52 protein-coding genes and 1 pseudogene (1 of these 53 only partly in view) are annotated in these 57,093 nt (G+C 69.5%); 34 read left to right on the forward strand and 19 right to left on the reverse strand.

Annotated elements, in window-relative coordinates:
- The 7 genes in view from FHR82_RS24685 to FHR82_RS24715 are tightly spaced (at most 57 nt apart) and all read left to right on the forward strand, a layout consistent with a single transcriptional unit that may run on beyond the window.
- Positions 1-28, forward strand: partial view of a cation:proton antiporter subunit C gene (locus FHR82_RS24685; RefSeq protein WP_184812883.1) — the end only. Its footprint begins 347 nt before the window's first position; only the last 28 of its 375 coding nucleotides appear in the window; its start codon lies beyond the left edge, outside the window; the stop codon is at positions 26-28.
- Entirely contained in the window at positions 25-1,524 is a 1,500-nt protein-coding gene (locus FHR82_RS24690; protein WP_184812884.1) for a monovalent cation/H+ antiporter subunit D family protein, read from the forward strand. The genes FHR82_RS24685 and FHR82_RS24690 overlap by 4 nt, the downstream gene beginning before the upstream one ends.
- Complete coding sequence (locus FHR82_RS24695; RefSeq protein WP_221464220.1) at positions 1,517-2,998, forward strand: proton-conducting transporter transmembrane domain-containing protein; 1,482 nt, start codon at positions 1,517-1,519, stop codon at positions 2,996-2,998. The genes FHR82_RS24690 and FHR82_RS24695 overlap by 8 nt, the downstream gene beginning before the upstream one ends.
- The gene (locus FHR82_RS24700) at positions 2,995-3,276 is read left to right on the forward strand and encodes a hypothetical protein (RefSeq protein ID WP_184812885.1); all 282 of its coding nucleotides are present in this window, start codon (positions 2,995-2,997) and stop codon (positions 3,274-3,276) included. Before FHR82_RS24695 ends, FHR82_RS24700 begins: the two co-directional genes overlap by 4 nt.
- Entirely contained in the window at positions 3,269-4,951 is a 1,683-nt protein-coding gene (locus FHR82_RS24705; RefSeq protein ID WP_184812886.1) for a Na(+)/H(+) antiporter subunit D, read from the forward strand. Before FHR82_RS24700 ends, FHR82_RS24705 begins: the two co-directional genes overlap by 8 nt.
- An 18-nt stretch (positions 4,952-4,969) precedes the next feature.
- Complete coding sequence (locus FHR82_RS24710) at positions 4,970-5,995, forward strand: NAD-binding protein (RefSeq protein ID WP_184812887.1); 1,026 nt, start codon at positions 4,970-4,972, stop codon at positions 5,993-5,995.
- 57 nt (positions 5,996-6,052) lie between these two features.
- Positions 6,053-6,190 carry a hypothetical protein gene (locus FHR82_RS24715; RefSeq protein ID WP_184812888.1) on the forward strand — a complete coding sequence of 46 codons (138 nt, stop codon included), beginning with the start codon at positions 6,053-6,055 and terminating at the stop codon, positions 6,188-6,190.
- A gap of 10 nt (positions 6,191-6,200) precedes the next feature.
- Here FHR82_RS24715 and FHR82_RS24720 read toward each other — a convergent pair whose 3' ends face one another.
- Both FHR82_RS24720 and FHR82_RS24725 read right to left on the reverse strand, forming a co-directional pair.
- Entirely contained in the window at positions 6,201-6,704 is a 504-nt protein-coding gene (locus tag FHR82_RS24720; protein WP_184812889.1) for a hypothetical protein, read from the reverse strand.
- A gap of 5 nt (positions 6,705-6,709) precedes the next feature.
- Positions 6,710-7,972 carry a methyl-accepting chemotaxis protein gene (locus tag FHR82_RS24725; protein WP_184812890.1) on the reverse strand — a complete coding sequence of 421 codons (1,263 nt, stop codon included), beginning with the start codon at positions 7,970-7,972 and terminating at the stop codon, positions 6,710-6,712.
- A 212-nt stretch (positions 7,973-8,184) separates the two neighbouring features.
- On the opposite strand from FHR82_RS24725, the gene FHR82_RS24730 reads away from it, so the two are divergent.
- From FHR82_RS24730 to FHR82_RS24745, 4 genes are all read left to right on the forward strand, one after another.
- Complete coding sequence (locus FHR82_RS24730) at positions 8,185-8,808, forward strand: hypothetical protein (protein WP_184812891.1); 624 nt, start codon at positions 8,185-8,187, stop codon at positions 8,806-8,808.
- 405 nt (positions 8,809-9,213) lie between these two features.
- Positions 9,214-10,206 (forward strand): transporter substrate-binding domain-containing protein, encoded by a 993-nt coding sequence (locus FHR82_RS24735; protein WP_184812892.1) that lies wholly within the window; start codon positions 9,214-9,216, stop codon positions 10,204-10,206.
- The gene (locus FHR82_RS24740) at positions 10,197-11,183 is read left to right on the forward strand and encodes a hypothetical protein (RefSeq protein WP_184812893.1); all 987 of its coding nucleotides are present in this window, start codon (positions 10,197-10,199) and stop codon (positions 11,181-11,183) included. The genes FHR82_RS24735 and FHR82_RS24740 overlap by 10 nt, the downstream gene beginning before the upstream one ends.
- A gap of 734 nt (positions 11,184-11,917) precedes the next feature.
- Complete coding sequence (locus tag FHR82_RS24745) at positions 11,918-12,538, forward strand: hypothetical protein (RefSeq protein WP_184812894.1); 621 nt, start codon at positions 11,918-11,920, stop codon at positions 12,536-12,538.
- Positions 12,539-12,570: 32 nt separating this feature from the next.
- Here FHR82_RS24745 and FHR82_RS24750 read toward each other — a convergent pair whose 3' ends face one another.
- A complete protein-coding gene (locus tag FHR82_RS24750; protein WP_184812895.1) occupies positions 12,571-13,767 on the reverse strand; it encodes an MFS transporter in 1,197 nt (398 codons plus the stop codon).
- The gene (locus FHR82_RS24755) at positions 13,764-14,717 is read right to left on the reverse strand and encodes an NAD(P)/FAD-dependent oxidoreductase (protein WP_184812896.1); all 954 of its coding nucleotides are present in this window, start codon (positions 14,715-14,717) and stop codon (positions 13,764-13,766) included. The genes FHR82_RS24750 and FHR82_RS24755 overlap by 4 nt, the downstream gene beginning before the upstream one ends.
- 91 nt (positions 14,718-14,808) lie before the next feature.
- Here FHR82_RS24755 and FHR82_RS24760 point away from each other — a divergent pair, with 91 nt between their 5' ends.
- Positions 14,809-15,414: a helix-turn-helix domain-containing protein gene (locus FHR82_RS24760; protein ID WP_184812897.1), complete on the forward strand. Its 606-nt coding sequence runs from the start codon at positions 14,809-14,811 to the stop codon at positions 15,412-15,414.
- Between the two features lie 70 nt (positions 15,415-15,484).
- Here the strand turns inward: FHR82_RS24760 and FHR82_RS24765 are convergent, their stop codons facing one another.
- On the reverse strand, positions 15,485-16,627 hold the full coding sequence (locus FHR82_RS24765) for an epoxide hydrolase family protein (protein WP_184812898.1): 1,143 nt from the start codon (positions 16,625-16,627) through the stop codon (positions 15,485-15,487).
- 63 nt (positions 16,628-16,690) lie between these two features.
- On the opposite strand from FHR82_RS24765, the gene FHR82_RS24770 reads away from it, so the two are divergent.
- Positions 16,691-17,650 (forward strand): helix-turn-helix transcriptional regulator, encoded by a 960-nt coding sequence (locus tag FHR82_RS24770; protein WP_184812899.1) that lies wholly within the window; start codon positions 16,691-16,693, stop codon positions 17,648-17,650.
- Between the two features lie 14 nt (positions 17,651-17,664).
- On the opposite strand, the gene FHR82_RS24775 is transcribed toward FHR82_RS24770, so the two are convergent.
- Entirely contained in the window at positions 17,665-18,603 is a 939-nt protein-coding gene (locus tag FHR82_RS24775; RefSeq protein ID WP_184812900.1) for an NAD-dependent epimerase/dehydratase family protein, read from the reverse strand.
- Positions 18,604-18,930: 327 nt separating this feature from the next.
- Between FHR82_RS24775 and FHR82_RS24780 the strand changes: the two genes are divergently transcribed.
- Positions 18,931-19,752, forward strand: a complete 822-nt coding sequence (locus FHR82_RS24780) for a helix-turn-helix domain-containing protein (RefSeq protein ID WP_184813351.1) — start codon at positions 18,931-18,933, stop codon at positions 19,750-19,752.
- A 67-nt stretch (positions 19,753-19,819) separates the two neighbouring features.
- Positions 19,820-20,401: a dihydrofolate reductase family protein gene (locus tag FHR82_RS24785; protein ID WP_184812901.1), complete on the forward strand. Its 582-nt coding sequence runs from the start codon at positions 19,820-19,822 to the stop codon at positions 20,399-20,401.
- A gap of 155 nt (positions 20,402-20,556) precedes the next feature.
- Here the strand turns inward: FHR82_RS24785 and FHR82_RS24790 are convergent, their stop codons facing one another.
- The 3 genes from FHR82_RS24790 to FHR82_RS24800 form a co-directional block, all read right to left on the reverse strand.
- On the reverse strand, positions 20,557-23,871 hold the full coding sequence (locus FHR82_RS24790) for a S8 family peptidase (RefSeq protein ID WP_184812902.1): 3,315 nt from the start codon (positions 23,869-23,871) through the stop codon (positions 20,557-20,559).
- Positions 23,872-24,083: 212 nt separating this feature from the next.
- Entirely contained in the window at positions 24,084-25,709 is a 1,626-nt protein-coding gene (locus FHR82_RS24795; protein ID WP_184812903.1) for an SMI1/KNR4 family protein, read from the reverse strand.
- A 149-nt stretch (positions 25,710-25,858) separates the two neighbouring features.
- Positions 25,859-26,833 (reverse strand): DUF5829 family protein, encoded by a 975-nt coding sequence (locus tag FHR82_RS24800; RefSeq protein ID WP_311771255.1) that lies wholly within the window; start codon positions 26,831-26,833, stop codon positions 25,859-25,861.
- A gap of 24 nt (positions 26,834-26,857) precedes the next feature.
- Between FHR82_RS24800 and FHR82_RS24805 the strand changes: the two genes are divergently transcribed.
- From FHR82_RS24805 to FHR82_RS24855, 12 genes and pseudogenes are all read left to right on the forward strand, one after another.
- Positions 26,858-27,091: a hypothetical protein gene (locus FHR82_RS24805; protein ID WP_184812904.1), complete on the forward strand. Its 234-nt coding sequence runs from the start codon at positions 26,858-26,860 to the stop codon at positions 27,089-27,091.
- Positions 27,084-28,493, forward strand: a complete 1,410-nt coding sequence (locus FHR82_RS24810; RefSeq protein WP_184812905.1) for a putative T7SS-secreted protein — start codon at positions 27,084-27,086, stop codon at positions 28,491-28,493. The genes FHR82_RS24805 and FHR82_RS24810 overlap by 8 nt, the downstream gene beginning before the upstream one ends.
- A gap of 12 nt (positions 28,494-28,505) precedes the next feature.
- Positions 28,506-28,994, forward strand: coding sequence for a hypothetical protein (locus tag FHR82_RS24815; RefSeq protein ID WP_184812906.1), 489 nt, complete (start codon positions 28,506-28,508; stop codon positions 28,992-28,994).
- A 288-nt stretch (positions 28,995-29,282) separates the two neighbouring features.
- On the forward strand, positions 29,283-29,456 hold the full coding sequence (locus FHR82_RS24820; protein ID WP_376706441.1) for a hypothetical protein: 174 nt from the start codon (positions 29,283-29,285) through the stop codon (positions 29,454-29,456).
- Positions 29,457-29,609: 153 nt separating this feature from the next.
- Positions 29,610-29,753, forward strand: a pseudogene (locus FHR82_RS47605) (signal protein PDZ); the annotation flags it as partial.
- Positions 29,754-29,760: 7 nt separating this feature from the next.
- Positions 29,761-29,991: a PDZ domain-containing protein gene (locus tag FHR82_RS47610; protein ID WP_311771256.1), complete on the forward strand. Its 231-nt coding sequence runs from the start codon at positions 29,761-29,763 to the stop codon at positions 29,989-29,991.
- Positions 29,992-30,052: 61 nt separating this feature from the next.
- On the forward strand, positions 30,053-30,562 hold the full coding sequence (locus FHR82_RS24830) for a copper chaperone PCu(A)C (protein WP_184812907.1): 510 nt from the start codon (positions 30,053-30,055) through the stop codon (positions 30,560-30,562).
- A 198-nt stretch (positions 30,563-30,760) separates the two neighbouring features.
- Positions 30,761-31,159, forward strand: coding sequence for a response regulator transcription factor (locus FHR82_RS24835; RefSeq protein ID WP_311771257.1), 399 nt, complete (start codon positions 30,761-30,763; stop codon positions 31,157-31,159).
- 565 nt (positions 31,160-31,724) lie between these two features.
- Complete coding sequence (locus FHR82_RS24840; RefSeq protein ID WP_184812909.1) at positions 31,725-34,109, forward strand: DUF3293 domain-containing protein; 2,385 nt, start codon at positions 31,725-31,727, stop codon at positions 34,107-34,109.
- 677 nt (positions 34,110-34,786) lie between these two features.
- Complete coding sequence (locus tag FHR82_RS24845) at positions 34,787-36,004, forward strand: oxygenase MpaB family protein (RefSeq protein WP_184812910.1); 1,218 nt, start codon at positions 34,787-34,789, stop codon at positions 36,002-36,004.
- Positions 36,005-36,013: 9 nt separating this feature from the next.
- Positions 36,014-38,320: a molybdopterin cofactor-binding domain-containing protein gene (locus FHR82_RS24850; RefSeq protein ID WP_184812911.1), complete on the forward strand. Its 2,307-nt coding sequence runs from the start codon at positions 36,014-36,016 to the stop codon at positions 38,318-38,320.
- Between the two features lie 11 nt (positions 38,321-38,331).
- The gene (locus FHR82_RS24855) at positions 38,332-38,808 is read left to right on the forward strand and encodes a (2Fe-2S)-binding protein (RefSeq protein ID WP_184812912.1); all 477 of its coding nucleotides are present in this window, start codon (positions 38,332-38,334) and stop codon (positions 38,806-38,808) included.
- 7 nt (positions 38,809-38,815) lie between these two features.
- Here the strand turns inward: FHR82_RS24855 and FHR82_RS24860 are convergent, their stop codons facing one another.
- Positions 38,816-39,484: a TetR/AcrR family transcriptional regulator gene (locus tag FHR82_RS24860; RefSeq protein ID WP_184812913.1), complete on the reverse strand. Its 669-nt coding sequence runs from the start codon at positions 39,482-39,484 to the stop codon at positions 38,816-38,818.
- A gap of 169 nt (positions 39,485-39,653) precedes the next feature.
- On the opposite strand from FHR82_RS24860, the gene FHR82_RS24865 reads away from it, so the two are divergent.
- Positions 39,654-40,874: an oxygenase MpaB family protein gene (locus FHR82_RS24865; RefSeq protein ID WP_184812914.1), complete on the forward strand. Its 1,221-nt coding sequence runs from the start codon at positions 39,654-39,656 to the stop codon at positions 40,872-40,874.
- Positions 40,875-41,148: 274 nt separating this feature from the next.
- On the opposite strand, the gene FHR82_RS24870 is transcribed toward FHR82_RS24865, so the two are convergent.
- From FHR82_RS24870 to FHR82_RS24890, 5 genes are all read right to left on the reverse strand, one after another.
- On the reverse strand, positions 41,149-41,295 hold the full coding sequence (locus FHR82_RS24870) for a hypothetical protein (protein WP_184812915.1): 147 nt from the start codon (positions 41,293-41,295) through the stop codon (positions 41,149-41,151).
- A 257-nt stretch (positions 41,296-41,552) separates the two neighbouring features.
- Positions 41,553-42,701, reverse strand: a complete 1,149-nt coding sequence (locus FHR82_RS24875; protein ID WP_184812916.1) for an acyl-CoA dehydrogenase family protein — start codon at positions 42,699-42,701, stop codon at positions 41,553-41,555.
- Between the two features lie 26 nt (positions 42,702-42,727).
- A complete protein-coding gene (locus FHR82_RS24880) occupies positions 42,728-44,581 on the reverse strand; it encodes an AMP-dependent synthetase/ligase (RefSeq protein ID WP_184812917.1) in 1,854 nt (617 codons plus the stop codon).
- Between the two features lie 441 nt (positions 44,582-45,022).
- Positions 45,023-45,952: a hypothetical protein gene (locus FHR82_RS24885; protein ID WP_184812918.1), complete on the reverse strand. Its 930-nt coding sequence runs from the start codon at positions 45,950-45,952 to the stop codon at positions 45,023-45,025.
- Between the two features lie 394 nt (positions 45,953-46,346).
- Positions 46,347-48,065 (reverse strand): alpha/beta hydrolase, encoded by a 1,719-nt coding sequence (locus tag FHR82_RS24890; protein WP_311771258.1) that lies wholly within the window; start codon positions 48,063-48,065, stop codon positions 46,347-46,349.
- A 143-nt stretch (positions 48,066-48,208) separates the two neighbouring features.
- Here FHR82_RS24890 and FHR82_RS24895 point away from each other — a divergent pair, with 143 nt between their 5' ends.
- From FHR82_RS24895 to FHR82_RS24905, 3 genes are read left to right on the forward strand one after another with little or no spacing between them, the layout of a single operon-like run.
- Positions 48,209-48,661, forward strand: coding sequence for a hypothetical protein (locus FHR82_RS24895; RefSeq protein WP_184812919.1), 453 nt, complete (start codon positions 48,209-48,211; stop codon positions 48,659-48,661).
- A 2-nt stretch (positions 48,662-48,663) separates the two neighbouring features.
- A complete protein-coding gene (locus FHR82_RS24900; protein ID WP_225943878.1) occupies positions 48,664-49,863 on the forward strand; it encodes a sensor histidine kinase in 1,200 nt (399 codons plus the stop codon).
- Positions 49,863-50,507 carry a response regulator gene (locus FHR82_RS24905; protein ID WP_184812921.1) on the forward strand — a complete coding sequence of 215 codons (645 nt, stop codon included), beginning with the start codon at positions 49,863-49,865 and terminating at the stop codon, positions 50,505-50,507. Before FHR82_RS24900 ends, FHR82_RS24905 begins: the two co-directional genes overlap by 1 nt.
- On the opposite strand, the gene FHR82_RS24910 is transcribed toward FHR82_RS24905, so the two are convergent.
- From FHR82_RS24910 to FHR82_RS24925, 4 genes are all read right to left on the reverse strand, one after another.
- Entirely contained in the window at positions 50,500-50,994 is a 495-nt protein-coding gene (locus FHR82_RS24910) for an RDD family protein (RefSeq protein ID WP_225943877.1), read from the reverse strand. The two genes, FHR82_RS24905 and FHR82_RS24910, sit on opposite strands and share 8 nt — an antisense overlap.
- Before the next feature lie 91 nt (positions 50,995-51,085).
- Positions 51,086-51,334 carry a winged helix DNA-binding protein gene (locus FHR82_RS24915; RefSeq protein ID WP_184812922.1) on the reverse strand — a complete coding sequence of 83 codons (249 nt, stop codon included), beginning with the start codon at positions 51,332-51,334 and terminating at the stop codon, positions 51,086-51,088.
- A gap of 85 nt (positions 51,335-51,419) precedes the next feature.
- Positions 51,420-51,821: an STAS domain-containing protein gene (locus FHR82_RS24920; protein ID WP_184812923.1), complete on the reverse strand. Its 402-nt coding sequence runs from the start codon at positions 51,819-51,821 to the stop codon at positions 51,420-51,422.
- 162 nt (positions 51,822-51,983) lie between these two features.
- Positions 51,984-53,144 carry a M23 family metallopeptidase gene (locus FHR82_RS24925; RefSeq protein ID WP_184812924.1) on the reverse strand — a complete coding sequence of 387 codons (1,161 nt, stop codon included), beginning with the start codon at positions 53,142-53,144 and terminating at the stop codon, positions 51,984-51,986.
- Between the two features lie 146 nt (positions 53,145-53,290).
- Here FHR82_RS24925 and FHR82_RS24930 point away from each other — a divergent pair, with 146 nt between their 5' ends.
- The 3 genes from FHR82_RS24930 (at position 53,291) to FHR82_RS24940 (ending at position 57,002) form a co-directional block, all read left to right on the forward strand.
- Positions 53,291-54,889, forward strand: a complete 1,599-nt coding sequence (locus tag FHR82_RS24930) for a helix-turn-helix transcriptional regulator (protein WP_184812925.1) — start codon at positions 53,291-53,293, stop codon at positions 54,887-54,889.
- Between the two features lie 164 nt (positions 54,890-55,053).
- Entirely contained in the window at positions 55,054-56,211 is a 1,158-nt protein-coding gene (locus FHR82_RS24935) for a M23 family metallopeptidase (RefSeq protein WP_184812926.1), read from the forward strand.
- A 305-nt stretch (positions 56,212-56,516) separates the two neighbouring features.
- The gene (locus FHR82_RS24940; RefSeq protein WP_184812927.1) at positions 56,517-57,002 is read left to right on the forward strand and encodes a hypothetical protein; all 486 of its coding nucleotides are present in this window, start codon (positions 56,517-56,519) and stop codon (positions 57,000-57,002) included.
- Positions 57,003-57,093: the final 91 nt, after the last annotated feature.

Below are 57,093 nucleotides of genomic sequence, written 5' to 3' on the forward strand. Positions count from 1 at the left end.
TCGCGAGCAGGACGGGGGCGCCTCATGACGGCACACCTGCCCGTGCTGCAGGTGCTGGTACCCCTGGTTTGCGCGCCGTTCTGCGTGCTCCTGCGGTCCCGCACCGCGGCGTGGCTGCTGTTCCTGTTCGCGGCACTGGCCTCGCTGACGTGTGCGGTCCTGCTCGCCGTGCGGGTGGGGGGCGATGGCGCGCAGCGGTACGAGATGGGCGGCTGGCCCGCACCGGCGGGCATCGAGTTCGTGGTCGGTGCCTTCAACACACCGGTGCTGCTCGTGGTGTCGGCCGTGGCGGTGGTCGTCGCGGTGTACAGCAGGCGCAGCGTCACCTCGGAAGTGGACGCCAGGCGGGTGCCGCTGCTCTACACGTGCCTGTGCCTGACCCTGGCCGGTCTGCTCGGCCTCACCGTCACCGGTGACGTGTTCAACGCGTTCGTGTTCCTGGAGATCAGCTCACTGTCGACCTACGCGCTGGTCGCGATGGGCCGCCACCGGCGTGCACTGCTGGCGTCGTTCCGCTATCTGGTGATCGGTACGGTCGGCGCCACGTTCCTGCTGATCGGCATCGGGCTGGCCTACGCGGTCACCGGCACGCTCAACATGTCCGACCTGGCGCGGCGGGTGGCCGACCTGGGTGACGACGGCGGTGGCAACCGCGCCCTGTACGCGGCGGTGGTGTTCGTCTTCGTCGGTCTCGCCGTCAAGATCGCCGTGTTCCCGCTGCACGCCTGGCTCCCCGGGGCCTACGCGCAGGCTCCGTCGGCGATCGGCGCGTTCCTGTCCGCGACCAGCACCAAGGTCGCGATCTACGTGTTCTGCCGGTTCGCGTTCACCGTCTTCGGCACCACGCTCGTGTTCGGGACGATGCCGATCGACCGGATCGGGCTGGCGCTCGCGTGCCTGGCGATGGTGGCCGGGTCGGCCGTCGCGTGTTTCCAGACCGACCTCAAGTACCTGCTGGCCTGGTCGAGCATCGCGCAGATCGGGTACATCCTCGCCGGGATCAGCCTCGCCACCACGGCAGGCGTGTCGGCCGGGTACCTGCACGTGATCAACCACGCGGTCCTCAAGGCGGCGTTGTTCTGCGCGGCCGGACTGCTGGTGCTGCGGCTGGGCTCGGCCCGGTTCACCGCGCTGGCCGGGCTCGGCCGTCGGATGCCGTGGACGTTCGCGGCGGTCGTGATCGCGGGCCTCGGTCTGGTCGGCGTGCCACCGACCGCCGGGTTCGCCAGCAAATGGGCGCTGCTGACGGCGCTGGTGGACCAGGGACAGTGGGCCGTGGTCGCGGCTGTGCTGGCCAGCTCGTTGCTCGCCATGGTCTACATAGGACGCATAGTGGAGGTCGCCTGGTTCCGGGAGCCGGCCGAACCCGGCACGGGACCGACCGCCTCGAAGGCCCCGGCCTCGATGGTCGCCGCGATCTGGGTCCTGGTGCTCGCCTCGGTGTACTTCGGACTCGACGCGACGTGGCCCGCCGGGCTCGCCGACGCCGCCGCGGACGCCCTGCTCGCGAACGGGGGTGAGTGAGCTGCTCACCGGCTGGACCTCGCCCGACCGTGCCCTGGCGTTGCCGGTCACGGTCGCCATCCCGCTGCTGGGCATCGCCGCTCTGTTGTTGGTGCGCCGCAACCCCAACGCGCGTGAGGCCGCCTCGCTGCTCAGCGGCGTCGCGCTGGTGGTCGCGGTGCTCGGCCTGTGGCCGGTGGCCGGTGACGACCTGCGCTTCGAGCTGTGGACGTGGCTGCCCGGGCTCTCGCTGGAGTTCGCGCTGGAGCCGCTCGGCCTGCTGTTCGCCACCGTCGCCGCCGTCCTGTGGCCGGTGACCACGGTCTTCGCCGCCGGTTACCTGCGTGCGGACGGTGAGCACGCCCAGACCCGGTTCTTCAGCTTCTTCGCACTGACGATCGCGGCCGCGATGTGGATCGCGCTGTCGGGCAACCTGGTCACCCTGTTCATCGGCTACGAGATCATGACGCTGGCGACCTGGCCGCTGGTCGCCCACAAAGGCGGCGCTGACGCGCGGCGCGGTGCCCGCACCTACCTCGTGGTCCTGCTGACCACGTCGGTCGGGCTGCTGTTGCCCGCGATCGTGTGGACCTGGCTGCTGGCGGGCAGCACCGAGTTCCGGCCGGGTGGCCTGCTGACCGGCCATGCGGGCACGGGCGTCCTCACCGTGCTGTTCGCCCTCTACCTGTTCGGCATCGGCAAGGCCGCGCTGATGCCCGTGCACCGCTGGCTACCCGCCGCGATGGTCGCGCCCACCCCGGTGTCGGCGCTGCTGCACGCCGTCGCCGTGGTCAAGGCGGGCGTGTTCACGGTGCTCAAGGTCGCCGTCTACGTGTTCGGGCTCGACACACTGGGCGAGAGCGGCGCGTCCCGGCCCGTGATGTGGGTCGCCGCGTTCACCGTGCTCGCCGCGGCCGTGGTCGCGCTGCGTTCGGACAACCTCAAGCGGCGGCTCGCGTACTCCACGGTCAGCCAGCTCGCCTACATCGTGCTCGCCGCGACGCTCGCCCGTGACGTGGCCCTCGCGGGCGGCGCGTTGCACATGGTGACGCACGCGGTCGGCAAGATCACCCTGTTCCTCTGCGCGGGCGCCATCTACGTCACGGCGAAGAAGACGAAGGTCAGCGAGCTCGACGGGCTGGGGCGTGCCATGCCCTGGACCTTCGGGGCCTTCCTGGTGGCCACCGTCTCGATCGTCGGCCTCCCGCCGGCAGGCGGCATGTGGAGCAAGTGGCTGTTGTTGCTGGGCACGGTGGATGCCGAGCAGTTCGTGATGCTGGCGGTCCTGCTGGTGGGTTCCGTGCTGTCGCTGGGCTACCTGATGCCGATCACCGTCCGCGCCTTCTTCCGGCCACCACACGGACCACTGACCCACGGTGAGGCCCACCCGGCCATCGCCGGACCACTGACCCTGACCGCACTCGGCTGCGTCGCGTTGTTCTTCGCCGCCGATGCCGTGCTCGCACCGCTGACAGGGATCCTGGAGCTGCCGTGAACGACGACGACCACGGTGACGACCGTCGCTGGCTGGACGACCCTCGCAACGTGACCCGGGTCGTGTACGGGCTCGTTGTGCTGTGCGTGCTGGCGTTCGCCGCCGACCTGTTCTACGAGAAGCACCCGCACTTCGGCTTCGAAGGGTGGTTCGGCTTCTACGCGGTCTACGGATTCGTCGGCAGTGTGGGCCTGGTGCTCTCGGCGAAGTGGTTGCGGCGATTCCTGCGCCGCGACGAGGACCACTACGAGCGAGCGGAACGGGACGCGGATGAGTAACCCCGGCCTGCTGCTGATCCTCGGTGCGCTCGGGGTGCCGCTGCTCCGCGGCTGGGCACGCCGGGCGCTGATGGTGGTGCTCCCGGTGGCGGCACTCGTCGTGCTGTGGCTGCTCCCGGAGGGGAGCGGTGCCACGATCGAGATGCTCGGCCTGGAACTGAACCCGTTGCGCGTGGACGCCCTGTCCCGGGTGTTCGCGACCGGTTTCCTCGTCGCCGCGGTGCTGACCGCCGTGTTCGCCTTCCACGTGCGGGACTCGTTGCAGCAGGCGGTGATCCTGGTCTACGCGGGTACCGCGGTCGGTGGATCGCTCGCGGGTGACCTGCTGACCCTCTTCGTGTTCTGGGAGCTCGCCGGGCTGTCCTCGGTCTTCCTGATCTGGGCGCGCCGCACCGAGCGAAGCAATCGCGCCGGGTCGCGGTACCTGGTCGCGCAGGTGGTCTCCGGCGTGCTGATGATGGGCGGGATCGCGGTCCGGGTGGGAGCGGGCGAAGGCCTGGAGTTCAGCTACATCGGACTGGACGGTCCCGGCGGCGCGCTGATCCTGGCCGCGGTCGGCATCAAGTGCGCGTTCCCCGTGTTGCACGCGTGGCTGACCGACACCTATCCGGAGGCGACGATCGTCGGCGCGGTGGCGCTGTCGGCGTTCACGACGAAGTTCGCGGTCTACACGCTGGCCAGGGGGTTCGCGGGCACCGAGGCGCTGGTGTGGGTCGGCGCGGTCATGACCTGCTTCCCGATCTTCTACGCGGTGATCGAGAACGACCTGCGGCGGGTGCTGGCCTACAGCATGGTCAACCAGCTCGGGTTCATGGTCGTGGGCGTCGGGATCGGCGGCTCGCTCGGGATCAACGGCGCGGCCGCCCACGCGGTGGCGGACATGGTGTTCAAGGGTCTGCTCTTCATGAGCATGGGGGCCGTGCTGCTGCGGACCGGCACCACCAAGGGGTCCGAGCTCGGTGGGCTCTACAAGTCCATGCCCCAGACCACCGTCCTGTGCATGGTCGGCGCCGCGTCGATCTCGGCTTTTCCGCTGTTCTCCGGCTTCGCCACGAAGTCGCTGATCCTGACAGCGGTCGCGGAGGAACACCGAACGGTGATCTGGCTGATGTTGCTGTTCGCCTCCGCCGGTGTCTTCCACCATGCCGGGATCAAGATCCCGTACTTCGCGTTCTTCGCCCACGACCGCGGTTTCCGGGTGGCCGAGCCCCCGGTCAACATGCGGGTGGCGATGGCGATGGCGGCCGCTGTGTGCGTCACGATCGGTGTGGCGCCCGCCTTGCTGTACGACATGCTGCCGTACGCCATGGACTACGAGGTCTTCACCACCGCCCACGTGATCAACCAGCTGCAGTTGCTGCTGTTCGCCGCACTGGCCTTCACCCTCCTGGTCCGCACCGGTCTCTACCCGCCGGAGATCCGGTCGGTGAACCTGGACTTCGACGCCGTCTACCGCCGTGCCGTACCGTCCGGGTGGCAGGCGCTGACCCGCGGAACGACGGTTCTTGGCGACCGGCTGGCGAAACCGTTGCGGCGCAGGACGGAACGACTGTGGACGGTTGCGTCTGGTCCACTGCGACCGGAAGGCAGGGTCGGGGCGCCGTGGTCCACGCACCAGATGGTCTGGTGGCTCGCGCTGCTGCTGGGCCTCGTGCTCCTGCTGGCGCTGTTGTGAATTGGACGGGAGTGAGGCGTGCCGTTCCTGCTGTCGCGACTGCTGGCCCGGTTGTCGGTCCTGACCAAATGGGCGACCCCGATGATCGTGATCCTCTTCGTCTTCGTGACGAGCTGGCCGCTGATGGCGCTCGCCGAGCCTGCCGGCAGCCCACTGGTCCAGCCGGGTAACTACTGGTGGTATTTCGTGGTCACCGCGGCCACCGTCGGCTACGGCGACTTCTTCCCGGAAACGGGTCTCGGCCACGCCGTCGGCGTCTACGTCATCGTCGGTGGCATCGCGACGCTGACGACCGTGTTCACCAAGCTGGCCTCGATGATCGAACAGGCGAAAGGACTGCGCATGCAAGGGGCGATCGCCGTCACCGCGTCCGATCACGTCGTCGTGCTCGGCTACCTGCCGGGACGCACCGAGCGCATCGTCAGTCAGCTGCTCAGCGACGACTGCACTGTCGTGCTGTCCGCGTGGGACGACGTGGGCACACATCCGATGCCCGAGCACGGCATCGACTTCGTGCGCGGCGACCTGACCGAGGAGGCGACACTGCGCCGCGCCGCCGTGCCCGCCGCGGCCGCCGTGCTCGTCGACGCCCGCGACGACAACGAAGCCCTCGCGATCGCGGTGACCGTCCACCATGTCAACCCGGACGTGCACCTGGTCGTTCCCCTGCGCGACATGGACCGGGCGACCCTGCTGCGCCGGATCAACGAGAACATCCGGTGCGTGCAGTGGCACACCCCGCGCATGATCACCGAGGAGCTGACCACTCCCGGCATCACCGAGGTGTACGCGGACCTGATGACCTACGGCGGCGCCAACACCTACTCCCTGCGGTTACCGGAGTCGTTGGGGCCTGTGCTCGTCGAACGGTGCCAGATCGCGCTGGGCCGCCGCCACGGCGCGACGGTGCTCGCCGCACGCACCGACGGTCGGCTCCTCGTCAACCCGTCGTGGCAGACCGAACTGCCCGCCGGTTCGGTGTTGTACTACGTCAGCCCGCGGCCGCTCACCGCTGCTCAGATCTCCGAAGCACTGGTCACCTGAGTCTCCGTGCCAGGTTTATGCTGAAAAATGTTGTCCCTCAACGGTGAGGAGCACGTGATGTCCGGCCTGATGCCGGCGATCCTGCTGATCGTCACTTTCCTCGTCCTCGCGCTGGTCCTGCGCATGGTGGGCAGACGCGCCAGCCCGGCGCCGACACGCGACACCGAGACCGACAACGGGACTGACGAGCGGTGACATGGGGGTGTCAGCGGGTCACGCGGCCCAGGGGGTCCTCGTCGAACCACTGGTCGTCGTTGTGGTCGCGTCTGGTGCGGCGGGTGGTGGTGACCGGGGGCTCGGCGGGTGGCTGGTCCGCCGGCGGGGCCGGGAGCACACCTAGCTGGACCAGGTCATCCATGCTCGCGGGCGGCACTCTGTGCAACGACCGGAGCGCGGCGGCGACCTCGCGGTCGAGGGTGCCGTAGAACAGCCCGTCGACGATCTCCCGCCACGTCACCTCACCGCGGTCGATCCGCTTGGCCACCTGCCGCCACTCCTCGGTCATGGCATGGCCGAGGATGTACTTCTTCATCCGCTCGACATCCTCGTCCGAGGGTGGGGCCTTCTCGCTGAGCCGCTGCTCGAACTGCTCGACCTTCGCCTCGAGCCCGCGCGCCAGGTTGTGTGCGTAGTCGGCGCGGGCGTTGAGCTCCCGCTCCGCGTGGTCCATCTCGGGCGTGTACGGGCCCTTGTCCAGTTGCATGCGCACAGCCCCTAGCTCCCCGCGTTTTCGGCGATCTCGTCGAGTTCGTTGAGTGCGTCGTCGGCTGTGTCGGAGCTCTCCTCGAGCTGGGTCTTCTGCTCCTCCAGCGCGGTCGCGCTCTCGTTGATCGACTCGGCGGTCGCCACGGCGTCCGAGAAGTTGCCGATCTCCGGGATCTGTTTGACCGTGTTGACGAGTTCCTCGAGGGTGTTGAAGTAGTTCTGCATCGTCTCGACGATGTTCTTCAACGCGTCGAACAGGTCGAGCACCGCCGGGACCATCTCCACGATGGCCTGGATGTCGTCGATCAGGTCGTTGATGTCGACGCCGAAGACCTTGCCGACCCACTTGGCGGCCGACTCGAGGACGCCCCAGGCCCAGCCGACGAACGGGATGGCCTTCGTGGCGATCCGCGCGGCCGCCCGGACGATGGCGTTGATGGCGTCGACCGCCACCTGTGCGATCGCCTTGGAGACTTCGGCGATCTTGTTGAAGCCGGCGGCGACGAACGTGCCGAGCTTCTCGCCCGCCCAGACAGCGCCCTTCTGCCAGAAGACATCGAGGAACTGGGTGAAGGCGGTGGCGGCATCGCCCTCCCAGTGGTTGGTGGCGAGCGTGGTCCCGTTGCTCAGCAGGTTCGCCGCGAGCAGGCCGAAGTTCGTACCGACGTTCGTCCACGCCTCGCCGTTGGCCTCGATGCTCTTGTAGTTGCCGGCGAGCGGCGAGACGAGCGAGTCGGTGAAGCCCTTCCCGCCGTCGACGTTGCACTCCGTCCAGATCCAGTCGAGTACAGTCAGCACCGGCCCGTAGTCGTCGAGGTCGTCGGAGTACGCGGTGTCCGGCCGCTCGATCTCGCCGATCTCGAGGCTCGTGTAGTGGAACGTCGACGAGCCGCCCTCGGTGTAGTTCGCGTAGCCGTCGTGGCCGTAGCCCGCGCCGTAGCTGATCTCCTCGTCGGTGTCTTCGTTCAGCTTGCTGTAATCGAACATCGAGACGTTGCCGTACTCGACGTGGCCGTAGTCCCTGGCCGCCGCTCGGATGCTGTCGCCGAGGTCGCAGAGCTTGCGTTGCATGAGGCTGAACGCCGAGCCGACGAGCACGGACGCGTCGCCTGTGACGGCTTCGCCGAGTGGTTCGAGCACCCCGACGAAGCCGTTGGCGCTCATGCCTTCGTTGCGGGCCAGGGTCTCGATGGTTGGCAGCGAGTAGCCGGCCTCCGCCGCGAGATAGTGGCCAAAGTCGGCGACCGTCGCCTCATCAACGTCAAAACCCACGTTTCTTGCCCCCCGCTGGCGCTGGCCCCTATTGACTGGAGATCCGGCTGTGGCATTCCACGCTAGGACCGCGTCGGTCGCCCTCGTGTCCGGTGAACACCGGACACGAGGAGAGGGTCCTGACCGCATGATCAGCTTTGGGTCGGCGTTTCCCTGCGGACGTTGGTCTGCGAGTGACACAATCCGCCCAACAATTACGAAGGGGGGCCGGCATGTTCCGTAGGGTGACGGGGATCGTCGTGGTGACGGCGGCGGCGTTGCTCGGCGGCTGCGGCAGGGACTCCGGCGACTCAGGCGGTGCGACGACCACCGCCGGGCCGGAGGCCACTGTGGCCGACGGCCCGCTTGCCGGTCTGGACGGCGACAAGCTCTGTGGCATGGTCGACGTCGCACTGCTCGAGGAACACTTCGGCGAACCGTTCGCCGACGCGTTGGGTGGGGTGAACCCGCCGGAGCAGGACGGCTCGGTCGTGTGCACGTACCCTTCCCAGGCGTTCGTCGACGCGGAGATCGCCGATCTCGCGAACAAGCTGCAGGTCACCACCACGGTGACGCACGTGACCGACGCGTCAACCGCGCAGGACGCGCTCGATGCGTCCCTGGCCGACGATGGGAAGACACTCGCCTACCAGCCGGTCGACGGGTTGGGTGCGGTCGCCGGCTACGCGGGCAGCGACCTGAACGTCGACTCCGGCGGCAGCCATCTGGTCGCGGTCATCGCGATCGACGGCGCGTTCGTGGAGGTCGTTACCCAGGCGGACCCGGAGGGCACGGTTGAGCAGCTCCGGCCGATCGCCGACGAGTTGCTCACGAAAGTGGAGTCCGAGCCGCGGTAACCGACCTCACTGCCGGGCATCTGCTCGCCCATTCTTGAGTCCACATGGTCGACGCACCGTTCGCACGGCATTTCTGACCGTTCTACGCAACGACGGCACCATCCGCGCCTGGTCGCGAGCTGTGAGCGAAGCTCCAACAGGAGGGGAATTCACGCGGTCACACCTTGGTTCCGGGGCCCCTCCCGAGCTTCGCCGCATGTGGACATCGGTGTCCGCGTTGTGAAGATACGGCGGCGCCTTTTGTTGTCGACCTGGCACCGGTGAAGTGTTGACTTCTTGACCTTGCCGTCTTTTCTGTGGGGCGGATTATTCCGCCGGCGTGTTGGAACGGCGTCATCGGCAGTGGTTCTCGGATTTGTGTTCCGGCAACTATAGACTCCCCGCACTGGGACGTTGGAGGTTTGGTTGACGGAGAATAATGCGGACGACGCCCGGGTCGCGTCGTCCGGGGGCGGACGGCCGAGGTGGTTGCCGATCCGGGGGTTGCGGCTCGTCGCGCTCGTGACGGTGCTGGTGGTCGTGGTGGGTGGCGGGTTCGTCTACCTGCGGTTCGCCGATCCGACCGAGGCCGATCTGCGCGCGGACGCCCAGCTGATCGGGAAGACCGAGTTGCTGATCGGGGTCAAGAACGACGTTCCCGGTGTCGCTCACAAGGAAGAGGGGGGCCGGTTCACCGGGTTCGACATCGACATCGCCTACATGATCGCCGCGGATCTGGGGTTCTCCGCGCACGAGGTGCGGTTCCTGCGCGTCGAGGACGAGGATCGCAGCCGGATGCTCGCCTGGGACGCGGACGCGAAGCGCAACATCAAGGTCGACCTCGTCATCGCCTCCTACAGCGTCACCGAGGAACGCGAGAAGGCGTCGAACGTCAGCTTCTCCGCGCCCTACCTCGAGACCGAGCAGTCGGTGATGACACTCAAGGACCACGCGGACGTGCACGACCTCGAGGACCTGGCCGGCGATCACAAGGTCTGCACACTCAGCACGTCGACCTCGGCGTCACCGGCGAGCGAGGCAGGCCTCGACGTCAAGCGCGTGGGCCAACTCCAGACCTGCGTGGAGGGGCTGCGCGACAGGACCTACGACGCGGTCACCACCGACGCACCGCTCATCGCCGGGTTCGTCGCCCAATACCCGGGTGCCTTCAAGCATCACGACATCGGCCTCTCCACGCCCGAACTGTGGGCGGTGAACACCGGCGGAAACGAGGCGCTCCGCACGCTCGTGAACCTCATCCTGTACCGCTCCCTGAACGACCCGGACGACCGGCGGTGGGAAGAGGCCTACGACCGGAACCTGCGGCCGCTGGAGGCGGCGAGCCTGCCGCAGCCGATCGCGGCGGACGAGCAGCCCTTCGTGCCCGAGGTGGAGGTTCGCCAGTGGCCGTGGGAGTGACTCCTCCCGCCCCTACCGAGGCACGGGGCTTCCAGTGGACCCTGACACTGCTGCCCGCGTTCCCGATCGTCCTGCTGGTGCTGCGCTTGTGGCACCTCAGCAGGCAGGACCGGAACACGATGCTCGTGCTGGTGCAGAACGTCGGGCCGCTGGACCTGGTCAGCTCGCTCGTGATCTCGCTGATGTGGGTGCCGCCGCTCGTGGTGCTGACCGGGCAGGCGCTGGGGTTGCTGTACCAGGTGAGCGTGCCGGAGGACGCGGCGGCGCGACCGTCGTGGCTCACCCGCACGGCCGACCGCACCCCGGACTGGGCGATCGCGTTCACCGTGATGTGGGCGGGTATCACCTGGGAGTTGCGGTTCCTGCCGCTGTTGTCCCTGCTGACGCTGGTGATCCTGGGCCTGACCGTGCGCAGGCGTTCTTCCCGGCGGCGGAACCTGGTGGTCGGAACTTGCGTGGTCCTGCCGATGGCCGCGCTCGTGGTGGAGGTCGTCTGGTTCTGGGGCGCGATCGTCGACGCGTTCGACGAGCCGACGCTGATGCTCCTCCTGCTGGCGCCGCCCCTGCTGGCCCCGTTGCTGACCGGGCCGCTGCCGCCGCGCTTCGCCCGTGTGGCGACCCACGTGCCCGCGATGCTGGCGGCGCTGGTCGGGCCGTTCGTGCTGATCGTGATCTTCCTGCGCACACCGGTGCTGCCGTCGGTAGCGATACAGCTGACCGACGACGAGGTGGTGCTCGGGTACGTGGTGACGATCGACGACACGGTCACCACTCTGCTCGACGACGAGGGCACGGTGCGGTTCGTGCCGAACCACGCGGTGGTCGCCAAGGTGCTGTGCGGCAACGCCGAGCAGGTTCCGTACACGGACGTGTACGCGCACGGCTGGCACGTCGAGAAGTCGATGCTGGAGTGGTTCCTGCCCCAGCGCGATCCCGAGCCGGTCGACGAGGTCCGGTGCGCCGGCCGGGCCCGGTAGATGAGCTTGAATCCGGACCGGCTGGCGCGTACCTGCCGCGGACGACGTCCTGCGCGTCACCGGCGGGGCGATCACCGAGATCGTCACCTTCCACGCCGACCAGTTCCCGCGGCTCGGACTGCCGGCGCGCCTGCCCGCGGACGGCAGTGTTCTGACCACGATCTCTGAAGCGACTGACGTCGACCGGTTCGACCAGCCGTGGCTACTCGGCCACAGCGGAGTTCTGGCTCCAGACCGAGGGGCCGGATATAGCTGCGCTGGTCGGACGGTCCGCTGGACACTGAAGAGGCGCGCTGACCGACACTCCGGGACCCCTTGTTCATGATCCCGATCTTCCCGGCCACCCCACGCCGAACAGCTGCTACCGATCCGGAGTCGCCGCACGTTGGCCAACGTCGGGCACGACATTTTGCAGGTGTGGCGGACCTTCCAGTTTTTGGTCTCGTAGCGACCTGCGGGTTGCCCTGTTTCTCACTGACTTTTTCGCGTCCCTGCCTCACTATTTTCATTTCCCTCCGGGCTGGCGCGTCTGCAGCCTGATTCTGGTTTGCCTGGCCTCATCGCGAACGCCTTTCACGCTGATGGTTAGCAGCGCGAAGAATGATCCAAACAGGTGTAGTTGGCGCAGCGTCGGGTTCACCCCCACGGACCGGCCGGCCTACGCAGACCTCCGGCTCCGTGGGCGGACCAGGCTGCTCGGACGGAAGCTCACCGGCTGGGCCGAAGGCGGACTGATGCTGAGGTTCGTGCCTGGTTTCGCGGTCGGGCTCGTGCTCGGCGGCGTCCTCGGGTTCGCCGGCGAGGTGGAGAATGGACTGGTGTCCGGGTTGCTGTCCGGGCTCGTGTTCGGGTTCGCCTCCTGGCTCGCGATCGGGGTGATCGCGTGGGCCGAAACCCCGATCACCGAGGAGCGCCCCGAGACCCCCGCCATCACGTTCGTGCGTGACCTGCGATTGGTCTACGTCAAATCGCTCGCCGGAGGGTGTGCACTCGGGGTGGCCTTCGGCGTGCATGAACTACTCACCGGTGCGAACGGGCTGGCGACCGGCCTCTCCGTCGGAGCCGTCGGAGCCGTCGCGATCGTCCTCGGTGTCGGCCTCCACCAACCCAGCGGGCGCTACCTCGTCACCATGGCCGCATTCCGTGGCCGCAAGCGGATCCCCCTGCGCCTCCTGCGTTTCTCGACGACGCCCACCGGTTGGGTGTACTCCGGCAAACCGGCCCGGTGTACCAGTTCCGGCACGCGAAGCTACAAGACCGCCTCGTCAGCGGACAGCACCATTCACAGCCAGCCGCGTCAACGCCCAAACGGTTGGCCAGACGGGCCTCGCCGAACCCACGCAAGCGCAACATAGGCGCAAATCGGTGAGAAGCGTCGTCGGGAGCATCAGTGCCCGGCCGGCTGGGCGGACCCTGGTCGATCGAGAAGGACGAGGGGGACCGTGGCCAGGGCCAAGGCGACGCCGATCCACGACACGGAGGTGACCGGGGCGTCCAGGTGGAGTGCCGCGGCGGCGAAGACCGGGGTGAGGCTGATGCCGAGCTGGAACGCCGAGACGGTGGTGGCACCCGCGAGGGTCGGTGCGTCGGCGGCGATGGTGAACACCCGTCCGTAGATGGCGGGGTTGAGTACGAACGCCGCGATCCCGAGCAGGAAGACGATGGGCACCACGGCGGTCGCGTGGCCGGCGAGCGTGGCCAGGAGGGACGAGAGGATCGCGATGCCGGTCGCTCCGATGAGGAGTGCGTGGCGGGGACGCCGGTCGGAGATCCGGCCGCCGATGGACAGACCGATGAACGCGCCGATTCCGAACAGTGAGAGGACGGCCGGAATCCACAGCGCGGGGACGCCGGTGACGTCGGCGAGGATGGCCGCCAGGTAGTTGAAGGAGATCATGTACGCGGCGGTGCTCAGGATGGTCACCGCGTACAGGCTCCACAGGCGGGGCTTGCGCATCGTGGTGAGTTCCCGCCGGAGGCTCGGCTTGACCGCGGCCTTCGTGGCCGGCAACCCGAGCGCGCAGGCGATCGTGCTGACGATGGTGAGGACGACCACGGCCCAGAAACCACCGCGCCATTCCGTGAGGTTGCTGAGCAACGTGCCCAACGGGCCGCCTGCGACCATGGCCACACTGAGCCCACTGACCACCACACCCGACGCGCGGGCGTTGCGGTCCGGCGTGACCAGGCTGATCGCGGTCACGGCGGCGACCGCGAAGAACCCGGCGTAGGCGAGTCCGGCGACGAACCTGGTGATCAGCAGGACCCGGTAGTCGGCGACCAGGCCGACGGCGATCGCAGCGGCGAAGACGAGCTGGCTCGTCATCAGCGCGGTACGCCGCGGCCAGCGCAGGCTGAGGACCGCGAATGGCGGGCCGCCGAGAACCACGCCGAGCGCGAACACCGTGATGAGGGCGCCGGCAGCGGACAGAGAGACGTCGAGGTCGGCGGCGACCGAGGGCAGCACACCGGCGACCAGGAACTCGGCGCTGCCCATCGCGAACAGGCTGAAGGCAAGCAGGTACACCCCGACCGGCAGCCGGCTTGCGCCACGGGACTGGTGCTGTTCGGTGACCGTGCTCATCGGCGGGCACCCCCGATGTCTGCCGACCGGTTGCCGGCGGCGGCGAGGTCCTGTTCGAGAAGCCATCCGGTGATGGCGATCGCGGCCACACAACCAGCGCTTGCGGCGGTGACCACTTGCGCGCGTGGGTTGACGACGTTCCCGGCCGCCCACACCCCCGGAACGTCGGTGGCACCTCGCTCGTCGACCGCGATCAGGCCCGTGAGCGGGTCCTTGCGGCAGCCGAGTGCCGTCAGGAGCGCGTCGTGTGGCCGAGGCCGGGGCGCGACGAAGACGGTGTCGCACGGGACGGTCTCTCCGTGTCCGAGTTCGATCCCGGTCAGCGTCCCGTGTTCGGCGACGACCCGGTGCACCTCGCCGTCGACCAGCCGCACCCCGTACGCGGTGAGGCGGTCTCGTTCGGTGCCGTTCAGCTCGATGCCGTTGAGGCAGAACGTCACTGTCGGGCTGTAGCGGCGGAGCAACGCCGCCAGGTGTACCGACATCTCGACCATCGGGCCGCCGATGACCGCGATCGACGTGCCGCGGACCTCGTAGCCGTGGCAGTGCGGGCAGTGGTGCACGTCGACGGCCCAGCGCTCACGCAGGCCGGGCACCTCGGGCAACTCGTCGGCCAGCCCGGTCGCGACCAGCACCGCCCGTGCCTGGAGCTCCCGCCCCTGCGCCAGCGTCAAGCTGGTCGACCCGTCCGCCCGGCGGGCGGCGCCGGTCACCGTCGCGTGCGTCAGTGTCCCGCCGTAGCCGGTGAACTCGGCCTTTCCGGTCCTGAGGAGCTCCGCCGGTGCCATGCCGTCCCGGGACAGGTACCCGTGCATGTGTGCGGCCGGGGCGTTCCTGGCCTCGCCACCGTCGATCACGAGAGTCGTGAACTGGGCCCTGGCAAGCACGATTCCGGCGGTCAGCCCGGCGGAACCCCCGCCGACGATGACCGCGTCCCACTGAGTGTCCATGGTGAATACCTCCACCCGCAGCATCCGCGGGACCGGGCGGCACCGGCAACCTTCGTTGCCGAAACCGGGACAAGGTGGTGGACTGGACGTCATGGAGGACCAGCCGGCCGTCGCCGCGGCGATCGATCAGATCGCTCCCCGACTGCGCCGCGCCCGGGAGAAGAAGGGCGTGACGCTGGCGGAGCTCGGCCGCAGCACCGGTATCTCCACCAGCACCCTGTCCCGGCTGGAGTCCGGGCAGCGCAAGCCCAGCCTCGAACTGCTGTTGCCGATCACCGCCGCGCTCGGGCTGCGCCTCGACGAGATCGTGTCCGCGCCCCGGGTGCTGGATCCTCGGGTGCCCCAGACACCGGCTCGAGTGGACGGCAGGTTGCTGATCCCGCTCACCCGTCAACAGAGCGGGCCACGCGCCTACAAGATGACGATCCCGGCCGACGACAAGGAGCCCCGGCTGCGGAGGCATGCCGGATACGAATGGCTCTACGTGCTGCGGGGCCGGCTTCGCGTCATGCTCGGCGACCAGGACGTCGTCCTCGGTCCGGGCGAGGCCGCCGAGTTCGACTGCCAAACGCCACACTGGTTCGGTGCCACCGGGCGCGGCAGTGTCGAGGTGCTCAGCCTGTTCGGCAAGCAGGGCGAGCGGATCCATGTCCGCGCGCGCACCGGCCGCCGCACGCCGGATCACGGTCAGGAGTGACGCAGAAGGACGCGCCGGACCGGCCGGGCCCTGAGTGGGTCTTCGTGGCCCGCCGGCCCTGACGCGGGGGTCAGGAAATGCCGCGGAAGAAGGTGCGGATGTCGTCCGCGAGCAGCTCCGTCTCCTCCATTGCGGGGAAGTGACCGCCCTCGGTGAACTCGTTCCAGTGACCGATCGCCTTCCACGGGTCCATCGCGCGGCGCACGAGCGGGTGGGTGTCGAACACGGCCCATCCGGACGGCACGCCGGAGGCCATGAACAAGTCGACTCCGGAGTGCTCGGACTCGTAGTAGAACTGCGCACTCGACGCGCCGCTGCGGGTGAACCAGTACAGGCTGATGTTCGTCAAGAGCTGGTCGCGGTCGACCGACTCGTCCGGCGTCCGGTAGTCGCCGCTGGTCCTGGTCTTGAACTTCTCGGCGATCCACGCGAGCTGACCGACCGGCGAGTCGGTGAGCGCCGCGCCGATCGTGTCGGGACGGTGGTTCTGCATCTGGAGATAGCCGCGGTCGGCCGCATCCTCGGTGCGCACTGCCTCGATCTGGGCGATCTCGTCATCGGACAGGCCGTCGGGGTAGGGGAACTTGTCGCCGACCAACCCGAGCAACCGGGGGTCGCATCCGATGTGCGTGCCGATGACGCGCTCCGGGGAGAGCGCCGCGAGGCGGCCGGTGGTGCCCGCACCGATGTCGGTGCCGTGAGCCGCGAACCTCTCGTAGCCGAGCCGCGTCATGATCTCGGCGTAGGCCTCCGTCGTCCGCGCCAGCTCCCAGCCGGTCCCTGACAGCGGGGTGGAGAACCCGAAGCCGGGCAGCGACGGGATGACCACGTGGAACTCGTCGGTCAGCAGCGGGATGAGTCGCTGGTACTCGACGAACGAGCCCGGCCAGCCGTGGTTCAGGATCAGCGGGGTGGCATCCGGGTTCGTCGATCGCGCGTGGACGACGTGGAACGTCTGGCCGTCGACGACCGTCGTGAACTGTTCGTACTCGTTGAGCTTCTCCTCCTGCGCACGCCAGTCGAACCCGTCGCGCCAGTACTCGGCGAGCTCCTTCAGGTACACCTGCGGGATGCCGCGGCTGAAGTCGGTGCGATCGTCTCGGCCCGGCACGGGGATCGGCCAGCGCGCGTGTGCCAGCCGGTTACGAAGGTCGTCGATGTCGGCCTGCGGGATGTCGATGCGGAACGGTGTGAGTGCGTTGTTCTCGTTCATGACACCGACGTTCCCAGGCAATGCGGCAGGTCAGCTTCCGCAATTGCTGAAACGATGGAGAACATGTTGGAGACCTCGGCCCGCCTGCTCGAACTGCTGTCATTGCTCCAGCTCAAGCGGGACTGGACGAGCTCCGAGCTCGCCGGCCGGCTCGATGTGAGCACGAGGACTGTGCGCGCCGACATCGGCAAGCTGCGGTCGCTCGGCTATCCCGTGGGTGCGCGCCCCGGCGTCGCGGGCGGGTACCGGCTGGCCGCCGGGACGGCGATGCCCCCACTGCTGCTCGACGACGACGAGGCCGTCGCCGTCGCGGTCGGACTGGGTGCGGTCGCGACCCAAAGGCTCGGCGTCGAAGAGACATCACTCACCGCGCTCGCGAAGCTGGAGCAGGTGCTGCCCTCGCGCCTGCGTCGGCGCGTCGAGGCGGTACGCGAGGCGACGAGCGTCGTGCCAGGGACTGAACCGCCGCTCGACCTCTCGGTTCTCGGCGCGGTCGCTGCCGCGATCCGCGGCCACGAACGGCTCCGGTTCGGATACACGAAGCCCGGGGGCGGCGAAGGGGCCCGCCACACCGAACCGCAACGGCTGGTGACCTGGGGGCCGCTCTGGTACCTGCTCGCGTGGGATCTCGACCGTGACGACTGGCGGGTCTTCCGCGTCGACCGCATGGTTCCGCACGCACCGACGGGTGCGCGGTTCCAGCCGCGCGTGATCCCGGAGGACGATGTCGTCGAGTACGTCGTCGGACGCGTCAGCAAGGCGGCCTGGACGTACCGCGCCCGGGTACTCGCGCATGCTCCCGCCGCCAAGGTCGCCGCGAAGATCCCCTTCCCGGTCCACATCGAGGTGGTCGACGAGTCCACCTGCCATGTCGAGCTGGGTGCCGACGACCCAGACCGGCTCGCGCTGTGGATGACACAGCTCGACGTCGACATCGAGGTGATCGACGGAGACGAGCTCGCGGCGGCGTTCGACCGCCTCGCGACGAGGTTCCGCCGCGCGGCGGCGGGCGCATCCACGTGAATCTCGGCCGTCGGTCATTCAGGTTGTCGACCGACTGCGCCACTGAGGTCCGTGTTGGTGATCCAGTCGATGATCGAGTGGTGTCGGGGACGCCAGCCGAGCAGTTCGCGTGCTGCGGCGCCGCGTACGCGGCTGTTGGAGCCCAAAGCGTGGAGGGCGAACTGGTGGTTCCAGATGTTGTCGGGAGAGTCGGGGTGCCACGGCTGCGGGCCGGGCAGGCCGAGGGAACGCGCGAGGGCCACGGTCATCGCGGCGAAGGACTCCTCACCGTTCTCGACGAAGTAGAACGTTCCGGGAGGTGACTTTTCCAGGGCGAGGAGATACAGGTCGGCTACATCGTCGAGGTGCACGGTGGACCAGACGTTGCGGCCGGCACCAACGTGTCGGACGACTCCGCCGGACCGTGCCTGCCGGACCAGCGCGGCGATCAGGACGCTGTCGTGGCCTGGCCCGCGTCCATGGCCATAGATGAGGCTGTGGCACAGGACCGCGGTGCGTATCCCTTTGTCCGCAGCGGTCAGGACCAGGCGGTCGATGGCGACGCGTCCCTTGCGCAGGGGGTGGTCCGGTTCCCAGGTGGAGTCCGGGTCGAGGATGTCCTCGTAGAAGATCGCTTCGGAGATCTCACCTTCGGTGCCGGTGCCGACGATGCTGGAGCCGCTGGTGTGGATCAGTGGCTTGTCGGACCCGGCCAGGGCCGCGATGAGTGTTTCGACGGCGTCGCGGTGGTCGCTGTCGGCCGCGTTGACGACCGCATCGGCGCGGCAGGCATGCTCAGTGAGCACGGCCGCGTCGTCCAAGGTGCCCACCACCGGCTGGATACCAAGCCGGGCGACGTCTGCGGCCGTGGCCACGTCGCGAGTCAGACCGGTGACGGTGTGACCAGCCCGAACCAGACGAGAAGCGACGGTGCCGCCGATGTAGCCACCCGCACCGGTGACGAAGACGTGCATCTGGGAGCTCCGCTCTTGTCGTCCGCCCCAGGCGCCTGCCGCACCTGGTTGCTGCCCGGTGGGCAGCATCGTCGCCGCTCAGCCGCACCCACAACGCTCGTTGCCGAAACCGCAAACCGGGACTGCGCAACGCGGCTCTTCCGCGACCAGGAACGAGGAAGGGACGCTTGTGTTGCCCGATCGGTGAGCTGGGGACCGAGCGTTCTGGAGTGTGGAGATCGTGTTGTCGATGCCACGAAGCTGTTCACGCGGTGTCGGCGCCGCATCCCCGCGCGCGATGCCTGGCGGGGCGTCGGCGATGCTGTTCGCGTGGAGTACGTGTCCAGAGTGCCGCGACCGCCGCTGGACGGGCTGATCGACGACCTCTACTACCTGGCGGGTGCGCCGCCGTACGCTCGGCTGACGCTGCCGCCGGCGCCGGCGGCGCTGCTCATCGTCAACCTCGGGGCACCGTTCCGCATCCGCGCCGGCGCCGACATCGAGACGGCCGAGTACGCCGACGGCTGCGTGGTCACCACGCCCACCCGCGCGTGGGAGTTCGGCTACCCACTCCGGACCCGGTCCGTCGGTGCGCACGTCAAGCCGTGGGGACTGGCGCCGTTCCTGCCGATGCCCGCGGCCGAGCTGTCTGACCGGCCGGTGACGGTAGCGCAGGTTTGGGGCTGGCCCGCCATCGCTGAGCTGCGAGACCGGCTGGCCACGGCGGACGGACCGCACGAGATGCTGACGCTGCTCGAGGAGGAGCTGATGCGACGGCTGTGCGAGACCCCCGGCCTGGGGCTGGTCCGCCATACGAGCAGCGTCATCGCGGCGACCAACGGGGCGGTTCCGGTCGGCGACCTGAGCGAGGCCGCAGGTGTCAGCAGCACTCATCTGGCACGGCGGTTCAAGGACCTCGTCGGCGTCACGCCGAAGCGGCTGGCCCGCACCCGCCGCTTCGCCGCCACCGTGCTCGCGATCAACCCCGCCGAACCGATCGACTGGGGCGAGGTCGCCGGTGGCGCAGGCTACTTCGACCAGGCCCACTTCGGCCACGAGTTCCGGGAGTTCACCGGGCTCACGCCGACGCGGTACGTCGAAGTCCGGCGGCGGTTCCTGCGCGAACATCCCGGCCACGTGCTGGACGGCTGGCCGCTGCCTGCCGATTGATTTCTTACAAGAGCGACAGCTCACGACACGCTAACTTCGGGGGCACCCCGAAGTAGAGGAGAAACCCGTGGGCAAAGTGGTCATGTACAGCTCAGTCTCGGTGGACGGCTTCATCGCGGACGAGAACGACCAGCCCGGACCGCTGTTCGACTGGTTGACCAGCGGTGACGTCCCGTTGGACGAGAGCGGCGTGGTGAAGGTGTCCCAGACGTCCTACGACTACACCCGGCCGTACTGGGACCAGATCGGGGCGACAATCGCCGGCCGCCACGTCTTCGACATGACGGACGGCTGGGACGGGAAGCCTCCGGGCGGGATCGACCACGTGGTCGTCGTGACGCACCGCCCGCAGCCCGAGGGCTGGGACCCCGAGGCGCCGTTTCACTTCGTCGACGGCGTCGAGGCAGCCGTGGCCAAGGCGCAGGAGCTTGCGGGTGACCGCATGGTCGAGGTCGCCGCTGGCGACGTCGGCGGCCAGGTGCTTGCCGCGGGCCTGGTCGACGAGGTGCGCATGGACGTCGTACCCGTCGTGTTCGGGTCCGGCAAGCGCTACTTCGGGTCGGTCCACGCGCAGCACCTGTTGGAGGACCCTGACGTGGTGATTCAGGGCAACCGGGTGCTTCACCTGCGCTATCGGGTGCGCCGTTGACCGATCCGAATGGGTACGCGACGAAGTCCACTGCGAACAACGACTGTACCGGGATTCCCTTGCGGCCAAGGCACCGGCGCTCTCCGGCGTGACCCCGGCCCGGTCCGCGAAACGAAACGCGGCGGTGGGCCGGGGTCTGGGCCGGTCCGCGCTGATCAGCCGACCAGGCCGTAGGCGCGGATGAAGGTGTGGGTGACCGCGCTGCCGCCGTCCGCGGTGGCCTTGGCACGCAACGAGACGAAACCAGAGCCCGGGTTGTCGACGGTCGCGAGCCAGCCGTCGCCGTCGGCCCGGACCGGGACCTCCCGCCAGGTCTGACCGTCGTCGAAGGACGCCTCGATCGACGTGAGTTCCTTGCCGGACGGTGGGCCTTCGATCCGGACCGGGATCTCGGTGGTGGCCCCGGCCTCGGCGCGGTTCATCGTGTCCAGCCCGCGTGGTACCAGCCGTACGGCGATCAGCGGCAGGACGGTCGCCTCCGTCGTTTGTGCGGACCGGAAGCGCCACTCGGTGTCCACCTTGTTGCCGGTGGCCCCGGCCGGAAAGGAGCCGGACCGGTCGGCGTGCACGGTGAGTGTGTATTCGCCGTCCTCCGGCGGCAGCTCGACGCCGAGGTTGAGGAACCGGCCGTAGGCCACGCTGGCGACCACCTCGCCGCGCGCGTCGCCGTGTGTCAGCGTCACCGTCCCGTTGCCGTGCGCGTTGCCCCAGTGACCCGGCGTCGAGTCGGCGAAGTAGTCCATGGGCGAGTAGCGCAGGCGGTTGCCGTCACGGGTGCCCACCTTTTCCGGGTTGTGCATCGAAGGCCCGATCACGCCGCCGTTCCACAGCTCCTCCCGTTGGTCACCGGCCTCGAGGGTGATCTCGGTACCGATCGTCGCGCTGCCGCCGAAGTCCGCCGGGTACGGTGCCGTCATCGAGCGCCGCCACGTGTACCCCGCGGTGACGTACTGGTCGATCACCGCGGGCGCGGCGAAGTGGAACTGCGGCGTCGCGGTGTCCAACCCTGGGACGAGTGGTCCCATGCCCAGGTAGGAGTACCACGGGATGTCGGTGTTGCCGGATCGGTAGGTCGCCCGGGTCTTGGCCATGTCGGCCCGGTCGGCCCGGACGGACGGGTCCTCTGGCACGCCATCGGAGTTGTTCCGGACGACCTGGTAGGCATACGGGGTGCGTTCGGTGTTCTCCTTGACCCAGACCGACTGGTGGAAGAACGTGAGTCCGTCGCGCTTGATCGGCATCACGTAGGGAAGCTCCTCCGGGACGGATCCCTCGTCCCAGTTGTAGCCGAGATACCCGTAGCTGAAGTCGCTCTCGCCTGCCAGGAACTTGTAGACGATCCAATGGCCGCGGTGCCTGGCATCGGGCTCACCGACGTCAACCTTGAGGTGCTTGGCCTGCCGCGCGTCGACGGTGACCTTCTGCGGCACGCCGTCCACCTTGACGGTGTCGGAGGCGATGGTCATCTCGCTCGGCCCGTCGCCCGGGGTGATGACGTAGGTCTGCAGGTGCCAGTCTCCCGGCGGCAGCCGCAGGACCGCGGCCCCCTGGTTGGTGCGTGCCTGCAAGAACTCACCGGTGGCCAGGTTGTTGAAGGAGACCACGTTGCTCGTGGACGCCGGCTTCCCATCGCGGTCGATCACGTCGACGGTGACCTTGTAGCGTTCGGTGTCCACGGTGACGGCGATCGCGGTGCGGAGCTTGGTCCGGCCGTCGGACGAGGTGGCGGTGAGAGCGCCGGTGTACGTGCCGGGCGGTACGTCGCCGTGGATGGTGACCGGCACCTCGCGCCGGCTGCGTGGCGGCACGACCAGGTGCCGGTGCCGCACCTCGAGCAGTTTGCCGGGGGCGCGCCGGCCGTCCGCCCCGGTCAGTTCCGTCCCGAACCTCAGGAAGACCGGCCGGTTCGTGTCGTTGTGATAGGTGACCTTTCTGGTGACCCGCTGCCGGGGGCCGTGCGGCCACTCCAGGAACTCCGAGATGCTTCCGGTGTCCGAGCGGACTCCCTGGACTGCCCGGCCGAGGTCGACCCGGCCGGTTCCCTGGTCGTGCACGCTGGCGCCGTTGGTCGGCTCGGCGGTGCTCATGAGTGCGGCCTTCAGCTCGCCCGGCGACAGCGCCTCGCGCCGCGACTCGTACCGCTGTGCGAGTACCGCCGCCGCCCCAGCGACGTGAGGTGTCGCCATGGACGTGCCGCTGGCGGCCGTGTAGCCCTCGCCGCTCGGCTGGCCCATGCTGGTGCCCTTGGCGCGGGCCGCCACGATGGACACCCCGGGCGCGGTGACGTCCGGCTTGATCGCGTTGTCGTCCTGACGCGGGCCGCGTGACGAGAAGGAGGCGAGCTGGTCGGACCGGTCGACGGCTCCGACGGTCAGCGCGGCGTCGGCGGTCCCCGGCGAGGTGACACTGCCCGGCTCGTTGCCGTTGTTGCCCGCGGCGACGACGAACAGCGTGCCGGTCTCCTCGGTGAGCAGGTTGACGGCCTCCTCGATCGGGTCGAGACCGGGACCGTCCGCGATGCCAAGGCTCAGGTTGACGATGTCCGCCTCGGTCTCCGTGACGGCCCACTCCATGCCTTGCAGAACCCAGGATTCGGCTCCGGAGCCGCCGTCGTCGAGCACCTTGCCGACCGCGAGCCGGGCGCCGGGAGCCACGCCCCGGTACTTGCCTCCGGAGGCTTCGCCCGAGCCCGCGATGATCGACGCGACGTGCGTGCCGTGCCCGTGCCCGTCCGATGCCGAGGTGGCGCCGGTGAAGCTCTTCGCGACGGTGACCGCGTTCTTGATGTCCGGGTGGCCGGGGTCGTACCCGGTGTCGAGGACGGCGACGGTGACGCCGCTGCCGTCGTAGCCCTGCCGCCACGCGGTGGGCGCTCCGATCTGTGCGGTGCTGCGGTCGAGGCTCGCCTCGACCTTGCCGTCCAGCCAGACGCGGGAGATGCCGGTGCTGAGCGTGCTCGGGCCGGCCATGTCACGCCACGCGGTGGTGGCCTTGTCCTTGGGCACCCGCATCGCCGTCATCCCCAGGCCGGCCAGCGGCCGGGTCGCCTCGGTCGCGGCGATGCGCCGGTGCGCGTCCGCCTGCTGGACGATCAGGGGGATCTCGCTCGCCTTGGCGTCGCCGTAACCCCACTCGATCAGCTGGGTCACGTTGAAGAGCCGGGGATCCAGTGTTCCGTCCACGACCAGGGCCTCGACGTCTGACGGGAGGACGGAGAGCTGCCCGTCGTGCCGCATGGTCGAGAACCGCACTCCGTCGCGGCCTGGCCCTGGCTCGACGTTGATCTGGGCGGCGCCTTCGGGTCCATTCGTGACGGTCACCACGTCGCCGGTCAGCAGGGTCACCGTGTCGGATACCGGTGCTTGCTGCTGGTGCCGGGGAGCGGCCGATATCGGTGAGCTCGTCGCTCCTACGGTTGTCGTGATCGCCACGGCCGTGATGGCCGCCGCGATCACCAATGGCCGTCGCATTCGTCTCCCTTGCGCCTGTCCGGTGCGGAGGTGGCTTCTGTCCGCATGGGACAGTTCTTACTGGACGCTGCGGGGTCAGGGGAACGGCTATGTGATGGCGCGTTGTCGCCATGTCCAGTATCCGCCAGCCCGACAGCAACCGCCGTCGGTGAAATCCGATCGCTCGCCCTACGTCGACAGGCCACGGCGACCGCGATCACCGAGCACAGGGCTCAGCGTGGCTCGAGGGCGGCGCTGTGTTCCCAGTGGGTGCCGGTGGTCGCGGGCGCGACCTGCCGTGCCCAGCTCGCCGCGTCGTGCAGGGACGAGGTGCCGGTCAGGGCGGCGGTGGCCAGCCCGGGCGGCCGCGCGTCACCGAGGTGTGTCCACTGCGGTCCCGAGAGGGTGAGGTTGCGCAGGGTCGGGTAGCCGGTGAGCACGCCGAGGTCGGCCACCCGGCTCGCGGAGACGTCGAGCGACTCGATGCGGGGGAGCGTGGCGGGCAGCCGCAGCGCCGGTTCGGTCACGCCGCGCACGGTCAGGAAGCGCAGTGCCGGGTGACCGTTCAGGTCGGTCAGGTCTGCTTGCCGGGCGATGATGGTCAGCTGCTCCAGTGGGCACGCCGACAGGCCGCGGCTGCCGGTGACAGCCGCGACGTCCCGCAGGTGCAGGATGCGCAGCCGCGGTAGGGCGGCGAGTGGTGACAGGTCGACCGTGTCCCCGTCGCTGATGAACAGTTCCTGCACCGCGTCCGGAGCGGACAGTGTCGCGAGCCAGTGGGGCAGGGACTCCTGCGTCACGCGGTGGCTGTAGTCGGGGGTCTCGATCTGAGTGTTGGTGGGGAACACCCAGAAGTGCTCGCCCGGCTCGACGTCGAGCTTGCCCGCCGCCATCCGCGCGAGCAGGTCGGCCATCAGGTCGGTCACGCTGTCCGCCACGAACGTGACGGGCTCGTCGTCGTAGTCGACGCCGAACTCGATCACCTGCCCGACGGTGCCGTTCGGGCCAGGAGCCAGGTCGACGGCGAAGAAGTTGCCGTCGTTGCCGTTGCCGAAGGGGATCCAGCGCGGGTGCCAGGTCACCGGGCGGACGGTGCCGGGCGGGTGGCCCTCGATCCCGACGTGGTCGTCGTGGGACGACGGCGGGTCCTCGTCGGGCGCCGAGAAGTACTTCCATTGGTCGACGACGTCCACCAACGCGAGGAAGGTCGGCCCGCCGAACAGGCCGTAGTTGTTGTACTCCCCGTCGAGCAGGCCGTAGAGCGCGCGCAGGTCGGCAGGAAACGTGACCCCCAGCTCCGCCTCCGCGGCGGCGATCTCCGCCTCGGTGGCCGGCGGCTGCAGCTCCAGGGGCTGTCCCATGAGCCGGGCGTAGGACTCGCAGTACTCCTGGGCAAGCTCGACCACCCGGCGCGGATCTCCGCTGGCGGCCTTGGGATTCCCGGTATCGGGGCCGTGCTCCGGTTGTGTGCGCCGCGCGGCGTCGACCACCACGCGGTAGGTGGGCGGGAGGTGGCCGGTCGACTGCGTGAGCACCGTGTTCACGACCGCCTCGACCCGCCCCGGCTCGACGGTCAGCTCGACCGCGTGCCACACCGCGCCGTCGGCCGCCCGCAACGCGATCCCGAGCCGCGTGGCGGCCTCCCGTGCGTGCCGATCCGACACCAGCCCCATCGCGAACGCGGTCGCGACCGCGTCCGCCTCGACCCCGGCCGAGTCGAACACGGAGAGACGTTCCTGGAACCCGCCGGCGTACAGGGTCGCCCGCCAGACCAGCCGCGCCCATCCGGCGATCGCCTTGCCGGCCAGGACATCCGCCACCTCGGCGACAGCGGCCTCACGACTCGGATCAGTGTCCACCTGTGGGACCGTACAGACGACACAGTCATCCCCTGACCCCGATGTGCGGAGGCTGTGCTCATCGCGGATCAGTGCGACCACGCAGGTCATGCTCAACGCGTTGAGCGCAGCGGTGAACCCGCACGTCGCCGGGTGGCGCCGGTGGCCGGTCAGCTCTCGGTTCGGGGGAAGGTCCACACGGCGTGGTCGCCGGGGCCGACCACCAGCGTCGACCGGCCGATCCGCTCCGTGTGGCGGTAGCCGACGGACCGGTTGAGCGAGAAGTCGACCTGGCGCAGCCCCACCTGGTGGACGGGAACGACGTCGAACCGGATCGTGGTCTTGCCGCTGCGGGCGGTGATTCCGCCCGGCGCGGAGCGGACCTGGAACCCGCCGGCCCGCAGCAGCGGCACCGTGCTGTCCAGGTCTCGTTGGGTGACCGCGAGCCGGATCGTGGTCACGTCACGCATCAGGTGGTCCTGGTAGGCGTCGGACAGGTAGCGCTCCCGGCCGACGTCGCCCGGGCGGCTCGGCGGTTCGGTGTTGCCGCGCGGGTCGGCGAAGTACTCCGGCCGCCACTCCATCGCCCACGCGCCGAACGAGTCGTACTCGACGGTGGTGAGGATCGCGTCGAACCACGGCACCGGTACACCGTCACCGAAGTCGCGGGTCTGGCGGAACTCGATCGGCTCGGTGACACCCTCGGCCACCAGCCGGCCGGTGACCGACGCCAGGTCACCGGCCCGCTCGGTCGAGATGCCCCGTACGCGTGGTTGAAATACAGCAGCGGCGCGGTCGGCCTGCTTTCCTCGGCGCTCGCGCCACCCACCCCAGCTGCGGCGACCGCGAGTGCCGCCGCGACAACGACCATCATCCGACGAGTCATCATGCGCCGGATGGTAGATCCGCGGGAACGCCGCCGTCCTCGCTGTCGCCGGGGTTGGTGCGGAACGCCGACGGCTGTCCCGCCGACGTGGACCGGGCTCCTTGTCAGGGCTCGATGTTCTTGGAGATCTCACCGAATTTCGGGAGGTTGGAACCATTCGCCGCAGTGGTACATCCAACATCTCGATGTAACACTCACGAAGTCCGGGGTGATATGCGGCATGAGCGATTTTCACGTTGATCCGGCTGAGCTGACCCATGCGGCCGGCATGATCAGGAGCTCGGTGGCCCCCTCCGACGCCATGAACCTGAAGGCGGACGTGGAGGGCGGTAAGGCAGCCGGCGACGACGCGGTCACCGACGCGTTGACCGAGTTCGGCGCCGCCTGGCACCTGGCCGTGGACATCTTGCGACGCCGGTCCCGGTCGACCGCCACCGGCCTGGAGCACGCCGCCGCTGCCTACGTCGCCCACGACGAGGGTGCCAGGGCCGAACTGAAGGCCGCACGCCATGGCTGAGCTCGGTACCACCACCGATCCCAAGGAACTGGTGCCCGGGGACGCGGCGGCGCTCCATGCCATCGCCGACAAGCTCACCACTCTGGCCGGCACGTTCGCCGATGTCGGCGCGGCACTGGGCGCCGTCCGGATGGACAACTGGACCGGCAACGCCAGCGACATGTTCTGGGAGGCCTACGCCGCCGAGAAGCCGTCGTGGCAGCTGGGCAGCGACGCCATGACGTCGGTGGCGAGCACCCTGTCCGCCCACGCGGACACCGTCGCCTGGGCCCAGGGGCAGGCACAGGAGGCGATCGAGCTCTACGAACAGGGCAGGCAGGCCACCCTCGACGCGACCGCGGCGAACGCCGCCAAGCTCACCCCGGAGCCGGTTGCGGCGATCGATCCCGGCCAGGCGCTCCGCCAGCAGGCGCAGGAGACCCTGGACCGGGCCAGAGAACAGCTCAAGAGCGCCGGAGCGGCCAACGCCTCGGCCATCGCCGGGCAGGGCAGCCACGGCGTGAACGCGCCTGCGTGGCTGTCCGGGCCGGCCACCTATGTTTCGAAGGCGGGCAACGGCACCATCACGGCGTCCAAGAAGTTCGACCTGAACGCGGGCCGCGAAGGCAGGACGAAGATCTCGTCGAGCTACCTGGACATGGCCAAGAACGGCAGCGAGCGCTGGAAGAACATGGACAAGTGGGACTGGTCCACCTTCCGCAACGACGTCCTCGACACCTACACCAAGAAGGGCTTCGACTTCGCCGCCGACAAGAAGAACGCCCAGGAGGCCGCCAAGCTCCGCGGGGAGAAGTACCGCCAGGCACCGCCGGTGAGCGTCAAGATCGGGTCCGTCGGCACCGGGGACAAGTTCATGGTCGGCCCGAAGGTGGAAGGTGCCACCCAGGTCGGCGATGTGACGATGGCCGGGTCGGCGGAAGCGAAGGCCGGCGCCAAGGCCAACGCGTCGCTCTCGGCGGGGCTGGACGGTGTCAAGGGATCGGCCGCCGCCTCGGTGGGAGCGACCGCGCAGGCCCAGGGCAGCCTGGTCTCCGGCCCGGCCGAACTCAACGGCAAGGCCGAGGCGTTCGTCGGTGCGGAGGCAGGCGCCAACCTCTCCGCCGGCCCGACCGGGGTCACAGCCGGGGTCGACGCCTTTGCCGGCGCCCGGGTCGAGGGCTCGGTCAGCGCCGACGTCGGCGGTGTCGGCGCCGGGCTCAAGGGCGAGGCCTGGGCGGGCATCGGCGCGGAGGCCAACGTGACCTTCGGCATGGACGAGGCCGGGAAGTTCCGTCTCGGCGGCGAGGCGGGCGTGGGGCTGGGGGTTGGTGCCAAACTGGGTGGTGAGATCGTCCTCGATCCCGCCGAGCTGACCAAGACGGCGACCGACGTGGCCAACACGATCGGCTCACTGTTCGACTGACTGGGAGATCAGGTGGCAACACAGCTTCCCGTCCGGATCGAGTTCCGGCTGCCGGACGGCTGGCAAGCGGCTCCGCCGGACGAGGTGGGGGCGCCGGGCGCGGCATTCGTGGCCCTGCACCGCGGCTCGGTCGACCACGGGTTCACCGCGAACATCACCGTCGCAGGCCAGATCCGCGAACCCAACCTCTCACTCGACGCCATCGGCGACGAGTCGGTGCGCCGGCTGACCGACGCGATGGACTCGGTGTCGCTGCGCGAACGTGCCCATGCCGGCTCGGCCGCGGCACCGGCGATGACCCAGCTCCTGGACGTCACCACCACCGCGAACGAGCGGACACTGCGCCTGGTCCAGAACCAGGTCTACCTCTCCGTACGGGACGTCGACGAACCCGCCGTCCACGCGGTACTCGAGTTCACGCTCACCTGCACACCCGCCCAGGTCGCCACCGTGGTCGACGACTTCCGCACCTTCGTCGCCGGTATCCAAACCAGCAGGTGACGGTGACCGAACGGCCGATCAGGGGCGGCCGCGGTCGAACGTGCGACGGTTCACCGCTGCTGCCGCGCGCCCGTCGGCAGCGGGGGATGCGTCGGGTTTCATGCCCGCCAGTAGGCGGAGCGCCGGCACTGGGGGCAGGCTGTTGCCCCTGCGCCGGCAGCCGGGCGAGGACCGCGCGGCCGCCGAAGGAGGTGTTCGCCGCCAGGGCCAGCAGCACGACCGTGGCGAACTGGCCCGGTGATACCCGAATCCGCCGGCCAGGACGACGACCTGACCACCATCCCGAACGTGATCGCCCTGTCGCGGCGCGCCCGTCGCGTCGTCATCGCCAACCTGGTCATCGCGGGCACGTTCATCACCGGCCTCGTCCGGTGGGACCTGTTGGGCACCCTTCCCCTGCCGCTGGGTGTGGCGGGCGACGATGACCAACGTCACTTGATAATGATTATCAGGTGCGGTTAGGGTCGCTGCGTCCCCCCGGCTCGGAGTGATCGGCTTCCCCATGCTTGTTCGTCCGCGGTTACCCGCGTCCGTCGATGGTCGGCGGGTCCTTGTTCGCCGGTCGCGTGCCGGGCAGCGAGTGACGGTCGCGGTGCTCGTCGTGGCGAGGTCGCGGTCGCCATCGGCAGCCCGCTGGGTTTCGAGAACTCGGTCACCGCCGGCATCATCTCGGGTCTGCACCGGGAGATCCCCGGTTCCGCGGCACGGACGCAGTCGCTGGTGGACCTGATCCAGACCGACGCCGCGATCTCGCCCGGCAACTCGGGTGGCGCGCTCCTGGACGCGCGGGGCCAGGTCGTCGGGATCAACGAGGCCTACATCCCACCCAGCGCCGGGCGACGTCATCGTCGGGTTCGCCGACCGGGACGTCGCCGCGGTCGAGGACGTGCTGGCCGGGTTGCGAGAGGTGGACCCGGGCGAGCGGGTCGCGGTGACGGTGGTGCGGGATGGCGAGCGGCAGAAGCTCACCGTCACCGTCGGAGAACGGAACGGGTGACCGGGCAACGAGCCCCTCTCCACTCTCCCCATCACCCACCCACAGCTGAGAGGAGCATGTGATGACTCCGAGAAATACGGTGCTGGGAGCCGCCCTTGTGCTCATGTCCGCCGCGGGATGTGGCGAGGGCTGGCAGCACGGCGCGGACACGATGGGCAGTAACGGATCGGCCGGGCCGATGTTGCTGCGCAACGTCTACGTGGCCGCGCCCGGCGGGGACGGCTACGAGCACGGCGACAACGCCTCCGTCCGGCTGACCCTCGTCAACCACGCGGCGAACGACGATGCGCTCGTCGCCGTACGTTCCAGCCATGCCACGGACGTCGTCATGCGGTGGGACCGCGAATGCGATGGCCGGCTCGAAGAGGTCGGGCAGATACCGGTGCTGCGGAACGGCACCGTGCCCGGCGCCGACTACCGGCTCGAGTTGGTCGACCTCAACCAGAAGGTGCGTGCGGGCACCAGCATCCCGGTGACCTTCACGTTCCGGGACGCGGGCGAGACACGGCTCGGCGTGATGGTCGAGGCAACCCACGACGGCGACGTACCCGCGGTCATGGACTGCAGGTGAGGAGCCAGGCCATCGAGATCACCGACGACGGTGACGGCGGCGCTGGTTCCGTGCGGTCCCCGCTGCCCGGTGGCAACGGGCTAATCGGCATCCGGGAACGGGTGGCCACCTGCGGCGGCACCGCGGACATCGGGCCGCGCGAGGATGTGCCGGGTTCCGGGTCTTCGTCACGCTGCCGTTCACGACCGGAGGAGTGCTGTGACCGTGCGGATCGTGGTGCTGCTGGACATCCGGATGCCGAACCTGGACGGGATCGAGGCGGCGAAGATCATCTGCGCGAATACCGGGTGCAAGGTGCTGATGCTGACCACGATCGATCTCGACGACTACGTCCACCAGGCGCTGCGGACGGGAGCGAGTGTCTCCCGCCGCACCGGACGCGAAACGGCTCGCCGTGCTCACCGCGCGGGAACGGGAAAACCCCTGGCGCTGATCGCCCGCGGGCTGTCCAACGCGGAGATCGCGCAGGAGATGGTGGTCAGCGATCACACGGTGACAACGTACGTCAGCAACGTGCTCAGCAAACTCGGCCTGCGTGACCGGGTCCAGGCGGTGATCACCGCGGACGAGACGCGTTTGACCGTCCCGGGCGTCTGAACACTCTCACCCTGGCTTCCCAGTACACTTCGCCCACGAACTCAAGGCGGCGGATGCGCGTCGTCTCGGTTGAGCAGGTCGCGTACTTCGGAGAGGTGTGTGGGCCAGCGCTTCACGACGGTCCGCCACGCTGCCCACAATGACACTCCTTGTGCCAGTACGAGAACCGGTCCCTCCCGCCATGGACTTGCCACGACCGTGCCGACCCGGTCCGGAGTGCCCGGCTTCGGTGGTCCACCGGGCAGGAAGTCGACGATCATCGCGCCGGGTGTTCATCAGGTCGTCGACCAGGCCTCGCATGGCGACGTGGTAACCCCGCAACTGATGCCGCGCCGCAAGTTCGGTCGGCATCGCGCAGGCTGGGTACGCGGCGTTGTAGGCGGCGACCGAGGGATATCGGCGGAGTTCGGGGGCGGTCACGTCTGGACCCTATCGAGGTCCGGTGGGTGGTGCATTGGCCGAGGGCGAAGCGGCCGCCGCGTGTCGTCGACTGTGGCTGGCTTGAGCGAGCGTGGTGTTACCTCGGCCTGGTCACGTGGTGACCGGCTTGGCTTACCGTCGCCGCATGGCAACTCCGGCGGCGCCGAATGTGCGCGACGAGGATTTGTTTCCGGAGATACTGGCGCGCTTCGCCGCTGGCGACATGCCGTTCCTGCGACGGGCGCGGCGTCGTGCGCTGCGCACCCGGCCGTACGCCGGGTTGGCGGTGTTGCACAACGTACCGCTCACCGCCGAGACGATGTGCAAGATCGAGGTGCTCGTAGCGGGCGGGGCCGACCTCGTGGTCACTTCCCCGAGCTTCACGGAAGCCGACCCGCGGTCGGTCGCAGCTCTGGCGGCCGCTGGTGTCGAGTTCCGCATGGAGTACCGCTTCTCCGAGGAGTTCGACGTCGTACTGGACTGCGGCGGTGAACTCCAGCCACTCGTGACACCACGGCTGGGCACCTGTGAGCTGACCAGAACCGGAACCCTGCGCTACCGCGCCGCCAACCCCGCCTACCCGGTCATCGCGGTCGACGAGAGCCGGGTGAAGAACCTCGAGTCGTTGCTCGGCACAGGACGCGCGTTCGTACACGCCTTCCGACGTCTCGTGGACGAGCCGATCGACGGCAAGCCGTTCCTGGTCTTCGGTTACGGCAAGGTAGGAAAAGGTGTGGTGCGTGCTCTTGCCCCGCACACCGATCGCATCGGCGTCGTCGACACCGATCCCGGTGCGGTCGACGCGGCGAGGCTGGCCGGTTGCGACGCGATGCACGCCACCGAGGCCGATCGCGTGGAAGCCTGGGCCAGACAGGCGTTCGCGGTGGTCACCGCGACCGGCGTGCCAGGGATCGTATCGTCAGGTTACGACGCCGGCCCGTTCCGCGGCGCGCACCTCGCGAACATGGGCGGCGAGGACGAGTTCGGCGAAGCGTTCACGACCGGTGACGTCCTGTACGGCAAGCGCCCGGTCAACTTCGCGCACAGCGATCCCCATACGATGCGCTACCTGGACCCGGTCTTCCACGCCCACAATCTGGGCATCGACCTGCTGGCCTGTGCGCAGCCGGGGCCCGGCGTCACACCGTTCCCGGCGTTCCTCGCAGACGAGATCGTCGACGCGTGGCAACGCGTGTTCGGGGAGCGGCTCGAAGACGGTGCCAACCCAGCTCGCGACACGAACCGTCCGGCGCCGCCGAGCCGCCGATGGGACGACGGCCTTCGGCACTGCGCGTCCCACTACGTCACCACCGCGCCGTTCACCGTCGGCGAGTCGCCTGAGTTCAGGCCGATGACCGAGAGCTCCGGCATGCTCGTCGCCGACCTGTTCGCCGCCATGCGACACGAACCGGGCAACCCGCTGGTGCGTGCGTCGTACCAGCAGTACATCCGGGAGATCACCGAGCAGTACGAGTTCGCCGTCGCCGAGTTGGGACTGCGGGTCGAGCCGTGGCCGCACTCCGGCGAGCCCTACCGCGACAGCCGCCGGATGATCGAGGACGTCCGGCAGCGCAGGCACCTGTACTTCCTGACTACGCACGCCAGATGGGGCGAGGCGGGTACCGGGCACGTCGACCACCCGATGCTCAACCCGACCGGCATCGTGATCGGCGGTGTCGAACTGCTCGCCAACGACCTGTTCCGAGTGGTGCACGACGTGTTCGGGCACGCCAAGGAGGGGCACCAGTTCGGCCCGGTCGGCGAAGAGAAGGCCTGGCTCGCGCACCACGGCATGTTCTCCCCGCTGGCCCGGCCCGCGCTGACCGCGGAGACCCGCGGTCAGACCTGCTGGGCCTACTTCGGTGCGCACCTGCGCGGCCCCTCCGGAGCGCTGGTCGGCAAGGACGAGCCCGGCTGGGTGCCGGTGCCGCGGCGCCCGTTCGCCGAACAGAAGGCCGGCCTGCTGCCTGCCGACGTCAGCGGCGTACGGCTGACCCACGACCCCGGGAGCGGTCACGTGCGAGCATGGCCGCTGACCGGCTGGCGTCCGGACACCCACCACGCACTGCGCACTGGCCGGCAGCCAACCGAGATCGACGGTCAGCTCGCCGACGCCTACCGGAACACCACCTTCCGTGCGCTGACGACAGCCGGTCCGATCGACATCCATGTCGGACAGAGTTGTCCGGACCTGGATGCGCTACTGCGCCGCGAAAGCGTCTCCTGCTGGGCGTTCCTCACCGCCTGCAGCCCTGGCGGGCGCATCCTGCCCGCGGCGGAGAACCAACAGCGCCACCTCGCACTCCGGCGCCGCCTGCACGGTTCGGGTGTACCGGTTGTGCCGGGGCTCGGTATCGGTGTCGACCCGGACTGGCTGCCGGAGGACAGTGTGCTCGCAGTGGGACTCGACCGGTCGACCGCCGCGACCCTCGGCGCGGAGTTCGGACAGGACGCCATCGTGGTGGGCGACCTCGGTGCGGCCGCGGAGCTGCTGTGGTGCCGTACGCGAGCGGCAACTGGCGGCCAGTGACGTCACGAACCGCGCCCGAACGCGGCGCTGGTCAGCAGATAGTGGCGACAGAAAGCCCGGCTTCTGCTCGCGTTGTCTCAACCGTCGTCGGCCAGCTCACGTCCAGCGTGTAACCACTTTGGGGAGAACGTTCTCCTGCGCGAAATACGCGGCAGCCCGCTGTCTACACAGAACACCACCCCGGGGCTTCCGCGCGATCTGACCAACCCGCGAGCCGACCTGCAGCCGATCTCGAACCCCGTGCAGGTCGGCTCGCCGTCAGGCCGCCGGAACAGCGACCCGAGCACAAGGAGTGCTGAGGAAAGGGCGTTGCCCGCCCGGGAGCTCATCGTCGAGAACGTCGACCAATTCGACCGCCTGATCCGTTAAGACGGGCCGACCAGCGGCCCTTGGGGCATCTCCGCCGGGTGCGGTGCCCGCACCGACGGCGATCTGCGCGGTCTTTCCGTGCGTCTCGGTGTCAGGGCAAGCCAGGCGTCGAGCGGACCAGCCCCGCGCGTGCGGGGACGACGATGCCTCCGGCCAGAGCTTCGCGGTCCTGGAATTACGTCGGCCGGGGCCCGTGGGCGATATGCAGGTTGTTCGCCAAGTGCGCGACACCGCCCTTGTGATGATACGCGGCAACGTGTTAAGTATCAGGGTATCACCGTGTTGGGGGCTCAAGGAGGAGTCAGGCGATGGCGGAGCTGAGCAGGCGCAAGATGTTGTTGTCGGGCGGTGCTCTTGGCGCGCTCGGCGTGATGGGCATGGCGGTCCCGGCGCAGGCGCGCACCGCGCCTTGGGCTTGGGCGCCCAGTGGTTCGATGGCGGGCACTGGCGTGGGTGCCGATCCCCGATGGGTGTGGGACGAAGAGGCCGACCCCGTTGTCGCGGCGCTGTTCGAACGCGGTCAGGTGCCCGAGGTCAACCGCCTGCTGTGGGACTGGAACCGCAACGATCAGCCCCTGCCTGATGGATTGCCCGCGGATCTGCGGGACTTCATCGAGCGGAACCGTCAGCTGCCGTCGTGGGCGGATCGGCGCAAGCTGGAGACCGCCGCGGAGTTCAACAAGAGCAGGGGGTTGTACCTCAACCTCCTCAACGGTGTGGGCGGCGGCATGCTGAGCACCGCCATTCCCAAGGAGGCACGCTCGGTCTACTACTCGGCCGGTGGGGCGGACATGGAGGACCGCGTCGCCAAGACGAGCATCCTGGGGTTCGCTGTCGGCGCGTTGAACGCCTACCGGCCCGACGGCACCTGCATGGTCAACTCCGTGAAGACGCGGCTGGTGCACGCGGCGGTGCGGCACCTGCTGCCGCAGTCGCCGCACTGGTCGGGTGACATCCCGATCAGCCAGGAGGACATCCTGGTCACCTGGCACACCCTGCCGACCTACGCCATGCGCAAGATGCTCGAGTGGAAGGTCCCGATGAGCGCCGCCGACCGTGACGCGTACCTGCACGTGTGGCAGGTGACCGCGCACATGCTGGGCGTTCGGGACGAGTACATCCCCGCCACGTGGGCCGCGGCCAACGCCCAGTCCGACCAGGTGCTGCCGCCGAACATGGGGCCGACACCGGAAGGTGTCGAGCTGACCGACATCCTGCTCGGGCAACTCGCGGAGCAGACCAGCCCGGGCGGCATCAGCAGGCCGCTGGTCAACGCGCTCGCCCGGTTCCTGGTCGATGAACAGGTCGCCGAATGGGACCAGATCCCCCGCGAGCCGTTCTGGGAGGGGACGATCAGGACCGTGTGGCCGATCCTGGTGAGGTTCCGGGAAGGGCTCATCCCGCTGCCCCTGGTGCCCGAGATCGCGTGGACCGTCGACGAGGCATTGCGCCAGTACATCCTGTTCTTCCTGACCAAGGGGCAGGAGACGAAGATCGTGATCCCCACCGGCAACCGACCGAACTGAGCCGGGCCGATGACAGGAACGAACGGGGAACGCGTCGGTCGGCGGCGATTCCTCGGATACGTGCTGGCCGCGCCGACCCTGGTGACCGCCGCGGAGTTCGGCCTGGCGCCCGTGGCCGCGTCGGCGCCGGCGCCGGCGTCCGGTGCTCAGTTGCCGTCGCCGGACATCACCGACGTGATCGACCTCAACGACATGATGACCCTGGCGGCGCTGCCGACCTCGGGGCTGATCTCGGTCGAGGTCAACCAGGACGGCACCGTGTCGTTCGCGCTGCCCAGGGCCGAGGTGGGGCAGGGCATCACCACCTCGACGGCCATGCTGATCGCCGAGGAGCTGTCCGTGCCGCTGGACCGGGTGCGGGTCACGCTGGCCGACGCCCGGCTTGAACTGGTGTTCAACCAGCTCACCGGTGGGTCGAACACGACCTTCGCGACCTACACCCCGATCCGGGTCGCCGCGGCCATCGCGCGGCGGCGGTTGCTGGACGCCGCCGCGACCGAACTGGGGTCGGCTGTCACTGACCTGACCCTCGACACCGGGGTGATCACCGACCGTTCCGGGCGGAGCGTCGACATCGGGGCCTTGGCCGAAAAGGCGGCGAGCACGCGGAACCAACAGGTGCCGGTGGAGCTGACAGCACGCGCGAACTTCACCGTGATCGGCAAGCCGCACAACCGGATCGACGCGCTGGCCGCGGTGACCGGGCGCAAGAAGTTCGCGATGGACCTCGACGTCCCGGACGCGAAACCGACGATGGTGTGCCGCGCACCGACCATCAACGGCACTGTCCGGTCGGTCGCGAACCTCGGTGAGGTCCGCGCGATGCCGGGCGTCACCGACGTCGTCGTGATCTCCACCGGGGTGGCGGTGCGCGCCGAGACCTTCGGCCAGTGTGTCGACGGCGTCCGCGCACTGCGAGTTACCTGGAAACCCGGTACCGCGGAAGGGAAATCCGACGACATCGTGCTCCGGGAGCTCGAGCGTGCCGAGCTGCCGCTCGGGCTCCCGTCACCAATGCCCACCGTGGAAGCCAAGTTCACGTTCTTCTTCCGCGGCAACAGCGCGCTGGAACCGAACTGTGCGGTCGCCGACGTCCGTGCCGACCGCGCCGAGATCTGGTCGTCGCTGAAGTCGCCGATCGTCGCCAAGCAGACGCTCGCTGCGAAGCTCGGTCTCCCGCCATCCCGTGTCACCGTGCACGTCGTCGAAGGGGGAGGGTCCTTCGGGCGCAAGCTGTTCTTCGACGCCGCACTCGAAGCCGCGGAGGTGTCCCAGAAGGTCGGTAGGCCGGTCAAGCTGATGTGGCACCGCGCCGACGACTCCCGCCAGGGCCGCACGCACCCCATGGCCACCTCACGGGTACGGGCCTCCTACCTCGGCGACACCGTGCTCGGCTACCACCAGCGGCACACCAGCGTCGCCACCGACCTCGGCCACGGGCTCGGCGAGATCATCACCGCGACGGCCGCGCAGCTGCCGGTGGGCGACATCGGGTTCTCCGAAACGTTCTTCCAGCTCAGTCAGACGATGTCCTACAACTTCGGCATCAGCACCCGGCTGCTGTCCGAGACCGACAAGGGCTTCAACACCGGCAGCATGCGCAATGTGTACTCACCCGACGTCACCTGCGCCCGCGAGCTGATCGTCGACCAGCTCGCCGCGAGAATGGGCAAGAACCCCTACCGGTTCCGGCGCGACTTCCTCCGCGACGAACGCTCCCGTGCGGTACTGGACAAGGTCGCGGAGGTCGGCCAGTGGGGGAGGGCGATGCCAGCGGGCACCGCGCAGGGCATCGCGTTCCACGCCGAGTACAAGGCCGTCAGCGCCGCGTTGATCGAGATCGACTGCCGGCCGGAGACTGTCAACCGTCCCATCCGCGACGGCGTGACGGGACCGCGTGTCACCAAGGTCGTGTTCGCCGTGGACGTCGGCCTCGCGGTCAACCCGCGCGGGCTCGAAGCGCAGATGATGGGCTGTATCTCCGACGGCATCGCGCTGGCGCTGACCTCCAGCCTGCACCTGCGCGACGGCTACTTCCTGGAAGCGAGCTGGGACAACTACTTCTACACCCGGCAGTGGAACACGCCACCCGACCTCCAGATCATCGTCATGCCCAGCACCTCGGAGAACCCGGGCGGGGCAGGGGAACTCGGTGTCGCCGCGTCGATGGCCGCGGTCGCCTGCGCCTATGGCCGTGCGACCGGAACGATGCCCACCAGCTTCCCGATCAACCATGGCACGCTCTCCTTCACCCCCAAACCGACCGTCCCGCCCATCCCCCCGTCACCGACCGACGGCCTGGAACACGCCCGCTGAAAGGAGATCCCGTGCCCGAGCACACGTTCCGCGTCAACGGTGAGCAGGTCACCGTCGACGTCGCCGACGACGTGCGCCTGTTGTGGGTGCTGCGCGACATCCTCGGCATCACCGGACCGAAGTACGGCTGCGGCATCAACGTCTGCAAGGCCTGCACCAGCCATCTCAACAGCACGGCCGTCAACCCCTGCGCCATACCGGTGAGTGATCTCGAGCCGACCGACGAGGTCACCACCATCGAAGGGCTTCCGGCCACGGTCGGCCAAGAGCTGCACCCCATGCAGCAGGCGTGGCTCGACCACGACGTGGCCCAGTGCGGCTACTGCCAGCCCGGCCAGATCATGGCCGCCGTGGCGCTCGTTCGCCGTATCGCGGCGGAAGGTCGCGCCATCACAGACGCCGACCTCGACGGCCTGCGCAACATCTGCCGCTGCGGCACCTACTTCCGCATCCGCGAGGCGATCAAGGCGGGTGCTCGGAACATGTGAGGAGGCGTCAGCCGCCGGGTTCCAGCATGGGCACAAGGAACCGCCTCGCCACGTTGGCGAGGTGCTCGTCGTCGTCGATGTCGACGACGTGGCTGGGGATCACGAGGAAGGAGGCGGAGACCCGGACCATCAGTTCGGCCGCGAGGTCGATGTCCAGGTCGGGTGACACGGTACCGGCGTGTTGCTCCCTGCGGAGCTGGCCGGCGACGAACTGCCGCACGGTGGCGAGGGTCTGCCCACCGTCGCCGATCATCGAGGCCACGAGCAGGTCCGGCTCGATGTCGATCAGGCCGCCGATCAGCGGGTTGCCCCGGATGGCCCGCAACGAGCTCACGAAGCCGAGCACCACGCGGTCGGCGACTGTCTCAGCCTGTTCGATCTCGACGAGGAACTGGTCGAAGTACCGGCGGAACTCCCGGCGCACCACGTGCTCGACGAGTACGTCCTTGCTGGCGAATCGCCGGTAGACGGTGATCCGGGAGACTCCGGCACGCCGGGCCACGTCCTCCATGGTGGACCGCTGGATGCCCATCCGGCAGAACTGGGCGTACGCCGCGTCGAGAATCCGCGCACGCGGCTCGTCGGTGTCGTCTACCCGTTCGATCGCGTCGGTGTACGCCTGTTCCAGCACCGACTCCGAGCCGGGTGACATGAGGGCCGACAACGCCGGTTCCATGATCACCTCCTGTTCCTCATTCTGCCCTGACCGTCAATGTTTCGTCGTCACCATGGGTCTTGTGAAGACCTACTCGCCGTGGTCTCATTGATGATACGTAGAACCTCATTCTGTTTCATCGTATCAGCATGTGTGGCCTTGAGCTGACTCAAAGTAGAGGAGCGACGGCATGGACAAGCACAGCAGGCGCAATGTGTTGAAGGTGGGCGGGGCGTTGGGCGCACTGGGTGCGCTGAGCCTCGCGACGCCCGCGCAGGCGGTGCCCTGGACGTGGGCGGCGAGCGGTTCGGTGGCCGGTGCCGGGGCGGGCACCGACCCGCGGTGGGTGTGGGATCCCGAGGCCGACCCGCTGGTGGCCTCGTTGCTCGACCGGGGTGATGTGCCGAGGGTCAACGAGCTGTTGCGGACCTGGACGAAGAACGGTCAGCCGCTGCCCGCCGGGCTGCCCGCGGACCTGCGGGACTTCATGGAGGGCGCCCGTCAGCTGCCGTCGTGGGCCGACCAGGGCAAGCTCGCCACCGCGTTCGAGTTCAACGAGAAACGCGGGCTCTACCTCGGACTGTTGTACGGGCTGGCCAGCGGCATGATGAGCACGGTCATCCCCAAGGAGGCACGCGCGGTCTACTACTCCCAGGGCGGTGCGGACATGAAGGACCGCATCTCCAAGACCGCCAAGCTTGGCTACGACATCGGCACCCGCAACGCCTTCGCGCCCGACGGCGAGATGATCGTGACCTGTGTGAAGACCCGGCTGGTGCACGCCGCGGTGCGGCACCTGCTGCCGCAGTCCCCGCACTGGTCGGGCGTCGCCGACGAGGAGATCCCGATCAGTCAGCGGGACATGATGGTCACGTGGCACAGCCTGCCCACGACCGTCATGCAGAAGCTGGTGGCGTGGAAGGTCCCGATCCCCGCCGCCGAGTCCGAGGCCTTCCTGCACTCCTGGCAGCTCGGCGCGCACATGCTCGGCATCATGGACGAGTACATCCCCGCGACATGGGCGGAGGCGAACTCCCAGGCCAAGCAGGTATTGGACCCGATCCTCGCGCCCACGCCCGAGGGCATCAAGCTGGCCGACATCCTGCTGAACCTGGGCTCGCCGGTCGACGGCGGCATCCTCAGCAAGCCCATCCTCGGTTCGTTCACTCGTTTCCTGCTCGGCGACCGGATCGCCGGCTGGCTGAACATCCCCCGCGAGCTGATCTGGGACCCGCTCCTGCGCACAGCGTGGGGCCCGTTCATCGCCGTCCGCGAAGGTCTGCTGCCCTTCCCGGGGGCGCCGGAGGCCTACTGGCTGTTCGACGAGTTCCTCCGCAAGGCGGCGCTGCTTTTCCTGTCCGAAGCACGTCCGATCAGCATCGAGATCCCCGATACCAACCGACCGTCCTGATCGGGACCGTCCGAGCCAAGATCTACGGCCAACGCGCGACGGCCGACGATCCACGACGATGCGATGAGTCCGGTGACCTGCTGCTCCTGAACCACCGGCAGGTCACCGGCACAGGTTGGCTCAACCGGCGCGGTTGCGCTCGCAGCTCAGGGCCGCCAGATTCGTTCGCCTGCGCGAGTGAGGGAGTTCCGCTTCGACCGTCATGTCGGTGTCCACGTAGCCAGGTGAGATGGCCGTGCCCGGAGGTTCACGGTGAAGGTGAGGTCGTAGGTCTTCACGGGTGTCCGGACGACTGGTCGACCTCGGCGCCGAGTTCGCGTAGCTCGGCGGCCGCATCGAGCAGCCCGGTTCTCGGGCCGACGAGGTTGCCGACCGGCGCGATCCGCGGCTCGCGAACATCATCGAAGCCATCGTCCTGCATGTCACCTACCGCACCCTGCTGGTGATGGTCGGCGCGGAATTCCGATACCTGTCCCGCACACCCGCAGGCGGTACGCCGCAAGGTGGTGGAGAACGTGCTGACCGAGGTGGCCTCTCGCTACGTCGACATCGCGTTGAGGACCGTCGGAGCTCGGACAACGCGACCGTGAGCCCCGGCTGCACGCTGATGGTGCTTCGATCGGAACTCGGCGGCGAGGTGCGGGCGCGTGTCCTCGCCGCCGAGAGTCGTGGGCGGTCTCAGAGGCCGTAGGTCTTGCCGATGATGTCCCGCTGGATCTCACTGGTCCCGCCGTACACGGTGGACACGAGTGTGCTGCGTACGTGCCGCTGCATGTCGTACTCGGTGGCGTAGCCGTAGCCACCCATCATCTGCATGCCTTCCAGTGCGACGCGTTTCGCCGTCTCGGTGACCTTGAGCTTGGCCATCGACGCTTCCCTGGGCCGCAGCCGGTCCGGGTCCTCGTCGACGAGTTCCGCAACCCGGTACACCAGCAGCCGGCAGCACTCGATCTCCGTGGCCAGGTCGGCGATGCGGTGGCGGATGGTCTGGAACGTGCCGATCGGCCGGCCGAACTGCTGCCGTTCGCGGATATAGGCGAGCGTGTCGTCGAACGCGCGTTGTGCGGTACCGAGCATGCCCGCGGCGAGGATCAGCCGCTCCAGGTTCAACCCGGCCATCAGCTGCCGCCAGCCTGCCCCGACCTGCCCGACCACCGCGTCCTCGGGGAGCACGCAGTCGGTGAAGTACAGGTCGTTGACCTCACGGCCGCCCATGGTGTCGATACCGTTGATCCGTAGTCCGTCCGTGTCGGCGGGCACCTGGAACATCGTCAGACCGTCGTGCTTGTCCTTCCCGGATGAGGTGCGGGCGACGAGCAGGATGGTGTTCGCGATGTGTGCGTTGGAGCACCACGTCTTCTGGCCGTTGACCACCCAGTGGTCGCCGTGCTGATCAGTGCGGCGCTCGGCCCGGCAGGACAACGCGGCCACGTCCGAGCCTGCCTCGGGTTCGGACATGGCGATCGCGGCGACCTCGCCGTCCGCGATGCCGCCGAGGACGAGTTTGCGCTGTTCTGGTGAGCCGAACCGCCGGTAGGCCTCGGCGACGATGATCGATGTGGTGAACCCGCCGAGCGGCGCCATGCCGCGCGCGGTCTCCTCCAGGAAGACACAGATATCGACCATGCCGCCGTCGGCCCCGCCGAACTCGGTGGGCAGGCCGGCGCCGATCCAGCCCAGCTGAGCCATCGTGCGGTAAAGCCCGTCGTGGTGCGTCTCCCGGCCGCCGCCCGTCAGGGCGTCGCGTTGTTCACGGGTGCCGCACTCGCGACGGCAGAACTCGGCCACTGACGCCGCGAAGTCCTGCTGCTCGGAGGTGAGCGTCATGGTTCTCCTGTCAGGTTGGTGGGGGACTAGACGCTGTTCGCGGTTACCTCGGTGCGGTAGAGGTCGTCGATCAGATCTGCGCATCGCTCGGCGATCACTCGCCTGCGCAGTTTGAGCGTCGGGGTCAGTTCGCCGCTCTCGGGCGTCCACGGCTGTCCGAGCACGCGGTACTTCTTGACCTGTTCCGCCCTGGCGAGCCGCTCGTTGGCGGCCGTGACCACCTTGTGCAGTTCGGCCAGCACCGCCGGGTGTCCGGCGAGTGCGGCGAGGTCGTCGGTGCTGATGCCGCGGGCACGGGCCCAGGCCGGCGCAGCCTCCTCATCCAAGGCGATGAGTGCGGTGACGTACGGGCGCCGGTCGCCGATCGCGGCCGCGTGGCCGACGAGCGGATGCGTGCGGAGCATGCCTTCGATCCTCGCCGGGGAAATGTTCTTCCCGCTGGAGGTGATGATCAGTTCTTTCTTCCGGTCGGTGATGGTGAGGAACCCGTCCGCGTCGAGGCTGCCCACGTCGCCGGTGGCGAGCAAGCCGTCGACGTCGACCTGGTCAGTCACCGTGCCGTCCGGCTGGAGGTAGCCGAGGCACACCAGGGGGCCGCCGACGAGGATCTCGCCATCGTCGGCCAGCTTCACCCGCATGCCGACGTGCGGCAGGCCGACCGTGCCGGGCCGGAACCGCCGCGGGGTGTTGATGGTGGCCGTGCCGGTGGTCTCGGTCATGCCCCACACCTCGAGCACCTCGATGCCCACCCCCGCGAGGTAGTACAAGGTGTCGACGGGAATGGGAGCCGCGCCGCTCCCCGGCCAGATCAACTCGTCCAGCCCCAACATCGCGCGGACCGGCTGTAGCACCGACTGGTCCAGTTCAGCCACCTCGGCCGCCAGGCCCTCGTCGACCGGCAGACCTCGAGCCCGCGACCGATAGGCGTCCAGGGTGAGCGCGTGCGCCCGCTCGAACGCGACACGCTGGTCGTCGGGCAGGAGGGCGGTGATCGCCTGCAGCGCCGCGACCATTTTCTCCCACACCCGTGGCACCCCGAAGAACGACGCGGGCCGCACCCGGCACAGCGCAGCCACGAGCCGGCTGGCATCGGCGCAGATGTGCACATGCCCGGCCCGGAAGACCGGGACGTAGATGCCGAGCACCCGCTCGGCGATGTGCGCGAGCGGCAGGTACGACACGGAAGGCGCGTGTGCCGGGGTCGGCACCATCGCCTCGAGTGCGGCCGCCTGGTAGATCACGTTGCTGTGGCTGAGAAGCACGCCCTTCGGATCACCGGTCGTGCCCGAGGTGTAGAGAAGGGTGACCGGTTGCCCGGAGGACACCGCATGCCACAGGTCGGTGAATGCCTGCCGGCTCGTCTCGTACGCGGCTCGTCCGGCCGCCACGACGTCGGACAGCCGGTGGAACCGGGAGTCGCCGTCGGGAACCGTGTCCTCGTCGAGCACGAGCACCGTTCGGAGATCCGGTAGATCATCCAGGATCGGTCGCCAGCGGGCGAGTTCCTCCGCACCCTCCAGCACGATCACCGGAGCCTTGCTGTGCCGGCCGAGGTAACGCAGCTGGTCCGGACTCAGCGTCTGGTAGGCGGTGCATGGCACGGCACCGAGGTGCACCGCGGCCAGATCGACGATCCAATGCTCCGTCCGCGCCGACATCATGATCAGCATCCGGTCGCCGGGACGCAGGCCGAGCTTGTCGAGGCCGCAGGTGACCGCGGCGACCTCGGCGTGCAACTGCGCCCAGGTCAGGGTGACTGCCTCCGGTCCGTCCACTGTGGTCAGCGCGGGCAGTGTGCCGAACTCGGTCGCGTTGCGGTGCAAGAGCACCGGGATGGTCAAGCCGTCGACGGCCCGCGCGCAGTCTTCCTCGATAGTCATGGCGTACCTCGTTGGATGCCGTTCGGATGAAGGGGGGTGAACCGGCGGTAGGCCGTGATCCTGGAGACCCCACCCGCCGGGCCACGCCCTCCATCGTGGCCCGGCGGGTGCCGGTTTCCACGACCGCAACCGACCCTCCTAGTGATGATACAAAGCGCCGCATCGCGTTTCATCGTATCAATATGCGTACAGCCTGTTCAAGAGGAACTCCTGGCCCACTGCGGAGACTCACGCCCTGAATCTGTTCCGGCGGCTGGACACCGGTGTGGGAAGCCGTCGCGCTCAACGGAACCGGCTGGTGTCACGCGCCTCGGCGAGGACGACGAAGCAGGACCTCGGGGAACGTACGAAACCGCCGACACCCTGGAGGGGCCGGCCGCCCACTCACGGCGCTCGGCCGCCACGACTTCGCCCGGTCGACGAGCGGTGCCGGGCCACGCGCTACGGCGCGGCGGTCACGTAGCGGACGTGGGTGTCGATGTCGGCGCGTTCGCCGTCGGTCTCGACGTAGAGGGTGCCGGGCGCATCACCCTCGATCGTCGCCGTGCCGGCACTCAGCTGCCGTACCTCGCCTGCCGGGCCGGTGCCTGCCGCTACCCAGCGGCCGCCTTCGAGCCGGCGCTGGCCCTTCTCGGCCGTGGTGTTCGCGTCGTCGACCTCGAAGGTCGTGTTCAAGGTGCCGTCCCGGTCCCACCAGAGGCTTTCGATGTACACGTCGTGGCCGTCGCAGGTGGTGCCCGGCTCGGCGTTGACCGGGGCCGTCTCGCCCTTGCCCGATGCGACATCGGTGACGGTCACCGTGGCGCAGGTGGATTCCTGGTTGCCGGTCAGCGCCACCTGAGTGCCGTCGGGGCTGAAGACCGCCTCGTCGATGGAGTCGGGTCGATCCGGGGCCAGCCTGCGTGGCTTGCCGTCGATCGTGACCAGGTACGGCGGCAGCAGGTCGTCGCCCGGCAGGACGCCTGGATACGAGGCGAGCGCGGCGCCGTCAGTGCCTGCGATCAGGTTCGGCACCAGCTTCTCGTCCAGGAAGCCGTCCTCGGTGGGAAGTGTGATGTCGGTTCGCCGCGGTGCCGGAGATTCAGCGGCGAGGTCCGTGCGCACCAGGTGGTTGTCGGGGCCTGCCAGCCAGGCGATCTGGCTGCCGCCGATGGGCACGACGATCTGGCAGTGGCAGGCGCTCTGGCGGTCGCCGCACCCCTCGCACGGCACGGACGTGGTCTCACCGCTGTCCACGGAGACCACGATGATCTCGTCGAGAAAAGACGGGATGGTGAACGCGTACCGGCCGTCGGTGGTGAACACCGGACGGTCGGCGAGGAGGAGGGGGCCGCTGCGGCCGATCTCCTCCGTGCCGTCCATGACGAGCATTTCGCTCTCCGTGTCCACCGCTGGCGCCGAACTCGACCGTCAGGTACGCGTAAACACCCGCCGAAGGGGGGGGACTCGCCCGCGTCCTCGGCCGGCACGGGGCCTTCGCCCGCACACCCGGCCGACGTGCCGGTGATCGCCGCCGCGACCATGCCAAGTACGAACCTGCGTAGCGACATCGCAACCACCTCCGGAGTAGACCGCGCCAAGCTACTGGCCTGGCCGCGGGACCCCTCCGGACCACGACGACGTGAGATGGGCCTGCACCTGTCCACGACCAGGAGGTCCCCTCCGCCACGTGCTCGGTGCGTACCTGGCTGACGACGTCGAGTTTCGGCGCCGGTTCGATCGCGATGCTGCTCGACGGACTCGCCAAACATGGTCGACCTTCTCGTCACCGGTGCCGTCCGGAGGCGTTGACGTCGCTGATCATCGCCTGTAGCGCGGCGCGCAGCTCGGGCAGTGGCGCCGTGACGGATACCGCCGTGGCTGCGGCTGCGCGGACCGGGCCGGGTACCGGGTGGACCTCGGTCTCGCTGGGCAGCGGGACGCCCGGGCAGGTCACGTTCCCCGGCCGGGAGTTCCGCAGCAGGAACACGTTCACCATGCCGTCCACGCACGGGTTGCCCTCGAAGGCGTACTGGCCGTGGAAGGGGCTGTCGTCCACCGACACCATGCTCACCCCGGGCGCGGCCCGCACCGCCGCGCGGGCCTGCTCGTACCCGGTCTGCGGGTCGAGCTCGCCCTGCACCACCAGTACCCGGCCGGTCACCTCCGCCGGCAGTTCGGGCAGCTCCTGGCGCGGCTTGTCGGACCAGAACGCGCACGGTTCGCTCAACCCGTACAGCCAGCCGTACATCGGGTACGCGGGCCCCTGCCGGTCCGACAGCCGCCGGTACCAGGCCACCGAGCGGGTCGGCTGGTCGCCGCACGCCACGGCGTACCGGGTCGCGGGGACGAGCTGGTAGTCCGCCGGGTCGTCGGCGAGCGCCCGTACGGCCGCGGACGGGGTCAGCCCGGCCAGCGGCACCCCGAACCGTGCGCGGGATCGCTCGTCCAGCAGGGCGGCGAGGTCCGGGTCGGCCGGTACCTGCGCGGACGTCTCGCCGTCCGCGCCTGCCACACCCACCAGGAACACCAGCGCTCCCAGCGCCCACCGCAGCGGCGAGCCCATGCCGGTGAAGATCGTGTCGTAGTCGTCCGGGCTCGTACCCGCGGTGGCGAAGAACCGGCGGCCGCGTTCCCAGTTCGCGGCGGCCTCCTCGACGGTGGTGCTGACCTCGGCGGGGAACTGCCGTGTCATCCACGGCAGGAACGTCTCCTCGAACAGCCGCTGGTTGATCGGCGGCCAGGCCTCGAACGCGGCCTGCAGCCTGCCCTGGAAGTCGGTGCTGGAGTCCAGCACCAGCTTCCCCGCACTCTCCGGGAACAGCGATGCGTACTTCGCGCCCAGCCAGGTGCCGTAGGAGTAACCCAGGTAGTCCAATGTGGACTCGCCGAGCAGGATCCGGATCAGCTCCATGTCGTGCGCGGTCTGCCAGGTGGTGAGGAACGGTGCGAGTGCCTCGCTCTGGCACGCCTCCGCGACCGCTCGCGGCTGCCTGAGGTGCTCGGTGATGCTGTCGGCAGATCGATCACGCGCGTCGAGGTCGGTGCGTGGGGAGAGGCGGTCGACCGGCACCTCGCACGTCTCGGGCGCGGTGCCGCCTTCCTGGCCGGTGCCGCGCGGGTCCATGCCGATCAGCGCGTACCGCTCGTGGAGTGCGGGCTGGACGGCGGCCAGCGCCCCGGGCAGGGACGTGCCCTGCCCGCCAGGACCACCAGGGTTGATCAGCAGCGAGCCGAGGTGCTCGCCGGACGCGGCGACCCGGCTGACCGAGACGACCAGGTCCCGGCCCGCGTCGGGCGCGGCCCAGTCCCGGGGCACGGTCACCAGCGCGCACTCCGCCGGCAGCGCGCCCGGTTGCGGGGTGAACGCGCACGGCCCCCAGGTCAGTTCCTGCTCGGCATAGCGGGAGAACGGATCGATCGTGGCGTTCACCGGCACGGTCGTCCCGGTGAACACGAGCGCCGTGGTGACAGTGAGCACCACGCCCGCGGTCGGTCTGCGCACGGCAGTCCTTTCGTGGCAGGGATTCTGACACCGCCCATCCCAGCAGGACCGCCGCCGCGGCGTCCACGACGCGGTAGTACTTTCGGCCGATGCCGGTTCTCGTTGTCGCGCAGCCGGTTCCGTGCGGCCATACGCTCTCGTCCATGGCTACCTCGACGCGGCGGACCAGTCCGCCTGGCACGATCATCCTGTCGTTCCTCGGTTTCCTCGCGGCCACCGTGACCACGATCGCGGGCGCGGTGTTCCTCGCGACGTCCGGGCCGGAGCTCGAAGAAGAACTGCGCAAGAGGGACACCTCCCTCAGCGACTCGGAGGTCGACGCGGCGGTGACCCTCACGCAGGGCGCCGGGATCGCGGTCGCGGCGGTGATCGTCCTCGGTTACCTGTGGCTGGCGTTCAAGCTGAAGGCGGGCCGCAACTGGGCGCGGGTCGCGCTGACGGTGCTCACCCTGGTCCAGGTCGGCTTCCTGTTCGTCGGCGGCACGGCGGACGTGCTGAGCTACGTCAGCTGCGCGGTCGCCGTGTTCGCCGTGGTGCTGAGCTACCTGCCCGCCTCCAACGCCTACGTCGACGAGGTCAAGCACGCCCGAGGATGAGCATGTCCACAGCAGGCCCGCCCGCCCGGCGCGGCGTCTTCGTCGCCGAGGTCGCCGTGCTGGTCGCCGCCTCGGTGCTGGACGCGGTGCTCGCACTGCGCACGGAACGGACCGGTGGGTTCGCCGGCCCCCTGCTCTCCGCCGTGCTGCCCTACCTGGGGACCGCGTTCGCCGTGCTGGCGGTGCTCCGACGCAGGCTGCCCGACCGGATCGGGCGGCTGGCGGCGGTTGTGGTCGGGTTGTCCCTGGTGGGCACCGCCGCGCGCGCGGCGGCGAACTGGGCCGGGCTGCCGCCGGGCGACCTGTCGGTGGTCACCGAGGTGCTTGCCGTCGTCGTGCTCGTGGGGGCGGGCTGTCGGCGGCTGCCGGTGGCGAACGCGGTCGTGCTGACCGCGGCGGGCGGTGCGGCGGTGGTGCTGGCACCCGTGGTGCGCTACGGGATCGGTTCGACCGCCGCCTTGCTGGCCGCACCGGCGGCACTGCTGTGGGGTGTGGCACTGGCGGTCGGTCTGGTGTTGCGCGACGCCGACACCCGCCACACCAGGGTGTTGCGCGAGGCCCGCATGCACGACCGGCTGCGGATGGCGCGCGAGCTGCACGACCTGGTCGCGCACTACCTCAGCGGGATCGTGGTGCGTGCCCAGGCAGCGCGCTCGCTGGCGGGAAACCCCGCGGTGCCACCGCAGGACCCCGTCGAGGTCTACCGCGAGATCGAGGAGACCGGGGCCGAGGGCCTCGCCGCGATGCGCAAACTCGTCGGCATGTTGCGCGACGACGAGCACCAGATGCCGTTGCCCGGCACCGACCTGGGCGCGGTGGTCCGTTCCGTAGTGGACGGTCGCGGCGCGGTCCGCGTCGCCCTGCCCGGTGACCTCGACGACCTGCCGGTCTCCCCGGAGGTGGCCGCGGTGCTGCACCGCGTGCTCCTGGAGTCGCTGACCAACGTCCGCAGGCACGCCCGGCGGGCCACGGACGTGCGGGTCACGCTCCGGGTGGCCGGCGGGGACCTGGAACTGGACGTCGGCAACGACCTCCCCGAGGGAGCCGTCGCCGACGGGGAGCCGGGCTACGGCATCATCGGCATGACCGAGCGGGTGGCCGCCCTGGGCGGGACGCTGACGGCGGGACCGCGGGACGGTCGCTGGCACACCACGGCCCGGCTGCCCCTGGCACGGGTGAACGAACCGACGAGGGGAGTCTGATGCCGATCCGGGTGCTGGTGGCCGACGACCAGGTGCTGGTCCGGACCGGTTTCCGGCTCGTGCTCGACGCCGAACCCGACATCGAGGTCATCAGCGAGGCCGCTGACGGGCAGACCGCGGTCCGGCTGGCGCGCAGCCTGCGCCCGGACGTCACGCTCATGGACATCCGGATGCCCCGGATGGACGGACTGCGTGCGACCGAGCTGCTGGCGGGCCCCGGGGTCGCCGACCCGCTGCGCGTGGTCGTGGTCACCACCTACGACGTCGATGAGAACGTCTACGCGGCGCTGCTCGCCGGCGCCTGCGGGTTCCTGCTCAAGGACGCGGGCCCGCGCTGGCTAGCCGAGGCCGTGCGGGCGGCCGCCAAGGGCGAGGCGATGGTCTCGCCCTCGGTCACGGTGCGCCTGCTGCGTCACTTCACCCGTGACACGGCTAAGCCCACGGCGGAGGTACCGCTCACCACCCGGGAGCTGGACGTGGTGCTCGCCGTGGCACGGGGCCGCACGAACGCGGAGATCGCTACGGACCTGACCCTCTCCCTGTCCACCGTGAAGTCGCACCTGGCGAGCGTGCAGGCGAAGCTGAACGCCAGGAACCGCACCGAGATCGCGATCTGGGCGTGGCAGCGCGGCCTGCTCAGCTGACGCGCACGACCACCGTCCGCGCGAGCAGGTCACCGACGCGCTGGCGCCGTCCGGTCACCGCGATGCTGACCACGGCCACCAGCCCCAGCAGCAGACCGTCCACTGTGAACAGGAACCAGCGGACCAAGTAGTCACGGACCCCGGGGGCACCGCCCCGGGTGGTCTCGATCCGCAACCCCACCACCAGCATCCCCGGCGTGACACCGCCGCGGCGCAGCGGTACCCACACGTGGATCAGCAGGTCGCACCCGACCATGACCACGCAGAAGGTGATGAACGGCGCCCAGAGGATCGTCATCGGCGGCACCGTTCCCCACCGCACCAACGGAGTGGCGACGAGCCCGGCCAGCAACCCGGTCACACACCCGGCCCCGATGGCCAGCGACGCGTCCAGGAGGTGCTGCAGACCGCGGTGGGCGACCATCTCCCACCGGCCGGGCAGGACCGCCTCGGCGGGGAGCGGTACGGCTTCGGCTGACGCGGTCATCGCCACGCCAGGGCGGGTACGTCGGTTCTCATGGCCCCTCCCGAGATCACGACGGACGGACCGACGCTATCGCACCGGGGCGGTGTCCCGCTCAGCGGCGCTGCGCCGCCGGTGGCTCGTCGGTGAGCGCGTCGAATTCGGCGCGGAAGGCCTCGACCGAGTTGGGTGGCAGGCTGGCCAGGGCGCGCTGTTCCAGGTCAGCCATGGCCTTCCGGATGCGCTTGGCGACCCGCCTGCCCTCGGCGGTGGTCGTGGTCACGGTGGCCCGCCGGTCGGCGGGCCTCGACGTGCGGGTGACGAGTCCCGGCTCTCCACGCACGATCAGATCGGCCGCGGCCATTCGTCACACTTCCACACAACCCGCACTGGCGAATGCCGCTTCCCGGTTGCCATGCTCGTCGGGCGTCCCTGCTCACGTCCGGGGCCTACACACTCTCACTCGCGTGGACCAGCGAACCGGGGGCCCCGATGGCCAATGTTTCGAGGGCAACGGCCAGCGTCGGGTACAACGACAAGCGCTGTGAAAGACCGGCGTCGTCGATAGCCCGGTGAGCTGGCTCCCCCAGAGCGGCCACCGTCACCAGCCGCGCTTCGCACAAAGCTGCTCGGTGCGCAATGACGAGCAGAGCATCCAAGACCGAGGAATGGACAGCCGTGACGTCCGAGAGCTTGAGCAGCACCGTCATCGGCCGCCATCGCAGCGCGTTGTCGAAGGCGTGAGAAATCACAGGTATCGACGGTTCGTCCAGCACTCCTGCCAACGTCACGAAGACGGGAGCGGACAACCTGGCCAGCGCGTTCGGGACGTGCCAGTCCACCGCGGTCATACATCGTGGTTCGCCCACCACGGCCGGATACGCACCAGGCAACCTGGTCAAGAGTAATCGCCTTCCCCCGTCGGGTCCATCACGCTTGCTGACGGTCTGGCGCCATCTCGCGGGAGTGCTGGGTCGCGGGTGTGCCGGCTACCCCTGACATGATCCGGAACCTCAGCACATGCCGTTCACCGGGCCGGGGACGCCGGTGTAGGTGTAGGCGTCGCTGACCCAGGTGCTGTCGGTGAGCCGGTTCCACAGGCTCGTGGTGCCCCACCGGCCGGTGTGCGTGGTGCCGTTGGCGGAGCAGGCGATGGTGACGGTGGCACCGTCGGCCACCGTGCCCGCGACCGCGTAGCCGGTGCCGGGGCCGGAGCGACGGTTCAGCGTGGTGGCGCCGTCGGCGTCGATGATGCCCTGGGTGTAACCCAGCGCGCCGTAGTTGTACAGCTGGCCGCCGACCGGGACCGACCTGCTGCCGTGCAGCGCGGAGCCGCCGTACTGCGCCGATCCGTTGCGGAACAACCACTTGCCGATGATGTGGTTCGCGATGCCGACGAAGTTTCCGTTGTACATCAAGGAGAAGTGCACGTGCCGCGCCCTGGCGGCACCACCGCAGCCCGTTTCGGTTCCGGTGTCGCCCAGATACGTACCCGCCGACACCCGCAGCCCGTCGGCCCACAGGTGGTTCCACAGGTGGTAGTAGCGGCTGGCGTAGCCGTCGGGGTGCAGGACCCTGATCATGCCGACGCACGGGGTGTAGGCGAGCCCGTCCCGCACCGCCAGCACCCGTTGGTCGCCGCCCGCCAGGTCGACCGAGCTCCACGGACCGCTGCCCGCGTCGTGGGCGTGTGGACCGCCGAGCACGGTCCACGACTGGCCGACCGCCCACGGCAGGCGCATGCCGGTCCGGAAATCGCCGTTCACCGCCGCACCCGCCTGGCCGCCGTGCGCGGCGAACACGGTGCGCTCCCGCGCCGAGAGCACACCGGACCGCGTGGCAAGGTCGGCGAACGCGGGCTGCCCGTCGAGGGCGACCAGCCAGTCCGCCCTGCGTTCGGCCACGAACAGCCAGTCCCTCGGCAGTGCGTCGGCGCCGCGCGGCGCGACCAGCACCACCGTGCCGAACGCCCACCGGCCTTCCGATCGCAGCACGCGCACCTCGGCGTCGGGCCAGCGGCTCGCCGCATCCCCCGCCACGCGGTCCCGTGCCGCCTGCGTCACCCGTTCGGCCAGGCCCGGCACCGGACCGGCCGAAACCGTTGCGGGGGCGACCAATGCGGATCCCACGACAAGGGCCGCGAGCGCGGCCACCCAGCGGGCCGTCCTGCCCATGACGACACCTCCGTCCACCCGACCGCCTCGACGCTACGGTCCGCGCCAGGGCACGGTGGCGTTGTTGCGGGGCGACAACGGGGTATGCAACAAAGCCCCCGGGCAGTGGCTTGTGCTGGCTCGGGCGACCGCTGATACTACGCAGCGTGTCGACGTCGACCGCTCGTGTGACCACGGGGCGCCCCAACAAGATCGCCGACGACGCCGACGGCCGCTTCGTCAGCCGCACCCGCATCGCGTGGCTGCTGCGGATGAGCAGGCTGTACGGGCAGGACCCCGAGCTGGCCGTGGCGAGACGGTGCGCGACCGCCTTCCCCGCTCATCAGAGACCGGTCACGCCCAGCCAGATCTCCCGCTGGGAGAACGGGACGCTGCCGGTGCCCTACCGCGTGATCCGCGCCTACGAGGACCTGCTCGGCCTGCCCGCCGGCCATCTCACCGCCGCGGTCGACACCGTGCACCAGGTCCGGTCGGTCCGGCCGGGCCCGCCCCGCCTGGACCGCCGGTTCACCCCGGACGCGCGGCTCGCCGGGGAGCTCGACGACCTGCTCGACCGGTGCGTGGGCAGCGCGCCGGTGCGCGGCGTGGACTGGGACGCGATGAGCGCCCGCGTGCTCGCGATACCGCACGTCTACCTGCCGAGGCCGGTGTGGAGCACGCTCGTCAACCGTCTGCTCGCCGAGATGTCGGTCTCACGCGGGCGCGCCTACCTGCACCGCTGGGAGGCGCTGCGCAGACTGCAGGGCCATCCCGTGGCGCGTCAGGTGATCGCTGCGGCCGTGGCCGAGATGGTCGCCGACCCGGCCAGCCAGATCATCGTCGACCCGCTCATGCTGCTGGTGCACGACCGGCAGTCCATCCAGCTGCTGGTGGACGAGGTCGCCGCGCCGACGAGCGAACGGACGCTGCACGCCGCGCTGGAAGTCTGCGAGCTGGCCGCCGAGGCGGGCCGGTTCGGTGGCGAGGACGCCACGACCCTCGACGTGCTCGCCCGCGCCCACCTCGCGGACAACGGCCTGCCGCCCCATCTGCGGCGGGCGGCCGCGGACTTGATGTCCAGGCTCACACCACCCGGCGGCCGGGCACCGACCGGAACACGCGGCGGCGACCAGGACCACACCCCGGGGCGCGCGGCGGCCGTCGCCGCGCTGACCACCTCGGCGGAGGCGGCACTCGACGTGGCCACCAGGGGGACGTCGGCGGGCGAGAACCGCATGCTGACCCGGCTGGTTGACGAACTGCTGTTCAGCCAGCAGGTCGACGTGCGGCTGGGCGCCGCGGCGGTGCTGGCGGCGAGCCCGTTCGGCACGCCGCTGGCCGACGCGCTGGCCGGCCACCTCGCCGCGGCCCTGTCGGCGGGCGACCGGTCGCCGACAGGCGAGTGGGCGTCCGCGCTCGGCACGATCGGCGGCGCCGGGCACCGGCCCGCGCTGGAGGCGCTGCTCGCCGGCCCCGTGCCGCCCGCGATGGCCGTGCAGGCGGCGTTCGGCCTGGGCAACCTGCCCGGCCGAACCGACCCCGCGGTGCTCACGCACGCCGTGCGTCGCCACGCCCGCGCATGGCAGCGAACCCGGCGCGACGGCGCCGAGGAGGTGTTGCGCGCGCTGGTCTACGCGGCCGGGATGCAGCACGCGACGTCGTTGCTGTCCGACGTCCGGAGCAGGCCGGAACTGCCCGACGGGGTCCGTGCGGCGGCCCGCTGGTGGCTGGTGCGGCCCGTGTCGGCAGCCGCCGCCGAGGGGTAATTGCGATCACCGGCGGCTCCGGCAACAACGCCCTGCCGCCCGCCGATGTCCTGGTGGAATCGACTCGCGTACTCGGCCGGCTGCCCTGCCTTCCGCTTGCTCAGCACGCTTCGGATGAGTCGTCCCCTTGTCCGGCCGTCACGCCCGGATAGTGGAGGTACGACATGAGATCACGAACCCTGACCGGCCTGGTGGCCGCCGGCCTGCTCGTCACGCAGGTGGTGGCGAGCACGGCGGCCGCCGAGCCGACGGCCGGCCTCGTCTCGGAGGTGACCGCACGGATGCACGCCGAGGCGGCGGGCGCCACGGCCGCGGTGGCGACGCCGCGGGTCGACGTCAGCAGGCAGGACGGCACATGGGCGTTCGGCACCGCGGTTCTGGCGACCGCGCCGGACTCGGAGGCCATGCCGGAGGGCTGGCTGTTCGTCGCTCACCGCGCGGGAAGCGACTGGACGGTCGCCCTGGAGGGTGAGCCTGCGTTCGCCGAACTGGCGGCCGAGGCACCGGTGGTCACCGAGGCAGAGCGCCCCCTGTTGTCCACACAGGACGTTGCGCAGCCGGGGGCGCTCGCCAACGGCGACGGGCGCACCGGGATGGCGCTGCCCTACGCGGTGGGCCAGACGTGGGGGATGCCCGGCGGCCCGCACGGCTGGGGCGGTGCGGCACCGCCGTGGAGCTCCCTCGACCTGGCGGGCGGTGACCAGGTGGTGCGTGCCGCGCGCGGGGGCACCGCGTACACGATGTGCAAGGGCTGGGTCCGGGTCATCCACGACCGCGGCTACGCCACCGACTACTACCACCTGTGGGAGAACGTCAACGTCAACGGCGCGGCGGTGAGCCAGGGCAGCTACCTCGGCTACACCGGCACGGACGTCACCTGCGGCGGGTCGGCGCACGGACGGCACGTGCACTTCGCGCTGCGGCAGAACAGCGCCTACGTCGGCATCGCCGACCACAACGTGGGCAAGTGGGTGCCCCAGAACGGCGGCGCGGCCTACCAGGGTTCCGCGCTGCACGGCAGCACCCGGGTCTACGCGGGCGGCTCGCTGTACAACTACGGCGCGCTCGGTTTCACGCAGGGTGTCATGGACACCAACGGCGGCGGCGTGGTGAACAAGCGGACCGGACCGGGCACCGGCTACGCGACAGCAGGCACGGTCGCAGACGGTGCGACCGTGACCGTCTCCTGCTCGGCCAACGGCACTAGCCACACGGGCCGGTGGGGAGCCTCCAGCCTGTGGAACCGGCTCACCGACGGCACCTGGGTGAGCGACGCGTTCATGTGGACTGGAATCTCCGGGCCCGTCAACGGCTACTGCTGACTGTGTACGCGCGCGGCACGGGTCGGGTGAGCACCTCACCCGGCCCGCGCCGTGACTCGCGGCAGCAGACTGTTCGTTCGGGACTGCCCACGGTTGGTTGACACCGTGCTGGTGGTGCTGAACCGCAGTACGCCTCCCGTGCCCGCGTCAGGTCGACCGACCATCCGGGTGTACGCGGTACGCCGTGCCCGCCCAACGCGCAGCGGTGCCCTACTGCGCGACTTGGGAACGATCATGGCGCATCTGGATGATCCGCGCGTGGCCCGGACATCGCTGGGGGTCTGGCCGGGATGTTCCTCATCATCATGATCAGTCTGGTCGACGTGATGGTGCAGAACCCGATCATCGCCCCGTCCACCCGCTCCGACGCGGTCAGCCTGCTGCCCACGTACGGGGCCATGCAGAACGCCGTCGGCTCCGCATTCACCGGTGACCTGTCGGCCGGCTACATGCTCCTCGGACTCCTCTGGCTGGTAGGCGCGTCAGTGATCGGCCTCATGGTGTTCCACCGTCGCACCCGGGACCACATCGCCAGGATCGACCCGGCAACGCCACGCCCCCAACAAGACCACTCCGCGACGGTCGTGGTGAGCCTGACCCCCGAGGGAACCCTCCGGATCCACTCGACGTCCGGGCCGGTGGCGGTCTACGGGTGCACTGACGACCATGTGCTGCTGTCCACCCCGCCCTCCACGACACGCACCGTCCCGGCAAGTCTGCTGGCCTTGGAGTTCATGGAGCCGGTCAACCCGGCCAGACAGGCAACCTCCGCAGCGGTCGACCGCACGTGAGGTGACCGCGGCAGGCGCACGGTGTGATCGTCTCCACGGAGGCCCGCTGTCGAACGGTGATGCGCGCATGTGAGTCCACTCCCTTGGGCTT

This window comes from Actinophytocola algeriensis, assembly GCF_014203735.1.
Classification (GTDB): domain Bacteria; phylum Actinomycetota; class Actinomycetes; order Mycobacteriales; family Pseudonocardiaceae; genus Actinophytocola; species Actinophytocola algeriensis.

Excerpts from the sequence above, each read along its gene's own strand:
- FHR82_RS24690 (WP_184812884.1), top strand. The coding sequence starts at position 25 with ATGACGGCACACCTGCCCGTGCTGCAGGTGCTGGTACCCCTGGTTTGC.
- FHR82_RS24705 (WP_184812886.1), top strand. The coding sequence starts at position 3,269 with ATGAGTAACCCCGGCCTGCTGCTGATCCTCGGTGCGCTCGGGGTGCCG.
- FHR82_RS24715 (WP_184812888.1), top strand. The coding sequence starts at position 6,053 with ATGTCCGGCCTGATGCCGGCGATCCTGCTGATCGTCACTTTCCTCGTC.
- FHR82_RS24730 (WP_184812891.1), top strand. The coding sequence starts at position 8,185 with ATGTTCCGTAGGGTGACGGGGATCGTCGTGGTGACGGCGGCGGCGTTG.
- FHR82_RS24745 (WP_184812894.1), top strand. The coding sequence starts at position 11,918 with ATGCTGAGGTTCGTGCCTGGTTTCGCGGTCGGGCTCGTGCTCGGCGGC.
- FHR82_RS24750 (WP_184812895.1), bottom strand. The coding sequence starts at position 13,767 with ATGAGCACGGTCACCGAACAGCACCAGTCCCGTGGCGCAAGCCGGCTG.
- FHR82_RS24755 (WP_184812896.1), bottom strand. The coding sequence starts at position 14,717 with ATGGACACTCAGTGGGACGCGGTCATCGTCGGCGGGGGTTCCGCCGGG.
- FHR82_RS24760 (WP_184812897.1), top strand. The coding sequence starts at position 14,809 with ATGGAGGACCAGCCGGCCGTCGCCGCGGCGATCGATCAGATCGCTCCC.
- FHR82_RS24765 (WP_184812898.1), bottom strand. The coding sequence starts at position 16,627 with ATGAACGAGAACAACGCACTCACACCGTTCCGCATCGACATCCCGCAG.
- FHR82_RS24770 (WP_184812899.1), top strand. The coding sequence starts at position 16,691 with ATGTTGGAGACCTCGGCCCGCCTGCTCGAACTGCTGTCATTGCTCCAG.
- FHR82_RS24775 (WP_184812900.1), bottom strand. The coding sequence starts at position 18,603 with ATGCACGTCTTCGTCACCGGTGCGGGTGGCTACATCGGCGGCACCGTC.
- FHR82_RS24790 (WP_184812902.1), bottom strand. The coding sequence starts at position 23,871 with ATGCGACGGCCATTGGTGATCGCGGCGGCCATCACGGCCGTGGCGATC.
- FHR82_RS24800 (WP_311771255.1), bottom strand. The coding sequence starts at position 26,833 with ATGGGTCAGCTCAGCCGGATCAACGTGAAAATCGCTCATGCCGCATAT.
- FHR82_RS24810 (WP_184812905.1), top strand. The coding sequence starts at position 27,084 with ATGGCTGAGCTCGGTACCACCACCGATCCCAAGGAACTGGTGCCCGGG.
- FHR82_RS24830 (WP_184812907.1), top strand. The coding sequence starts at position 30,053 with ATGACTCCGAGAAATACGGTGCTGGGAGCCGCCCTTGTGCTCATGTCC.
- FHR82_RS24840 (WP_184812909.1), top strand. The coding sequence starts at position 31,725 with ATGGCAACTCCGGCGGCGCCGAATGTGCGCGACGAGGATTTGTTTCCG.
- FHR82_RS24845 (WP_184812910.1), top strand. The coding sequence starts at position 34,787 with ATGGCGGAGCTGAGCAGGCGCAAGATGTTGTTGTCGGGCGGTGCTCTT.
- FHR82_RS24850 (WP_184812911.1), top strand. The coding sequence starts at position 36,014 with ATGACAGGAACGAACGGGGAACGCGTCGGTCGGCGGCGATTCCTCGGA.
- FHR82_RS24860 (WP_184812913.1), bottom strand. The coding sequence starts at position 39,484 with ATGGAACCGGCGTTGTCGGCCCTCATGTCACCCGGCTCGGAGTCGGTG.
- FHR82_RS24865 (WP_184812914.1), top strand. The coding sequence starts at position 39,654 with ATGGACAAGCACAGCAGGCGCAATGTGTTGAAGGTGGGCGGGGCGTTG.
- FHR82_RS24870 (WP_184812915.1), bottom strand. The coding sequence starts at position 41,295 with ATGCAGGACGATGGCTTCGATGATGTTCGCGAGCCGCGGATCGCGCCG.
- FHR82_RS24875 (WP_184812916.1), bottom strand. The coding sequence starts at position 42,701 with ATGACGCTCACCTCCGAGCAGCAGGACTTCGCGGCGTCAGTGGCCGAG.
- FHR82_RS24880 (WP_184812917.1), bottom strand. The coding sequence starts at position 44,581 with ATGACTATCGAGGAAGACTGCGCGCGGGCCGTCGACGGCTTGACCATC.
- FHR82_RS24885 (WP_184812918.1), bottom strand. The coding sequence starts at position 45,952 with ATGCTCGTCATGGACGGCACGGAGGAGATCGGCCGCAGCGGCCCCCTC.
- FHR82_RS24895 (WP_184812919.1), top strand. The coding sequence starts at position 48,209 with ATGGCTACCTCGACGCGGCGGACCAGTCCGCCTGGCACGATCATCCTG.
- FHR82_RS24900 (WP_225943878.1), top strand. The coding sequence starts at position 48,664 with ATGTCCACAGCAGGCCCGCCCGCCCGGCGCGGCGTCTTCGTCGCCGAG.
- FHR82_RS24905 (WP_184812921.1), top strand. The coding sequence starts at position 49,863 with ATGCCGATCCGGGTGCTGGTGGCCGACGACCAGGTGCTGGTCCGGACC.
- FHR82_RS24910 (WP_225943877.1), bottom strand. The coding sequence starts at position 50,994 with ATGACCGCGTCAGCCGAAGCCGTACCGCTCCCCGCCGAGGCGGTCCTG.
- FHR82_RS24915 (WP_184812922.1), bottom strand. The coding sequence starts at position 51,334 with ATGGCCGCGGCCGATCTGATCGTGCGTGGAGAGCCGGGACTCGTCACC.
- FHR82_RS24920 (WP_184812923.1), bottom strand. The coding sequence starts at position 51,821 with ATGACCGCGGTGGACTGGCACGTCCCGAACGCGCTGGCCAGGTTGTCC.
- FHR82_RS24925 (WP_184812924.1), bottom strand. The coding sequence starts at position 53,144 with ATGGGCAGGACGGCCCGCTGGGTGGCCGCGCTCGCGGCCCTTGTCGTG.
- FHR82_RS24935 (WP_184812926.1), top strand. The coding sequence starts at position 55,054 with ATGAGATCACGAACCCTGACCGGCCTGGTGGCCGCCGGCCTGCTCGTC.
- FHR82_RS24940 (WP_184812927.1), top strand. The coding sequence starts at position 56,517 with ATGATCAGTCTGGTCGACGTGATGGTGCAGAACCCGATCATCGCCCCG.